Genomic DNA, 44,842 nt, shown 5'->3' with positions numbered 1-44,842 from the left:
GAATTCAGGCAGGGGAGAAGAAGGACTCGCGCACCGGCGAGGTCGTCGAACTCGCCAAGTCGAATATCTTGATGCTCGGCCCAACCGGCTGCGGCAAGACCTACCTCGCGCAGACGCTCGCCAAGATGCTCAACGTGCCGTTCGCCATCGCCGACGCCACCGCGCTCACCGAGGCCGGTTATGTCGGTGAGGACGTCGAGAACATTCTCCTCAAGCTGATCCAGGCCGCCGACTACGACGTCAAGCGCGCCGAGACCGGCATCATCTACATCGACGAGGTCGACAAGATCGCCCGCAAGAGCGAGAACCCGTCGATCACTCGCGACGTCTCCGGCGAAGGTGTGCAGCAGGCGCTCCTCAAGATCCTCGAGGGCACGCAGGCCTCTGTGCCGCCGCAGGGTGGCCGCAAGCATCCTCACCAAGAGTTCATCCAGATCGACACGACCAACGTGTTGTTCATCGTCGCGGGAGCATTCGCGGGACTCGAGAAGATCATCTCCGAGCGAATCGGGAAGCGCGGCATCGGTTTCGGCAATGAAGTGGCGAGTCGGGCCGAGGTCGACACGAGCGATCATTTCGCCGATGTCATGCCAGAGGATCTCATCAAGTTCGGTCTGATCCCCGAGTTCATCGGACGTCTGCCGATGATCGCGTCGGTGACGAATCTCGACAAGGAATCACTTGTCTCGATCCTGTCGGAACCGAAGAACGCGCTGGTGAAGCAGTACACAAAGCTCTTCGACATGGACGACGTCGAGCTGGAGTTCACGCAGGATGCGTTGGAGGCAGTCGCCGACCAGGCTATCCATCGCGGCACGGGTGCACGTGGGCTCCGCGCCATCATGGAGGAAGTGTTGCTTCCGGTCATGTACGACATCCCGAGCCGCGACGACGTCGAGAAGGTTGTGGTGACCGCGGAGACGGTCAATGACAACGTGCTGCCGACGATCGTGCCGCGGTCCGACACGTCTGCCGAGCGTCGCGACAAGAGCGCCTGACACCGCAGCAACTTTCTGACACGCGGGCCCCATCTGGACACAGACGGGGCCCGCGTGTCGTCGTCTTGCAGCCTCGCGTTTTGTCGTCTTCCAGACGGTGACACCGGGGGTGGTACAGACTGGTCAGATGACACTCACCGAACATCAGATCGCCGGAATCGTATTGGCGGGTGGCCGTTCACGCCGCATGGGCAGTGACAAGGCGGCACTCGATTGGAACGGCGAACCCATGCTCGCGGGTGTCGTGCGCGTGATCTCGCAACGGTGCGAACCGGTATTCGTCGTGGCCCCGGAGGACTCGGCGGCCTATCGGTTGCTGCACGGTACCGGCGGCCCGGAAGCGGTGTGGGTGACCGACGAGCAGCCCGGCGCCGGTCCGTTGGCGGGCCTCGCCGTCGGACTGGCTGCTGCTCGCGAAGCCGGCCGTTCGCACGCGTTCGTGTCGGCGACCGACATGCCGCTCATCGAGCCGGGCCTGATCGATGAACTGAGTCAGGCGGTGACCGACTCCGCGGGTGCTGTCGTCGCCCACGACGCCGAACGCGACCATCCCATGGCGGCCATCTACCGCACCGACGCTGCCGACGCCATCGGCCAACTCGTCGCGACGGGGGAGCGTCGAATGACAGCGGCCCTCGACGCCCTGGCGACCTATCGGGTCACCGTCTCGGACCCCCTGTGGCTGACCAATGTGAACTCTCCGGAAGATGTCCACCGAGTGCGGGTTTCGGCCGACGCCGCGCGTGCCGAAGCGATCGGCTGAGGCGCGACTGAAAGGCTGCATGAGGAGACAGTCGGAGACGGTGTGAAGAGCGACGACGGCGTTCCCTAAGATTGAAGGGTGACCGACTCGACGCCTGCACTGCCGAAATCCTGGGACCCCGCCGACCACGAGTCGAAGCTCTACCAGGGCTGGGTTGATGCCGGGTACTTCACTCCGGATGCTTCCAGCGACAAACCCGCGTACTCCATCGTCATCCCACCGCCCAATGTCAACGGGTCGCTGCACATGGGGCACGCGTACGAGCACGTCCTGATGGACGCGTTGACCCGCCGCGCACGCATGCAGGGTTTCGAGACGCTGTGGCTGCCCGGCATGGACCACGCCGCCATTGCGATGCAGACCATGGTCGAGCGCAAACTAGCTGCCGAGGGACTCACCCGCGACGATCTCGGTCGCGATGCCTTCATCGAGCGGGTCTGGCAGGAGAAGGCCGAGATCAGCGGCAACATCGGGGAGCAGATGCGCCGACTCGGCGACGGCGTCGACTGGACCCGTGAACGCTTCACCATGGACGGGGGCCTGTCCCGAGCAGTCCAGACCGTCTTCAAGAAGATGTACGACGACGGGCTGATCTACCAGGCTGAGCGTCTCGTCAACTGGTCGCCGGTGCTCAAGACCGCGGTCAGCGACATCGAGGTCAGCTACGCCGACGTCGAGGGCGAGCTCGTCAGCTTCCGCTACGGGTCGCTCGACGACTCCGAGCCTCACATCGTCGTTGCGACGACTCGAATGGAGACGATGCTCGGCGACACGGCGATCGCTGTGCATCCCGACGACGAACGGTATGCCGCCCTCGTAGGAACCGAACTCGAGCATCCGTTCCTCGACCGCAAGATCCCGGTCATCGCCGACGACTATGTCGACCCCGAATTCGGTACGGGCGCAGTCAAGATCACTCCCGCGCACGACCCGAACGACTTCGCGGTCGGTGCCCGACATGATCTGCCGATGCCGACGATCATGGACGAAGAAGCTCGCATCGCTGATACAGGAACGCAATTCGACGGTATGGACCGCTTCGAGGCGCGCGTCAAGATCCGTGAGGCGCTCGCCGCGCAGGGCCGCATCGTGAAGGAGGTCCGGCCGTACCTGCACAGCGTCGGTCATTCCGAGCGGACCGGCGAGCCGATCGAGCCACGGCTGTCGATGCAGTGGTGGGTTGCGGTCGAGTCGCTGGCGAAGGCCGCGGGCGATGCCGTGCGTGACGGATCGACGGTCATCCATCCGAAGTCGATGGAGCCGCGCTGGTTTGCCTGGGTCGACGACATGCACGACTGGTGCATCTCGCGCCAGCTCTGGTGGGGTCACCGCATCCCGATCTGGTACGGCCCCGACGGTGAGGTCGTCTGCGTCGGACCGGACGAGCAGGCGCCCGAGGGCTATGTGCAGGAAACCGACGTGCTCGACACGTGGTTCTCGTCGGGATTGTGGCCGTTCTCGACGCTCGGCTGGCCGGACGACACCCCTGATTTCGAGAAGTTCTATCCCAACTCGGTGCTCGTCACCGGCTACGACATCCTGTTCTTCTGGGTCGCCCGAATGATGATGTTCGGTACCTACGTCGGCAAGGATTTCGACGCCGACAAGAAGGTGCCGTTCCACAACCTGTTCCTGCACGGACTCGTGCGCGACGAGCACGGCCGCAAGATGTCGAAGTCACGCGGCAACGGCATCGATCCCCTCGACTGGGTCGACCGTTTCGGCGCCGACGCGCTGCGGTTCACGCTTGCCCGTAGCGCGAATCCCGGATCGGACATCTCTGTCGGCGAGGACCACGCACAGTCGTCGCGCAACTTCGCGACCAAGCTGTACAACGCCACCAAGTTCGCCCTGATGAACGGTGCGCAGGTGCCTGCGGACGGCGAGCTACCCGACGCCGCCGACCTGACCGTCGCCGACCGCTGGATTCTCGGGCGCCTCGACGAGGTACTCGCCGAGGTCGACGCCGGATTCGACTCGTACGAGTTCTCCAAGGCATGCGAGGCGCTGTATCACTTCGCGTGGGACGAGGTCTGCGACTGGTACCTCGAGCTCGCGAAAGTGCAGTTCGCACAGGATGATCCGCAGCGCTCGCGGTCGACGGCCCTGGTGCTCGGCGCTGTCCTCGACCCGCTGCTGCGCGCGTTGTCGCCGGTCATGCCATTCGTCACCGAGGTGTTGTGGAAGACGTTGACCGGTGGAGAGTCCGTGGTGATCGCGTCGTGGCCGACGCGGTCGGGGCGTCCGGCCGACGCCGCTGCGGCAACCGAAGTCGACGACCTCCAGCGACTGATCACCGAGGTTCGACGCTTCCGCAGCGACCAGGGACTCCGACCGGGGCAACGGGTCGCGGCCGAGATCGACGGCCTCGATGCCGCGGGACTGTCCGACGTGCGGCCCTACCTCGACTCACTCGCCCGTCTCGACGGCGCAGGCGACGACTTCTCCGCGACCGCCACGGTCGACGTCCGGCTGTCGTCGGCGACGGTCACCGTCCGGATCGACACCTCCGGCACGGTCGATATCGAGGCCGAACGCAAACGTGCGGCCAAAGACCTCGCCGCCGCTGAGAAAGAACTCGCACAGACGACGGCCAAGCTCGGAAACGAGCAGTTCCTCGCGAAAGCTCCCGACAACGTCGTCGCCAAGATCCGGGAACGGCAGCAGGTCGCGACCGAAGAAGTCGAGCGGCTCGGGGCGAAACTGGCATCGCTGGGCGGGTCATGAGTTCGCGCGACGGCCGGCCGGGCCGGGGAGACGACGACTACTCCCCAGACACGGACGCCTCAGACACGGACGCCTCAGACAGGGAATCCTCAGACAGGGACTACCTGGAAGATGACGGGGAGCCGATCTTCACGTCGGCAGACTTCGCCGGCTACGAGGACGGCGACGTCGAGCCCGATCCGATGAATCTCGGTTCGCTCCTCGGCGACGACCTCGACGACACCCCGATCATCGTCGTCGACAGTCCGTCGGATCTCGCCGAGCTCGCCGAGTTGGAGAACGAACTCGACACGCGGTGGCCGGAAACGCGGATCGAGCCGTCGCTGACCCGTATCGCGGCGTTGATGGATCTGCTGGGGTCACCCCAGCACGCCTATCCCGCGATCCACATCGCCGGCACAAACGGCAAGACGTCGGTCACTCGGATGATCGACTCGCTCATGGTCGCGCTGCATCGTCGATCCGGTCGGTACACCAGTCCGCACCTGCAGCGGGTCACCGAGCGGATCGCCGTCGACGGCCGCCCGATCTCGGCGCGCGACTTCATCGACACCTACCGCGACATCGAGCCGTACGTCACGATGGTCGACGATTCGTCGACGGCCGCCGACGGTCCGCGCATGAGCAAGTTCGAGGTGCTCACCGCCATCGCGTTCGCGTACTTTGCCGAGGCGCCGGTCGACGTCGCCGTGGTCGAGACGGGGATGGGTGGGCGCTGGGACGCGACGAACGTCGTCGACGCGACGGTCGCCGTCATCACCGCGATCGCGATGGATCACGCCGACTACCTCGGCGATTCTCTTGCGGCGATCGCGGGGGAGAAGGCCGGGATCATCAAACCCGCCAAGGATGACCTGGTGGTGACCGATCCGGTGACCGTGATCGCACCGCAGCAGCCGGAGGTGATGGACGTGCTGTTGCGCGAGGCCGTCGCGCAAGACACTGTCGTCGCACGGCAGAACTCCGAGTTCGCGGTCATCGAATCCGTCACGGCCGTCGGTGGGCAACTCCTGCGTCTGCAGGGCCTCGGCGGTGTCTACGACGAGGTCTTCCTGCCGCTGCACGGCGAGCATCAGGCGGCGAACGCGTCGATCGCGCTGGCCGCCGTCGAAGCATTCTTCGGTGCGGGACCCGGCCGCCAACTCGACATCGACGCCGTGCGCGCGGGCTTCGCGGCAGTCAGCAGTCCCGGCCGGCTCGAACGTGTTCGCAGCGCGCCGACCGTCTTCGTCGACGCCGCGCACAACCCACACGGAGCACACGCGCTCGCGCACGCACTCACCGAGGAGTTCGACTTCCGACGTCTCGTCGGCGTCATCGGGATGCTCGGCGACAAGGATGCCGCGGGGTTCCTCACCGAACTCGAGCCGGTACTCGACGCGGTGGTCGTCACCAACAACGGCTCGCCGCGGGCCGTCGACGCCGAGACACTCGCCGAGACCGCGCGTGAGGTCTTCGGCGAGGAGCGGGTGCACGTCGAACCCTTCCTGCCCGACGCCGTCGAAGCAGCGATCGGACTCGCCGAGGAGTCCGACGGCGAACCGGTGTCGGGCGCCGGAGTGGTCATCACCGGGTCGGTGGTGACGGCAGGCGCCGGACGAACGCTGTTCGGGAAGGAGCCCGCATGAGCGAATCGGGCAGCAACACACCGGAATCCGCGGCCACGCCCAAGTTCACCGCACCGACGAACGACCCGTGGAAGGGCCTGCGTGGCGTGATGGCGGGCACCATGGTGCTCGAGGTCATCGTCATGATCCTGACGTTCCCGATCGTTGCGCGGGTGGGCAACGGCCTGACCTGGGTGTCGGGGACGTATCTCGGTGTGGTGACGCTGTTGATGGTGCTCGCAGTCGGAATGCAGAAGCGACCACAAGCGCTCAACATCAACCTGGCACTGCAGGTTCTCGTGATCATCGGCGGTGTCTTCCATTGGTCGATCGCGGTGATCGGCGTGATCTTCGGTTGCGTCTGGCTCTATATCCGCTACATCAAGGGCGACGTGCAGCGTCGAATCGACCGCGGTCTGCTCTACGGCCAGGAGCCGATCGAGAACTGAAGCGCCCCGCCGCAATTGTCCGATTAGCGCGCGGCACAACGGATTTCGCTACTGTGGCGTCCCGGGAGACAAGAACTTGTCGACACTGAGGGAGCGCTTTTCGTGACTGACCTGACCTACCCGCAAGCGGCGATTCTCGGGCTTCTGCAGGGCGTCACCGAACTGTTTCCGGTGTCGAGCCTCGGGCATTCGATCCTCGTCCCCGCCTGGCTCGGTGGAGACTGGGCGAAACTGGTCACGGAGTCGAAGAGTTCGGGACACACGCCATTTCTCGCCTTCGTCGTCGCGCTGCACGTCGCAACCGCACTGGCCCTGATCCTGTTCTACTGGCGCGATTGGGTGCGCATCGTCGCTGGATTCATCCGATCGATCCGCCACCGAAGCGTCGACGACGACAGTGATGCCCGCCTCGCCTGGTTGCTCATCGCGGGCACGATTCCGGTCGGTGTCGTGGGATTGATCGCAGAGAAGCCGCTGCGCGTGTTGTTCGCGACCCCGCTGGCGGCGGCGATCCTGCTGTTCCTCAACGGTCTCGTGCTTCTCACCACCGAGCTTTTGCGCAGGCGTCGCAATCGAATCGGGCGGCACGCCGTGGCCCGGCAGGCGCCTGCCCGGTCGGTCACCTCGCTGTCGATGAAGGAAGGCACGGCGATCGGGTCGGCTCAGATACTCGCGCTGTTCCCGGGGATCTCGCGCTCGGGCTCGACGATTTCGGCCGGCCTCCTGCGGGGCCTCGATCATGAGGACGCGGCGCACTTCGCATTCCTGCTCGCCACGCCCGTCATCCTCGCCGCCGGGGTGCTCAAGATCCCCGAACTCTTCGGACCCGACGGTCAGGGCATCGGGGGACAGGTACTCGTCGGATCGGTATGTGCGTTCGTCGCCGCCTTCGCGGCCGTCGCGTTTCTTGCGAAGTACTTCCACACGCGGACGCTGTATCCGTTCGTGGTCTACTGCCTCGTGGCGGGCGCGATCAGCATCGTGCACTTCGCCTGAGCAGCGTCGACCCGGTGCTGGTACCGATACAGCCAGAAATGTGATGTATGCATCTTTGCATTCTGCGTGTGCTCTGTGACAATGACGAGGCGCAAGCGCCGGGGACAATGACGAGGCGCAAGCGCCGGGGACAATGACGAGGCGCAAGCGCCGGGGACAATGACGAGGCGCAAGCGCCGGGGACAATGACGAGGCGCAAGCGCCGGGGACAATGACGAGGCGCAAGCGCCGGGGACAATGACGAGGCGCAAGCGCCGGGGACAATGACGAGGCGCAAGCGCCGGGGACAATGACGAGGCGCAAGCGCCGGGGACAATGACGAGGCGCAAGCGCCGGGGGCAGTCGACGTTCCCTGAAACAACCATGGTTATCCAACGACGCCTCCTAGCCGCTGGCGACGAGGAGTCCCGCACGACGTCGGACACGTCATCACACCGAGAGGAGTCGCGTGACCTTTAGCGCACCGACCACCCGTATCAACCACACCGCAGCGAAGACCTCGCGAAACTTGCGGCTCGCCGCGGCGACAGCAGCCTCGATGGCGCTGGTACCCCTGGGTGTGATCAGCGCGCCGGAGGCAGTGGCCGCTCCCGAAAAGACGACGCCCCAGTCCGTCGCTCCCCAATCGGCGACACCGCAGTCGGTGGCGCCCTCCGACCTTGCGCTCCCGACGCCGGGACCGCCGATGCCTGTTCCCGGTGAGGCGTTCGGCTACATCGCGACGCATGACCTCACCAAGCGCATGGACTCGATGAACCTGCCGCAGGCCGTCGCAGCACTGCCGGTGCCGGATTCCTATCGGCCAGCGAACCTTGCCTTCGCAGGCCAGTTCGACAGGGCGGTGACCGCCGCACTCGCCTCGCCGGGCGGATGCGTCCAGGTGATCATCAACTCGCACACCAGCGCGGGCAATCTCTTTGACTACGGCTTCTTCCCGATCGAGCCCAAATACTGCCCCTGACCGACAAGTAGTGCCCCATCGGAATTGAATATGGTGGGATTCGAATTACGAGGTCGGAGTGGAGTGTGGGCGTCGGGTCGCTACAGTGTGCTCGTGACTGAACGGACTCTGGTACTCATCAAGCCCGACGGCGTTTCGCGTTCGCTCGTCGGCGACATCCTCGCCCGCATCGAGCGCAAAGGCCTGACCTTCGCGGCACTCGAGCTCAAAAACGTCAGCGACGACCTCGCGGCCAAGCACTACGCGGAGCATGAGGGCAAGCCCTTCTACCCGTCGTTGGTCGAGTTCATCACGTCGGGTCCGCTGGTCGCCGCCGTGCTGGAGGGGCCGCGAGCTGTCGCCGCATTCCGCCAGATCGCGGGCGGAACCGACCCCGTGGAGAAGGCCGTGCCAGGTACGATTCGCGGCGACTACGCGCTGAGCACTCAGTACAACCTGGTCCACGGATCGGACTCGCCGGAATCGGCCGAGCGTGAGATCGCGCTCTGGTTTCCCGCGCTGACCGACTGAGAAAGACCCCGCGTATTCCAGCGCGCGTCGGCGGTTGTCAAGCCGCTGACGCGCGCTTTATCGCATAGTTTGCGGGATACGTCGCACCGTGTGGGATACTTGCTTGGTTATCGCGAACACACTCTGCTCGTGATGACGACGATGGCGTTCGGCGTCGGACACCGCAGTGGAGATTGTTGCCAGTGGCAGCGATCCGCACAGCACACGTTCGGCAGATCGCTTTCCCCATCGACGTCGGGAACAGACCCGACGGGGCGGTTCAGACCGCCACGCGTGGCGTGGAAGGCATGACGGACCTCATCACCCAGCAAGAGCGCAACCTGCGGACTCCGGACAACGGAACACCAGGAGCGCGGAGACCATATAACACCGGTCCGCACAGGACCGGGACACACGAGAGACCCCCGCGTGGCCGCCGACATTGTCGCGCCCGGGGGTTCAAGGAGACATCAGTGACCGACAACGGGTCGCCGATCGACGCGAACGCTGCGTCAGGCTCGGCGGAGGATTTTCCCAGCAAGCTTCGGGTGCACGCGCTGGCGCGCACGCTCGGCCTCACGAGTAGGCAGGTGCTCGCGCACCTCGCGGAACTGGGCTGGCCCAGCCGAAGTGCTCAATCGAGCGTCGAGCGCAGCATGGCTCAGGCCGTCGCCGACCGTGTACGCAACGACGTCGAGGTCGACGACACCGCCGTACCCGTCGACGAGGCGGCGCCCGCCACCGAGGAGCAGGCCAAGGCAACTCAACCGACAGAGCCTGCCGAAGTGTCTGACCAGGGTGAACCTGCGGGCGTGACCGAGGCCGTCGACGCTGCACCAGCACCCGATGCACCAGCATCCGACGCACCCGAAGCTGAGGTGCCAGGAGCCGAGTTGCCAGGAGTGGCGGCGTCGCAGCCGTCCGCCCCCGCAGAGGTCGCCGACGTCGAGCAGAGCGCAGAGTCGCATGCGTCGCACACGCATTCGCTCTTCTCCGCGATCGAGACCGAGAAGCCGCACGTCGCGTCACCTGCCGAAGAGATCGCGGCCAGCCCGCTCTTCCTTCCCCCGCAGCCGGCCGCCGCGTCTGACGCGCCCAGCGGTCGTCACCGCAAGAGCGGCGAGGACGCCACGGCCGACTCTTCGTCGGATGACTCGCAGCGTCGCGCCAACAGCGGTCGACCCACGTCCGAGCCTTCGACGTCTGGTCGTTCGACGCCGAACGCGGCCGACGAGAGTGCCGAGGACTCCGCAGACCCGACCGATAACGAAGGCGCCGACAACGAAGGCGCCGACAACGACAGCTCCGGCGATGAAGGCGGCCGCAATCGTCGACGTCGCCGCGGTCGTCGTGGTCGCGGTCGTGGTCGCGGTGACCAGAACGAGCGTGATCAGAACGACGACACCGACTCCGCGGCGTCTGACGATTCCGACCAGTCGGTTTCCGGTCAGTCCGATTCGGACCAGTCCGACTCCGATCAGTCCAACGCCGATCAATCCAATTCCGATCAGTCGGGCAGCGATCGACCCGCTGGCAAGAAGCGGAAGAAGTCCGGCAAGGGCAAGCCAGCAGAGGGTAAAAACGCTGAAGGCGAGAATCAGGCTGATGGGCGCGGACAGGGTCCGGGCTCGTCCGACGATTCCAACTCCTCGGACGATTCTGCCGACAAGTCCAATGGTCAGGACGCAGACAATAACGCCGACGACTCCGACGATGCCGATTCCGGAGACGGAACGTCGAGCAAGCGCCGCAGGCGCCGTCGTCGCCGTAAGGGTGGAGCCGAATCCGACGACGCGTCGTCGCCCGACGATCCGCCGAACACTGTCGTCCACGAGCGGGAGCCGCGCAGCAAGCGCGCCCGCGACGAGGTGCAGGGGATTTCGGGGTCGACGCGGCTCGAGGCCAAGCGCCAGCGACGTCGCGACGGTCGAGACGCCGGGCGTCGTCGACCACCGATCCTGAGCGAGTCGGAGTTCCTCGCGCGCCGCGAGGCCGTCGACCGCGTGATGGTGGTGCGTGAGCGCAGTGCCAATGTTCGGCTCTCGCAGTCCGACGAGCACGATCACGTCACTCCCGTCGAGGACTACACGCAGGTCGCCGTGCTCGAAGACGGTGTGCTCGTCGAGCACTTCGTCACCACGGAGACGTCGTCGTCGATGGTCGGCAACATCTACATCGGGCGCGTGCAGAACGTGCTGCCCGGCATGGAGGCCGCGTTCGTCGACATCGGTCGCGGTCGCAACGGCGTGCTCTATGCAGGCGAGGTCAATTGGGACGCTGCAGGACTCGACGGTGGGTCACGCAAGATCGAACAGGCCCTTAAGCCCGGCGATCCGGTGCTCGTGCAGGTCAGCAAGGACCCGGTCGGGCACAAGGGCGCTCGACTGACCACGCAGATCTCGCTGGCCGGTCGCTACCTGGTCTACGTGCCGGGTGGAACGTCGACCGGTATCAGCCGCAAGCTTCCCGACGTCGAGCGCAAGCGGCTCAAGCAGATCCTCGCCAAGCTGGTCCCCGACGATGCGGGTGTCATCATCCGTACCGCGTCGGAGGGTGTGAGCGCCGACGACCTCGCTGCCGACATCGAGCGACTCGAGAAGCAGTGGAAGTCGATCGATGAGGCGTTCGGCAAGGCCAACAAGGGATCGGTGTCGCCGCGCGCGCTCTACGAGGAGCCCGACCTGCTGGTCCGCGTGGTCCGCGACCTGTTCAACGAGGACTTCAAGAAGCTCGTCGTCGAAGGCGATAAGGCGTGGAACCTCGTCGAGGGTTACGTGAGCTCGGTTGCGCCCGACCTCATGGATCGGGTGGAGCGCTTCGAGCGTCCGCGCGCCGACGCACCGGACTCCTTCGTCGTGCACCGCATCGACGAGCAACTCGCCAAGGCACTCGACCGCAAGGTGTGGCTGCCGTCGGGCGGCACGCTGATCATCGAGCACACCGAGGCGATGACCGTCGTCGACGTCAATACGGGCAAGTTCACCGGCTCCGGGGGCAACCTCGAAGAGACGGTGACCCGCAACAACCTCGAGGCGGCCGAAGAGATCGTGCGGCAGATGCGTCTGCGCGATATCGGCGGCATGATCATCGTCGACTTCATCGACATGGTGCTCGAATCCAACCGCGACCTGGTGCTGCGTCGACTCACGGAGGCGTTGTCGCGCGATCGCACGCGCCATCAGGTGTCCGAGGTGACATCGCTCGGCCTCGTGCAGATGACACGTAAGCGCCTCGGTACCGGCCTGCTCGAAGCTTTCTCGACGACCTGCACGACGTGCGGCGGCCGCGGGATCATCGTGCATTCGAGTCCTGTCGAGGTGACGTCCGACGACGGCGCAAAGTCGGAGAACACCGGCTCGAAGCGCTCGCGACGCAACAAGAAGAAGGCGGAACCGGCCGAGCAGAAGCCCGCTCACAACCCGGCGGAGCACCCGATGTTCCGCGCGATGGCGGCCCACACGCACGACGAGGACGGCGAGGTCATCGACGTCGAGGCAGTCGTTGTCGATGACGAGTCGTCGTCGAATGGCTCGGCAGACGCACAGTCGACGGGTCAGGACGCACAGTCGGCGGGTCAGGACGCCCAGTCGACCGGACAGGACGCACAGACGACCGGACAGGACGCACAGTCGACCGGAGAGAGTGCACAGCCGGCAGGACAGGACGCACAGTCGACCAACGGGGCAGAGGCGCCGAAGCGTCGACGCCGTGCGGTCCGTCGGGCGGCGTCGCCGACCGGAGCGGCCGAGCCGGTGGTTCTCGCAGACGATGCGCCCACGCGTGCCCCGTTGACCACGTTCGGCCCGGTCTCGTCGTCGCCGACCACCGTTGCGGTGCGACGCCGACCACGTAGGCGCACGGCCGGACGTCCCGCTGGACCACCTGTGGAGGACTGACCACCACGTCGGCAGGCCCGGCATGATATGGCGAGTTTGACCCAGCGGCGACCGGTCCCGTAATCTTGATTGGTCGCCTTCCGCGGAGGGTTCGAGCTGTGCCGATCATGCGATGAGCACTGCTGACGAGACCCGCGGACAGGCCCTCTGGTGTGATCCGTGAGCATCCCGGGCAGCAATGCCCGATGCCGTGCGGACCGCACCGGGACGCACACACCCACAACGCTCGTGCGCGACGTACGCGCAGCGAGCCCGATGATGAGTAAGAGGACAGCTTCGATGGCAACGTACGCGATCGTCAAGACCGGCGGTAAGCAGTACAAGGTCGCTGAGGGCGACATTGTGAAGGTCGAGAAGATCGACAGCGAGCCCGGCAGCAGCGTGAGCCTGCCCGTGGCGCTTGTCGTCGATGGCTCGACCCTGACCACCGATGCGGACAAGCTCGCCAAGATCTCGGTCACCGGCGAGGTGGTCGAGCACGTCAAGGGCCCCAAGATCCGTATCCACAAGTTCAAGAACAAGACCGGCTACCACAAGCGCCAGGGTCACCGTCAGAAGCTGACGGTCCTCAAGGTCACCGGTATCAAGTAATTTCCGGGGCCCAGCCCCTGATCCCCAACTGCAACACACTCAGGTAGCCAGGAGGACGAGAAAATGGCACACAAGAAGGGCGCGTCCAGTTCGCGCAACGGTCGCGATTCCAACGCGCAGCGCCTCGGCGTGAAGCGCTTCGGTGGCCAGCAGGTCAGCGCAGGCGAGATTCTGATCCGCCAGCGCGGCACCAAGTTCCACCCGGGCGTCAACGTCGGTCGCGGTGGCGACGACACCCTGTTCGCTCTCGAGTCGGGCGCGGTGCAGTTCGGCACCAAGCGTGGCCGCAAGACCGTGAACATCGTTCCGGAGACCGCACAGGCCTGACCTAGCGGTTTTCGAGCACAGCTCTCAACGACAGGGCGGGCCAGGGGCATATGCACCCGGCCCGCCCTGTTGTATTTCTACAACGAGGTTGTATTTCCACAACGAGAAGATCAGGTTCGATGGTCCGACAGCGCGATCCGCGCTCACGGCCTACGAACGAGAAAGGACGTCATGTCGCGGTTCGTCGACCGGGTGACGATTCACGTCGCTGCGGGCAATGGTGGCCACGGCTGTTCGTCGGTGCATCGGGAGAAGTTCAAGCCGCTCGGCGGACCCGACGGTGGTAACGGTGGCAACGGTGGGTCCGTGACGCTCGTCGTCGACCCTCAGGTGCACACACTGCTCGATTTTCACTTCCGGCCGCATGCCAAGGCGGGTAACGGGACGCCCGGCATGGGCGATCACCGCAGCGGCGCCAATGGCGACGATCTGGTCCTCCACGTGCCGGACGGCACCGTCGTGCTCGACGAGAACGGAACGATCCTTGCCGACCTGGTCGGGGAGGGTACGACGTTCGACGCCGCCTCGGGCGGACGTGGCGGACTCGGCAACGCGGCGCTGGCGTCCAAGGCGCGCAAGGCGCCGGGCTTCGCGCTCCTCGGTGAGGAGGGGCAGCACCGCGATCTCGTTCTCGAACTGAAGTCCGTCGCCGACGTCGGACTCGTTGGCTTCCCGTCGGCGGGCAAGTCGTCGCTGGTGTCGGTGCTCTCTGCGGCCAAGCCGAAGATCGCCGACTATCCGTTCACCACACTGCAGCCCAACCTCGGCGTCGTGCAGACCGCCGGTGGTGTGTTCACCATCGCCGACGTGCCGGGCCTCATTCCGGGCGCATCGAGTGGCCGAGGACTCGGGCTGGAATTCCTGCGGCACCTGGAGCGGTGTGCGGTTCTCGCCCACGTCGTCGACCTCGCCACGCTGGAACCGGGTCGTGATCCGATCTCCGATATCGACGCGCTCGAAGCCGAACTCGCCGCGTACGAACCCGCTCTGCACACCGATCACGGTCTCGGCGACCTCGCCGAGCGCCCGCGCGTGGTGATCCTGAACAAGACGGACGTGCCCGAGGCCAACGAACTGGCCGATCTCGTCGAACCCGAACTCGCAGAACGTGGTTGGCCCGTATACCGGATCTCCGCCGTCGCACATCAGGGGCTCAAGGAACTGACAGACGCGCTCGCCAGAATGGTAGACGAGTACCGCGAGGCACATCCGAAGCCCGTCGCTCGTCGTCCAGTGATCCGTCCGAAGGCCATCGACGACAGTGGTTTCACGGTCGTTGCCGATCCCGCCACGCCTGGCGGCTTCATCGTGCGCGGTACGCGGCCTGAGCGCTGGATCGCGCAAACGCAGTTCGACAACGACGAGGCCGTCGGCTATCTCGCCGACCGTCTCAACCGTCTCGGCGTCGAGGACGAGTTGGTCCGCCTCGGTGCGGAGCCGGGCGCGCCGGTGACCATCGGCGACGTCAGCTTCGACTGGGAGCCGACGACCCCGATGGGCGACGATGTGCCGATCACCGGGCGCGGCACCGACATTCGGCTTGATCGGTCGGAGCGTGTGGGTGCCGCCGAGCGTAAGGAAGCGCGACGTCTGCGTCGTGGACTGCAGGACGAGACCGACGGTGAGTGACGTTCGCGAATCGATCGCTGCAGCTCGCAGCATCGTCGTAAAGATCGGGTCGTCGGCGATCACCGACCTCGACAGCGGACTCGACCGTGACCGGCTCGATCGGCTCACCGATGCACTCGAAGCGCGCATGCGAGCGGGCTCGGACGTCATCGTGGTGTCGTCGGGTGCCATCGGCGCGGGTATCGCGCCGCTCGGCCTGAAGAAGCGACCGACAGATCTTGCCACCAAACAGGCTGCCGCGAGCGTCGGGCAGTTGGCTCTCGCGCACGCCTGGGGCACGTCCTTTCACCGGTACGGGCGCACGGTCGGGCAGGTACTGCTGACCGCGGACGACATCTCCAACCGCGCGCACCATGCCAATGCACAGCGCACGCTCAACCGACTCGTGGCATTGCACGCCGTCCCGGTGGTCAACGAGAACGACACGGTGGCCACCAACGAGATTCGCTTCGGTGACAACGACCGTCTCGCCGCGTTGGTCGCGCATCTCGCGGGCGCCGACGCTCTGATGCTGCTCTCCGACGTCGACGGCCTCTACGACGGTGATCCGCGCAAGGTGGGCCCCGACGGTCAGCGCGCACGTTTCATCGACGAGGTCAACGGGCCCGAAGATCTCGACGGCGTGATCGCGGGCTCGGGCGGCACGCTGGGCACCGGCGGCATGGCGTCGAAGCTCGCCGCAGCGCGACTGTCGGCCGACGCGGGCGTTCCGGTCCTGCTGGCCGCCGCCGCAGACGCCGATCGCGCGCTCGGCGACGGATCGGTCGGCACGGTGTTCGCAGCGAGGCCGGAACGCTTGTCCGCCAGGCGTTTCTGGGTCAGGCATGCCGCCGACGCGCGGGGACAGATCGTGCTCGACGACGGCGCCGTCGCGGCTGTCGCACGCAGGCGGCGCTCGCTGCTCGGTGCGGGGGTCGTCGGGGTGCGTGGGCGTTTCTACGACGGTGACGTCGTCGAGTTGGTCGACAACGACGGCACCGTGCGCGCGCGAGGCGTCAGTAGCTACGACTCCGACGACGTCGCCCGCATGGTCGGGCGGTCGACGTCGGAACTACCGAACGAGTTGCACCGCCCCGTGATTCACGCCGACGACCTGGTCGCCGTCTAGTCTGCTCCGCACAGAAAACCACGCGCCGTGGCGTGTCGATATGTACCGGTACAGGTTGGCGGTCTGAAAGCTGTAACGATCTGCGCCGCGGGACCGCTCAGGCGGCAGCGTGTGGGGTCAGCGCGGCGAGCACACTGCCGCAATAGTGGTCGATCTTGAGATCGGCGATGTCGTCGGCGCGCGTGATGCCCCGGTTGATCACTACGAGAGGTTTGCCGGTGCGGTGCGCGTGCCGGGCGAACCGCAAGCCTGACATGACGGTGAGCGACGAGCCGACGACGATCATCGCGTCGGCGTCGTCGACTGCCGAGAATGCCTGCTGCACGGTGGTCTTCGACGCATTCTCGCCGAAGTAGACGATGTCGGGTTTGAGGGTTCCGCCGCACATCGAGCAGTCGGCGACGACGAAGTCACTTGTGTCGTCGAGTGTCACGTCTGCGTCCGGCGCCACCTCGATCGCGCCGCGGCCGGCCACGCGTTCGGCGAATCCCGGATTGAGGGCTTCCAGGGTCTGCGCGAGGCCTCGTCGAGAGATGGTGTCGCCGCAGTCGAGGCACCGCACACGTCCATAGCAGCCGTGCAGTTCGATCACCCCGCGTGTAGCGGCCTTGGTGTGCAGCATGTCGACGTTCTGCGTGATGACCGTCGTCAGTGCGCCGCGACGCTGCAGTTGGGTGAGCGTGTGGTGCGACGCGTTGGGCCGCGCAGCGTCCATGTGGCGCCAGCCGAGGTGATTGCGTGCCCAGTAGTGGCGGCGGAAGTCGGGTGACGACAGGAACATCTCCAGCGTCATCGGCGTCCGAACCGGCGCGCCTGGGCTGCGGTAATCGGGGATGCCCGAGTCGGTGGAGATTCCTGCGCCGGTGAGCGCAACGACGCGTCGGCCGTCGAGGAGGTTGTGCATCTGCTCGATGCGGGCATCAAGATCGTCGTCGAGTGGGGTCGGTTCGGCCGGCGTCCAGCCGATCTGTAACCGCGTGCGCATACATCCAGGTTAGCGCCGCGTCGCAGCCCTCAGGCGCGGCCGAGGCTTCAGACGGCGCAGATGGGGTGGAACAGACGCCTGCGGGCCCCGGACTCCCGAGGGGAGTGCGGGGCCCGCAGGCGGATTAGTGCTCGCGCGGTCAGGCGTTCGCGTGCTTGCCGTTCGGTTGCTCCGGGACGGTGACGAGCGGGTAGATGCCGTTCTCGTCATGTACCTCGGTGCCGACGACCGGCGGGTTGAACACACAGAGCATGCGCATCTGCGTCTCAGCCGTCACCGTGTGGCGCTCGTGTCCGTTGAGCAGGTACATCGATCCAGCGGCCAGGGGATAGGTCTGCCCGGTCTCGCGATCGAGGAGAGTTCCCTCGCCCTCCACCAGCCACACCGCTTCGATGTGGTTGGCGTAGTGGAACTCGTTGACGCTGCCGGCCTTGATGGTGGTCTCGTGGAACGAGAATCCGACGCCGTCGCCGCCAAGGACGATGCGCTTGGAGACCCAGTTGCCCTTGGGGTCGGCGACCTCGCGCTCGGTGCCGGTGATTTCATTGGTGGTACGGACGATCATGCGATCACCTCCTCCACGGAATCGACGAGAATGCCGAGCCCGCGGTCAAGTTCTTCAGTGGAAATATTCAGTGGCGGAAGAAGTTTCACAACCTCATCCGACGGTCCCGACGTCTCGGCGAGCAGTCCGGACCCGAAGGCCCGCGCACATGCCTTGGCCGCGAGCGTCGGCTCGTCGAAGACGAGGCCGCGCACCATCCCGCGTCCTCGCGTCGACAAGCCTTCGTGGCGTTCCGACAGCGCCGAGAAGACTTCGTCGATCTGGCGTCCCTTGCGGTGAACGTCGCGGGTGAGCTGGTCGTCGGACCAGAACTCGTTGATGGCCTTGGTGGCCGTGATGAATGCGGGGTTGTTGCCGCGGAATGTGCCGTTGTGCTCGCCGGGTGCCCAGACGTCGAGGTCTCGACGAATCAACACGAGTGCCATCGGCAGTCCGTAACCGCTGATCGACTTCGACATGGTGACGATGTCGGGCTCGATGCCCGCCTCCTCGAAGGAGAAGAACTCGCCCGTGCGACCGCAGCCCATCTGGACGTCGTCGACGATCAGCAGGATGTCGCGACGCTTGCACAGGTCGGCAAGCCCACGCAGCCACTCGGCACGTGCGACGTTGACGCCGCCCTCGCCCTGCACCGTCTCGACGATGACCGCGGCCGGGGTGTTGAGGCCGCTGCCGGAGTCCTCGAGCACGCGCTCGAACCAGCTGAAGTCCTCGACGGTGCCGTCAAGGTAATTGTCGAAGGGCATCGGCGTGGCGTGCACGAGTGGGATGCCCGCGCCCGCGCGCTTCATGGAGTTGCCGGTCACCGAGAGCGATCCCAGCGTCATGCCGTGAAAAGCATTGGTGAAGCTCACGATCGACTCGCGGCCGGTCACCTTGCGAGCCAGCTTCAGCGCCGACTCGACGGCGTTGGTGCCTGTCGGTCCGGGAAACTGGACCTTGTAGTCGAGGTCACGGGGCGCCAGGATCTTGTCGTGGAACGTCTCCAGAAACTGCCCTTTGGCGACGGTCGCCATGTCGAGCCCGTGGGTGATGCCGTCCGCCGAGATGTACTCGAGGAGAGCCTCTTTCAGGACCGGATGGTTGTGCCCGTAATTCAGGGCGCCTGCGCCCGCGAAGAAGTCGAGATATTCGCGGCCCTCGGTGTCGGTGATCCACGAGCCACGCGCGCGACCGAACACGGTCGGCCAGTTGCGGCAGTAGCTGCGGACTTCGGACTCGTTCTGGGTGAAGACCGAGTCGTCGATGGTGGTGTCGAGAAGTTGCATCGTGCATCCTCCAATGTGGGAAATATCTGGGCCACAGTCCACTTCGGAGCGGAGCTCTCGAGAAGTGCTGTGGGGACGCGCATATACGCGTTTACTAAAGCGGCGCGCCACTGTTCGACGCGTGCGGATTGTGTTCGGGCGCAACGGCTCTCCGTCGCGGATCGTCTCGCCGAAGACTGTTCGTCAGTAAGACCGCGTTAGCCGCTACCAGCGAGAACGTACCGGTGGGAAACACGTCCGCCGGTGAGAAAACCCGCGCCAGAAGTACTAGGGCTCGCCGACCTTCGGTTCGAGCATGTAGAGATCCTCCGGCTGGTGTGCATCTGGGAAATCGTCGACGGCGAACAGGTCGCGTCGAACGAAGTCCAGGCCGCGATCTCGTGCGACCGACGCGAAAAGACGTTGGGACGCAACGTTGTCGGGGCTGATGGTGGTGTGCATGGCCACCACCGAACTGCGCCGGACGCGATCGAACAACTGGTGCAGCATCTTTGCTGCGATTCCGTGTCCGCGGAAGTCATCGTCGACGGCGACCTGCCAGACCATGAGGGTCGACGGGTCAGCGGGGCGTCGATAACCGGTGACGAAACCGACTGCACGACCATCGACTTCGGCGACAATCGAGGTGTCGGCGAAGTCGTGACACCACAGCACATAGGCATAACTCGAGTTGACGTCGAGAACCTGTGAATCCGAGGCGATTTCCCAGAGTCTGGTTCCGTCGGACACCGTCGGCGTCCGGTAGTCGATCGTCAGGACAGTTGATGGGGCCGTTCTCGTTGTGGAGGGGCTCATAACGTTCCTGACGTTAACAATGTGTGTCGGCGAAGTCATGCTGCTGCCGGAATCGGACACCGAAACCCCGCCGTCGGCACTGTTCAACGCCGGTTGTGATAGGGGTCACGTTTGTGCGATTTGTCGGTGTCGGACGGCTGAGACCCGGCGTTCTCATCGGGTAAGTATGGCGAGCAGAATACGAACGATGACGAGGATCATCGCAGGCGCTCTCGGTGGGCGACGGCTGACCGTGCCCGACGACGGCACCCGCCCGACCTCCGACAGGGTGCGCGAGGCTCTGTTCAGTGCGCTCGCCGCGCGCATCGACTTCGACGACTCGCGAGTCCTCGACCTCTATGCGGGCTCGGGGGCGCTCGCGATCGAAGCCCTCTCGCGCGGTGCGGCGTCGGCTGTATTGGTGGACAGCCGAAAGCGGGCCACCTCGGTCATCAGCGCGAATGTGCGGTCGCTCGATCTGTCCGGTCGCTCGAAGGTGGTGACGTCCTCGGTCGGGTCGTACCTCGCGACAGCGAGAGCAGGCCGGCCGTTCGACCTGGTTTTCTCCGACCCTCCGTACGCGCTGGACACCGCGGACGTCGAGGCCGATCTCGAGCGCTTGAGCTCCGACGGGTGGCTCGCGGACGACGCGCTCGTCGTCGTCGAACGAGACGCGCGGTCGTCGGCGCCGAGATGGCCCGAGGAGTTCGATCTCATCGTGGAGAAGGTCTACGGGGAGACCCGCGTGGAGATCGGTAGGTTTACGCCATGAGCAGCGCAGTGATTCCAGGTTCCTTCGATCCGTTCACCAGGGGACATCGGTACATCGTCGAACGTGCGGCGTCGGCCTTCGACGAGATCGTGGTTCTCGTCGTGGTCAATCCCAACAAACATGGCCTGTTCAGCATCGACGAACGCATCGCGTTGATCGAGGAGGACTGTGCCGATCTGCCCAACGTCCGCGTCGACCGATGGACCGGTCTGCTCGTCGACTATCTGGCCGAGAAGAACATCGGAGTCCTGGTGAAGGGGCTGCGCTCTGGCGTCGACTTCGACTACGAACTCCCGATGGCGCAGATGAATCGCGAGCTCGCAGATGTCGAGACGGTCTTCATGCTCACCGATCCGCGCTTCGCTCATGTCTCGAGTTCGCTGGTCAAAGAGGTGGCGAAGCTCGGTGGCGACGCGTCGCCGTACCTCGCACCGCACATCCACCGACGTCTCGAGGCGGTCCTTGCGGGGGAGCGGACAGTCTGACGTTCACTGCTGACCCGTAGTCACAATCGCCACAGGCGACACGCCCATATCATCCGGCTCCGTAATCCCAGCGATCACATTCGGCACAATAGTCACATCAGTCTCAGGCGGACCCGCGTCACGACGACACAGGTCTCACTGACAAGTAATGGCATGAGCCGGATTGGGGTAGCTGTGTACCGGGTATTTGAAGCTCTCGACGAACTCGTGGCCATCGTCGAAGAGGCACGAAGTGTTCCCATGACGGCCGGCTGTGTCGTGCCGCGTGGCGATGTCCTCGAACTGCTCGACGACATCAAGGACTCGATTCCGGGCGAGCTCGACGACGCCCAGGACGTGCTCGACCAGCGCGAGAACATGCTCGGCGACGCCGCCGATCACGCCGACAAGGTCGTGACCACCGCGGAGTCGGAGTCCGACGCCATGCTCGCGCACGCTCGTGCCGAGGCCGACCGCCTCCTTGCCGACGCCAAGGCGCAGGCCGACCGCATGGTCGACGAGGCGAGCGCGCACGGAAAGAACCTGGTCGACGAGGCCAGCGCGGAAGCCCACCGGCTGTCGACGAGCGCAGCACGCGAGTTCGACGCCGTCACCGGGCGTGCACGTGCCGAGGCGCAGCGGACCATCGACTCGGCAAACAACACCTACGACAAGTCCGTCGCGGACGGCATCGCCGAGCAGCAGCGCCTGGTCTCCGAGACCGAGGTCGTCGCGGCTGCGAAGTCGGAGGCGGAGCGGATCATCGATGCCGCGCACGCCGAGGCCGATCGACTCCGCGGCGACTGCGATGTGTATGTCGACGAGAAGCTCGCCGAGTTCGAGGAGATCCTCACCGGGACCCTGCGCTCGGTCAACCGTGGACGCCACCAGTTGCGTACCGGCGCGGGCATGCACGACTACGTCGAATACCCGCGCAGCGTCGACGATGCAGGTGCTCGTCGGACGAGTGCTGAACAGGCACGACCCGGTTCGGCAGACCTGCACGACCACAGCTCGCCGCTCGCGGTCTGAGTGGCGCGTCGGGTCGTTCGATGAATGACCTGGTCGGGCGTATGGTGCACATGTGGCCGAGAATGCAGTGACTCAAGGTGCGCAGGCGCAGCGCGATCCCTTCGTCCTCGACATCCGATCGTTGGGCAGGCGTCCGGGGACGATGGAAGAGATCCATCGCACGGTCGTCGCTCCCCATCGGATCGGCGTGGAGATGATCGCGATACCCGCGGATTCCGACGTCGACCTCGACTTACGGCTGGAGTCTGTGTCTGAGGGCGTCCTGGTCACGGGCACCGTCTCCGGCGAGACCGAGGGCCAATGTGTGCGTTGTCTCGAACCCGTCGACGGCACGGTGACGGTGTTCCTGACCGAGCTGTACGCCTACCCCGACAGTGAGACCGAGCAGACGACCGACTCCGAGGACATCCACCGGATCGTCGACGACAGGATCGACCTCGAGCAGGCCGTCATCGACGCCGTCGCGCTCGAACTCCCGATGTCACCGCTGTGCAGTGAGGACTGCGCGGGCTTGTGCGCTGAGTGCGGTGTCCGGCTTGCCGTCGCGGAACCCGGCCACTCCCACGAGATCATCGATCCCCGCTGGGCCAAGCTCGCCGACAAATTCGGTTCGCTGGAGCAGAAGGGGTCGCAGGACTCCGACAGCGGCGAACGGGGCTCGGCGTGACCGGTGTCGACGACGCGGCGTCGCCTGCACCCCAACCAGACAACCGTGACGCTGTCGCCTCTCTGGGAGCTGACTCCGGGGGTGTCGCGTCGTTGCTGGAAGCGCTCGGGACACCGATTGCGGATGAACTGCTCACACTCGCACTGACGCACCGCTCGTATGCCTACGAGAACGGTGGTCTGCCCACGAATGAGCGGCTGGAATTCCTTGGCGATTCGGTCCTCGGCGTGGTGATCACCGAGCGGCTCTACCTGCGATACCCCGAACGTCCCGAAGGAGAGCTGGCCAAGATCAGGGCGAGCGTTGTCAACATGCACGCACTGGCCGACGTCGCACGTGGTCTCGGCGAGGGCGGCCTCGGTCGTCACCTCTTCCTCGGGCGCGGCGAAGAGATGACCGGCGGCCGCGACAAGGATTCCATTCTGGCCGACGGCCTCGAATCACTTTTCGGCGCAATGTATCTCGACCACGGCCTGGAGACCTCGCAGCGCATCATCCTCGACCTCTTCGACGAGATCCTCGACCGCGCAGGACAACTCGGCGCGGGACTCGACTGGAAGACCTCGCTGCAGGAGCTGGCCGCCGAGCGTGGCTACGGCCCCCCGCAGTATCAGATCAGCTCGACCGGCCCCGATCACAGCAAGGAGTTCACTGCGCGTGCGGTGATCGCAGGTGAAGAACTCGGTGAAGGTGTGGGACGCACCAAGAAGGAAGCCGAGCAGAAGGCTGCATCCCTGGCATGGCAGGCGCTCACCGAGCGTGACGCCGTGAGCGATGCCTGAACTTCCCGAAGTCGAGACCGTCCGTGCCGGTCTCGAGAAGCATGTCGTCGGGCGCACGATCACCGACGTCGAGGTCCTACACCCGCGGGCCGTCCGCAGACACGTCGGCGATGCGCCCGATCTGGTCGGAAGGCTCAGGGGCGCAACGATTCTCGCTGCTCGCCGACGCGGAAAGTATCTGTGGCTCGACGTCGCGGCGCCCGACGGCGTCGACCGGTTCGCGCTCGTCGTCCACCTCGGCATGAGCGGGCAGATGTTGGTCGCCCGTGTCGGCGCACCCGACCACACGCATCTGCGGGTGCGCGCGGCACTCGATGACGGCAATGAGCTGCGGTTCGTCGACCAGCGAACCTTCGGCGGCTGGCATCTCGACGACTACGTCGACGCAGGCGATGAACTGCCCGGCGACTCCGGAGCGCTGCCCCGCTCGATCGCCCACATCGCCCCCGATCCGTTCGATCCCGCATTCGACCGTGACGACGTGGTGCGTCGGATGCGCGGCAAGCACACCGAGGTCAAACGGGCACTCCTCGACCAGTCGCTGATCTCCGGTGTCGGCAACATCTACGCCGACGAGGCGCTCTGGCGAGCGCGACTGAACGGCGCGCGCGTCACCGACGGCATCTCACGACGCAAGCTCGCCGAATTGCTCGACGCCGCGACCGCGGTGATGAGCGACGCGTTGGCGGTGGGCGGCACGTCGTTCGACGCGCTGTACGTGAACGTTAACGGGCAGTCCGGCTACTTCGAGCGTTCGCTGAACGCCTACGGCCGGGCCGGCCAGCCCTGCCGCCGATGCGGGACGCTGATGCGGCGTGAGGAGTTCATGAACCGGGGTTCGTTCTTCTGTCCGAAGTGCCAGCCCAGGCCTCGGCAGTAGCGGTTCATTGCTCGCAGCATGAGAGATGTCGCGGCATAAGACGGCATCGGAAGCAGTTCTACTATTGCCAGCGGCGCCTCGGGTGCGCCGAGAGTCGATTGCGAAGGGAGTCATCGCGCAGATGACCAGCGAGAATTCGTCCGCGACCACATCGGCGCCGCAGGAGTCGGATGCCGGCTCGGCGCACACCGAGTTGTGGGTGCAGCGGACCGGAACACGCCGCTACACCGGCAAGAGCTCGCGGGGTGCCGAAGTCCTGATCGGCTCGCAAGACGTGGACGGTGTGTTCACGCCCGGCGAATTGCTGAAGATCGCGCTTGCCGCATGCACCGGGATGTCGTCGGACCGCCCGCTGGCACGTCGCCTCGGCGACGACTACGACGCGACGATCCGCGTCTCGGGCGACGCCGACCGCGAGAACGAGGTGTACCCGCGCCTACGCGAGGTGCTCGACGTCGACCTGTCCGAACTCGATCCCGCCGCTGCAGAGCGCCTGCTTGTGGTCGTCGAGCGCGCGATCGACTCGGTGTGCACGGTGGGTCGCACGCTCAAGGCGGGCACCGAGGTCGAACTCGTCATCGAGAGCGACTGACTCCCCGATGAATGGCTCCGACCAGGTCGTTCGGATGACCGCACACGTTCACGGACAGGTCCAGGGCGTCGGATTCCGCTGGTGGACGCGCTCGCGCGCCCTGGAGCTCGGTCTGGTCGGTTCTGCGACGAATCTCGCCGATGGGCGGGTGCTCGTCGTCGCGGAGGGTGCCGAGCCGCAGGTGCACACGCTGCTCGACCTGCTCCGTTCGGGCGATACTCCCGGTCGGGTCGACCTCGTCGTCGAACGTTTCGATGCGCCACGGGGTGACCTGCAAGGATTCGTCGAACGCTGATCCGCCGCTCAACCGCCTGCCCGGTTGCGCCTGCCTGCATCGGGTGATGGGTAGGCTTAACGGTCGTGCACCTGAAAAGCCTGACCCTGAAGGGCTTCAAGTCCTTCGCGTCGGCCACGACTCTGCGATTCGAGCCCGGCATCACCTGCGTGGTGGGCCCCAACGGCTCGGGTAAGTCGAACGTGGTCGACGCACTGACGTGGGTGATGGGCGAGCAGGGTGCGAAAGCGCTGCGTGGCGGCAAGATGGAAGACGTCATCTTCGCCGGGACGTCGGGTCGGCCGCCTCTCGGTCGGGCCGAGGTGACGCTGACGATCGACAACTCCGACGGCGCTCTGCCGATCGAATACTCCGAGGTCTCCATCACGCGACGGATGTTCCGCGACGGTGCGGGCGAGTACGAGATCAACGGGAGTTCGTGCCGGTTGATGGACGTGCAGGAGTTGCTGTCCGACTCGGGTATCGGGCGCGAGATGCACGTCATCGTCGGGCAGGGGCGCCTCGCGGCGATTCTGGAATCGCGGCCGGAGGACCGTCGTGCGTTCATCGAAGAGGCGGCAGGAGTCCTCAAGCACCGCAAGCGCAAAGAGAAGGCCGTCCGCAAGCTCGACTCGATGCAGGCCAATCTCGCGCGTCTGAGCGACCTGACCGCCGAACTGCGACGCCAGCTCAAACCGCTCGGACGGCAGGCTGAGGTCGCCCGCCGAGCGCAGACGGTGCAGGCCGACCTCCGCGACGCACGACTGCGGTTGGCGGCAGACGATCTGGTGACCCGACGCACGGAGATGGCCGAGCACACGGCAGTCGAAGAAGAGATTCGACGACGCTCCGACGAGGTCACCGCAGAGCTCGACGCCGTCAATGCCGAGGTCGCCGAGCACTCTGACCATCTCGCCCAGGTCACTCCCGCTGCCGCGGCGGCAGGCCAGGCGTGGTTCCGGTTGTCGGCGCTCGCCGAGCGTGTCGACGCGACCAATCGGGTCGCAACCGAACGCAGCCGCTACCTCGCGGAGCCCACGGTCAGCTCCGGCGGTCCCGATCCAGAACAACTCGAACGCCAGGCGCAGGAGGCCGCACTCACCGAGGCCGAAATGGCCGAGGCGGTCTCGCTCGCGGCCGAGTCGCTGGAGGTGTCCAAGCTCGAACTCGAGGAGTACGAGCGTGTCGCCGCGGAGGCGGAGCAGGCTCACATGGCCGCGGTGCGTGCGGTGGCCGATCGCCGTGAGGGGCTGGCGCGACTCGAGGGACAGGTCGAGAGTCTGCAGACCAAGGCCGACGGCGTCGACGCCGAGGCGTCGCGCCTCACCGCTGCGATCGCAGCCGCCGTCGAACGCGCCGAAACTGCTGCGCAGCAACAGGATTCGGCAGCCGAATCACTGAGCCAGATGGAGGCCTCGGAGCAGGGCCTCGACGAACACCACGAGCGGTGCGTCGCGGCGCTGAATCTGTCGAACGAGCGGGTTGCGTCGCTGCAGGCCGCCGAACGTGAGGCGGAGCAGCGGATCGCGTCACTGAGCGCCCGTATCGAGGCGCTCTCGGTGGGCCTCGAACGCAACGACGGCGGTGCGTGGCTGCTCGAGAATGCGCCGGAGGGATTGGCGGGCTCCGTTTCCGATCTGCTGGCTGTCGACTCGGGTTTCGAGGCGGCCATCGCCGCAGCGCTGGGGCCGGCCGCCGACGCGATTGCGACCGTCGACGCGCTGGCTGCCGTCCGCGCGCTGCAGGCGTTGAAGACCGGAGACGGAGGCCGGGCGTCGTTGCTCCTCGGCGGACTCGACGACGCCGCACCGCGTCGCGAGGTCACGTTGCCCGACGGCGCCGTCTGGGCGAGCTCGGTGGTCACCGCGCCGTCACAGATCAAGGGTGCCGTCGAGCATCTGCTCGCCGATGTCGTCGTGGTCGACGACGCCGAGCAAGGCGTCGACCTCGCGGTACGGCACGGCCTTCGATGCGTCACGCGGGAGGGCGACCGCATCGGCCCCGCGTCGGTGGAGGGCGGATCGTCGCGTCGCCCGTCGACGTTGGAGGTCACCTCGGCGATCGACACCGCAACCGCAGATCTCGCTGCGGCGCATCGGACCACCGAGGAGACGCAGGCGGCCCTCGAAGGTGCACTGACCGAACAGCGCGCCCGCCGCGAGGCCGCCGAAGAGGCGTTGGCCGCGCTCCACGAGTCGGATGCGGCCGTCGGCGGAGCCTACGAGCAACTCGCCCGACTGGGTCAGGAAGTCCGCGCGGCACAGTCGGAGGCCGACCGGCTCACGCGGCAGCGCGACCGCGCAGAAGACGGTCGCGGCGACATGCTCGCCACCCTCGCCGAGCTGCAGGAACGCCTGCGCCTGGCGCGTGACGAGTCGACATCTGAACCCGACGAGGTCGGGGGAGATGGGGGCGAACGCTCGGCGGCTGCCGCTGCCGTCGCTGGTGCGCGTTCGAGTGAGATGGAAGCGCGTCTGGCACTGCGTACCGCAGAGGAGCGCCTCGCATCTGTGCGTGGCCGCGCCGATTCGCTTCGTCGTGCAGCCCAACGTGAACGCGATGCCCGTGAGCGTACCCGACGCCAGGACGAGGCTCGTCGGGTTGCGGCGCAGGTGGCGGCCGAGGTCGCCCAGGCTGCCACCGCGGTCTCCGAACGTCTCGTCGGCGCGGTCGCAACAGCACAGGCGGGTCGCGACGAGCTCGAGCAGGTCAAAGGTGCGCGCACCGAAACCCTCGAAGCGCTGAAGAGTCGAGCGGCGGCACTCACCGATCAGCTCAACGCCCTGCGTGATTCCGTGCACCGCGATGAGGTCGCCCGAGCGCAGTCCGCGTTGCGCATCCAGCAGCTCGAGGAGCAGATTCTCGAGAACTTTGCGATGTCGCCCGACGATCTGATCGCCGAGTACGGCCCGGACGTCCCGATGCCGCCGTCGGCGTTGGAGATCTCCGAGTACGAGCAGGCCAAGGAGCGCGGGGAGAGCGTCGTCGCGCCCGCGCCGCTGCCGTACGACCGTGCGACGCAGGAAGCGCGCGCGAAGAAGGCGCAGAAAGACCTCAACACCCTCGGCAAGGTGAATCCCCTCGCGCTGGAGGAGTTCGCCGCCCTCGAAGAGCGCTACAGCTTCTTGTCTGCACAACTCGAGGACGTCAAGGCCGCGCGGAAGGATCTGCTCGACGTGGTCGAGGACGTCGACGCGCGCATCCTGCAGGTGTTCACCGAGGCCTACGCCGACGTCGAACGTGAGTTCTCCCAAGTCTTTTCGACGCTGTTCCCCGGTGGCGAGGGTCGACTCATCCTCACCGAACCCGGAGACATGCTGACCACCGGAGTCGAGGTCGAGGCACGTCCACCGGGTAAGAAGGTCAAGCGGCTGTCGTTGCTCTCGGGTGGCGAGAAGTCGCTGACCGCGGTGGCGATGCTCGTGGCGATCTTCCGCGCGCGACCCTCACCGTTCTACGTGATGGACGAGGTCGAAGCAGCGCTCGACGATACCAACCTGCGCCGCTTGATCACCCTCTTCGAGCAGTTGCGTGAACGGTCGCAGCTCATTGTGATCACCCACCAGAAGCCGACAATGGAGGTCGCGGATGCGCTCTACGGCGTCAGCATGCGTGGTGACGGCATCACGACGGTGATCTCACAGCGTCTGCGCGGCCAGAACGTCGCGGTCACGGCAACCGCGCAGCCGGCAGTGGGTGGAGGCGGCACAGATGGGGGAGACGGCGTCGGCGGGCAGGAGACCGACGTGCCGGATGTGACCACAGCGACGACTAACAGGGCGCCAACATGACAAACAGGGCGCCAACATAGAGAACGCCCCTTCCGCTAGTCGGCGGAGGAGCACGATGGACAACGCAGCCCGAGATATGCGGGAAGAACTGGAGAAGCAGTGAACACCGGAATCATCATCGGAATCGTCATCGCGGTCGTCGTCATCCTCGCGTTGATCGTCGCGGGTCTCGTACTCGCGCGTCGACGACGCATCTCCCTCCACGACGACGAGCAGACGCAAGTCGTAGACGGCTCGAAACCGCAGGTCGATCGCTCAGGCGGGTACAAGGCGTCGTCGGGCTTCAGCTTCAGCCAGGGTGGCGCGGCGTCGGGAACCGCTGTCGCGCAACCACCCGAGCCGACCATCGCGCCCACCGAGCGGACCGAGGTTGACGGTCAGCCCGGCGTCGGCGACGACGCATCGGTCCCGCGCGACTCGGAACGTCGCGGCATCACCAACGTCACGCTGCCCGATACCGCCGACGTTGAGACAGCAGACACCGCGACTACCGACACTGCGACTACCGACACTGCGACTAGCGACACCACTGCACCGGCCGCAGACACCACCGATACCGCTGCACCGACCGCGGACGGCACCGACACCGGTGCGACCACCGAAGAGTCGGCGCTGACCAGCGAATCGGTGCCGCTTGACGAGTACACAGATTCGTCGGTCACCACCCCGCTGTTCGAGGAGATCGTCGAGTCGGTCGGTGAGAGTCCCGACGAGATCATCGAAGAGATCGACGAGATCGAGGACGAGGAGGCTGCGGCCACAGCTCCGCCGCGTGAGGAGATCGAGCCGACGGCAGGCCGACTCGGTCGGCTGCGTGGGCGCCTGTCGCGGTCGCAGGGCGCGATCGGCAAGAGCATGCTCGGGCTGCTCGGTGCAGGCGACCTCGACGAGGAGAGCTGGGAGGAGATCGAGGACACCCTGGTCATGGCCGACCTCGGCTCGGCCGCGACCGAAGCGGTCATCGAACGGCTCCGCACCGAGCTGGCCACCAATCCGGTGCGCAACGCCGACGACGCTCGCGCACTGCTGCGCAGGGTGCTCGTCGAACAACTACACCCCGAATTCGACCGTTCGATCCGTGCGCTGCCTCATGCCGACACACCGGCGGTGGTACTCGTCGTCGGCGTCAACGGAACCGGCAAGACCACGACGACGGGCAAACTCGCGCGCGTCCTCGTCGCCGACGGTAGGCGCGTATTGCTCGGCGCGGCCGACACATTCCGAGCCGCGGCGGCAGATCAGCTACAGACATGGGGCGAGCGCGTCGGTGCAGATATCGTGCGCGGCAAGGAACAGGCCGACCCGGCGGCAGTGGCATTCGACGCCGTCGCGAAGGGGATCGACGAGGGCGTCGACGTGGTGCTCATCGACACGGCGGGACGTCTGCACACCAAGACCGGTCTGATGGACGAGCTCGGAAAGGTCAAGCGAGTCGTCGAGAAGAAGGCTCCCGTCGACGAGGTGATCCTCGTCCTCGATGCCACCGTCGGCCAGAACGGACTGACTCAGGCGAAGGTCTTCGCCGAGGTCGTCGACATCACCGGCGTCGCATTGACCAAGCTCGACGGAACCGCCAAGGGCGGCATCGTGTTCAACGTCCAAGAGGTGCTCGGCGTCCCGGTGAAGCTCGTCGGACTCGGCGAGGGAGCCGACGATCTCGCGCCGTTCGACCCGGAAGCGTTCATCGACGCGCTTCTGTAAGCTGCGAAAAACCTTTGAGGCCATGTCCGATTCACCTGGCGATTTACCTTCGCGAAATGTGAATCGGGCTTTGGTTCACACGCTCGAAACACGGGAGCACCACAGCTGAAACCACTGCCCGACAGAGTCTTTGCAGGCGCCGAGCCGTCGGCGCGCTCTGAGGAGGTTTTCTACAGTGGTCTCTGCACTACCGGATAGTGTTTTCGGAGAGCCCGACGCCGGCAATACAGCATGGATGCTGGCCAGTGCGTCGATGGTTCTTCTGATGACTCCAGCGCTGGCCTTCTTCTACGGGGGTTTGTCTCGGGGTAAAGCAGTTCTGAACATGATGATGATGTCGTTCGGCTCGGTTGCGACCGTCAGCATCGTCTACGTCTTGTGGGGGTTTTCGGAGTCGTTCGGAAATACCGTCACCGGTGACTCCGATATCTGGGGCATCTTCTCGAATCCGTTCTCGCTGTTCGGATCCGATCAGCTGATGAACACGGCGGGTACCGAAGACAAGCCGACATACGTGTTGTGGACCGGCGTCGACACCCACGTTCCCGCCATTGTCTTCCTTGCCTTCCAGCTCACCTTCGCCGTCATCACCGTCGCCCTGATCTCGGGGGCTGTTGCAGAGCGCGTGAAGTTCTCCACCTGGCTGGTGTTCTCGGTGCTGTGGTCCACCATCGTCTACTTCCCGCTCTCCCACATGGTGTGGGGCGGCGGCCTGATGTCGAACGCCGAAAAGGGCTTCGCGTCATGGATGTTCGGCACGAACTCGGACGGAACCGCCAACGTGGCGCCGATCGACTTCGCCGGTGGCACGGTCGTCCACATCAACGCCGGTATGGCCGGTCTGGTGTTGGCCATCATCGTCGGTGCACGTGTCGGCTTCGGCAAGACCGCCTACCGGCCGCACAACATCCCGTTCGTGATGCTCGGTGCCGCACTGCTGTGGTTCGGTTGGTTCGGCTTCAATGCGGGCTCCGAGCTCGCCGCGGACATGACGGCAGGCAAGGTCTGGGTCAACACGACTGCCGCAACCGCGGCGGCAATGATCGGCTGGCTCGGGGTTGAATGGGTGCGCGACAAGCACGCCACCAGCGTTGGCGCGGCGTCGGGCATCGTTGCCGGTCTTGTCGCCATCACCCCTGCCTGTGGCGCGTTGACGCCGGTTGGTTCGCTCATCCTCGGCGTGATCGCGGGTGCTCTCGCAGCGGTTGCCATCGGACTCAAGAACAAGTTCGGATACGACGATTCGCTCGACGTCGTCGGTGTTCACCTGGTCGCAGGACTCTGGGGCACCATCGGCATCGGCTTCCTGGCCAAGGACACGGGCCTGTTCTGGGGCGGCGACTACAAGCAGCTCGTGGTGCAGATCGTGATCGCCGCATTCGCACTCGCGTTCACCGGTGTTCTCACCGCGATCATCGCTCTGGTGCTCAAGCCGCTCGGCTGGCGCATCAAGCCCGATGAGGAGAAGAGTGGCATCGATGAGGCAGAACATGCCGAGACCGCGTACGAACTGGCATGAATCCCCGGTCGTTGACTACTACGCTGAATCCTGTGGAGAGGGATAACCAATGAAGCTCATCACCGCAATCGTGAAACCGTTCACGCTTGAGGACGTCAAAGCCGGCCTGGAGCAGGCCGGGATTCTGGGAATGACCGTCAGTGAGGTGCAGGGTTACGGTCGCCAGAAGGGCCATACCGAGGTGTACCGCGGCGCTGAATACTCGGTCGACTTCGTTCCCAAGGTACGAGTCGAGGTCGTCGTCGACGACGCGGCTGTCGACAAGGTCGTCGATGTCATCGTGGAGGCCGCGCGAACCGGCAAGATCGGTGACGGAAAGGTGTGGGTCTCCCCGGTCGAGTCGGTCGTTCGCGTCCGAACCGGCGAGCGCGGCGCAGACGCGCTGTAGGCCCGTTGCCTTTCGTCAACTCCGACCGTGGCCCTGCGTCCGACGATTCGTCGGGTGCGGGGCCACGGCCCGGAATGGGACCAGGCGGTGGCCCTCTCGCAGCGACCGACCTGGCACGTACCCGTAAGCAACTCACCGAGGCCACCGGTGCCGGGAGGCTCGACGCCCCCGGGTTACGGCAGGTTCTGGTCGACCTGCACGAATTCTGGCTGACAAGCAAGGCGGCCGAGCTCGGGATCAGGCCGCACAGCGGACTGGCGATCGTCGCCGTCGGCGGACTCGGGCGCGGGGAGATGCTTCCGCATTCCGACCTCGACCTGATCCTGCTGCACGACGACCTCGCCGTCGAACGGCTTTCAGAAGTTGCCGACGGACTCTGGTATCCGCTGTGGGACGCCAACATTCCGCTCGATCACAGCGTGCGCACGGTCCCTCAGGCCCTGCAGGTCGCCGCCGAGGACACCACGGCCGCGCTGGGATTGCTCGAGGCGCGCCACATCGTGGGCGACGAGGATCTGTCGTCGCTGCTGATCGGGGGAGTGCGCCAGCAGTGGCGCACCGAGATCAGACACCGCTTCCCCGAAGTGGTCGAGCACGCACAGGATCGATGGCGTCGCGCGGGAGATATCGCGCATCGCGCGGAACCCGACCTGAAGAACGGTCGCGGGGGCCTGCGCGACGTGCAACTCCTCGGCGCGCTGGCCATCGCGCAACTCACCGACGGCATGGGAGGCCTGCGTCCCGATTCGCCGAATGCGGGGCCGCAGATGGCCTATCACCGATTGTTGGACATCCGTACCGAACTGCACCGGATCGCCGGGCGTCCCCGGGAGCAGGTGCGCGCACAGGACGCCGACGAGATGGGTGCATCGCTGCGCATCGGCGACCGCTTCGACCTCGCGCGCGTCATCAGCGACTCCGCCCGCACGATCAGCTACTCGATCGACGTCGGCCTGCGGACTGCGGGCAATGCGTTACCGCGCCGCGGTCTCTCGAAGCTGAGGCGATCGCCCATCCGACGTCCGCTCGACGAGGGCGTGGTGGAGCACAACGGTGAGATCGTGTTGGCGCGCAACGCGATTCCGAGCAAAGATCCAGGACTCATCCTTCGCGTCGCGTCGGCGTCGGCGCGTACCGGACTGCCGATCAGCGCCTCGACGCTCTCGCGGCTCGCCGACTACGCACCAGAACTGCGCGAGCCGTGGCCGGCAGAAGCGCTGAGCGACCTGCTGGTGTTGCTCGGTTCCGGGCATCACATGATCGATCCCATCGAGGCGCTCGACCGCACCGGGCTGTGGGGCCGACTCCTGCCGGAGTGGGGTGCGGTCCGTGATCTTCCGCCACGAGACGCGGTGCACACCTGGACCGTCGACCGCCACCTCGTCGAGACCGCTGCCTACGCGAGCTCGATGACGACCCGCGTCTCGCGACCCGACCTGCTGGTGCTCGGTGCGCTGATCCACGACCTCGGCAAGGGACGCGGTGCCGACCACAGCATCGTCGGAGCCGAACTCGCCGTACAGGTGGGCAACAGGTTCGGACTCTGGCCGCAAGATGTCGACGTGCTGTCGGAGCTGGTGCGTCATCATCTGTTGCTGCCGTCGATTGCGACGCGACGCGACCTCGACGATCCGGCAACCGCGACAGAGGTCGCAGAGACTCTCGGATACGACAGGGTGCTGCTGGAACTACTTGCGGCACTTGCCGAAGCGGATTCACGGGCCACGGGTCCCGGTGTCTGGGGTGAGTGGAAAGCGTCGCTGATCAACGATCTCGTCCGACGCACGATGCGCCTGATCGACGGCGAAACCCCCGAGGAGCCCGAACCGCTCAGTGCGCAGACGCGTGCGCTCGCAGAGTCCGGTGAGTATGCGGTCAGCATCACGCAGGGGGAGGGACCGCACACGTTCACCGTGGTGATGGTCGCGCCCGACACGCCGGGTCTGCTGTCGAAGATGGCGGGAGTCGTCGCGTTGAACGGGTTGCGGTCGCACTCCGCGACGGTTCAGGGAATCGAGACGTCGGACGGGCAACGCCGCGCGGTCAACACGTTTGTCGTGGTCCCGACATTCGGCTCGCCGCCGGAGGCCGGTCTGCTTCGCCAGCAGTTGATCGCGGCCGTGGAGGGCAAGATCGACGTCATCGAGCGTCTCGACGCGCGCGAAAGCAGTTCGCCGATCCCGACGATCGGCTCGGTCAATGCCGCACCGGGGATCGGAGCCGGTGCCGCGGCGGGAAGTACCGATCCCGCCGTCGATGGTGCCGGGCATCCCAAGAACGCGGTACCCGCGCTGTTCGCCATCGCTCCGCCGCGGGTCCTCTGGGCCTCCGCGCCGTCCGACGACGAGGTGCTGATGGAGTTGCGCACCGACGATCGCCTGGGTCTGCTCAGTCGCGTCAGCAAGGTCATCGAGCAGCAGGGAGCCGACGTCCGGTGGGCGAAGGTGACGACTCTCGGGCCGACCGTCGTCGACAACTTCTGTCTTCGTCTGGCCGACGACACCCCGCAGGCGCGTACCGCCTTGGCTGATGCCGTGATCGTGGCATGTCCACCGCCTCAGCCGCGTTCGGAGGACGACAGCGACGGCGGCTCCGCGGGCACGACCGGCTCCGGACGATCAGGCGTCCCGATCAGTTGACGATCTCGTTCACCCTGTCGACGGTCGGCAGGGTGAACGAGAGACGCACCGCTGCGGCGAGCACACGTCGGCTCATGGGACACTGGAACAATGTTCGACTCCCTCTCCGATCGCTTGACCGGTGCGCTGAAGGATTTGCGCGGCAAGGGACGCCTGTCCGACGCCGACATCGACCGCACCGCACGTGAGATCCGTCTTGCCCTCCTCGAGGCCGACGTCTCTCTTCCCGTGGTGCGCGCCTTCATCGCCCGGATCAAGGAGCGCGCCAAGGGCGCCGAGGTCTCGCAGGCGCTCAACCCCGCCCAGCAGGTCGTCAAGATAGTCAACGAGGAGCTCATCGGCATCCTCGGCGGCGAGACGCGCCGCGTGCAGTTCGCCAAGAGCGCGCCGACCGTCATCATGCTCGCGGGCCTGCAGGGCGCGGGTAAGACCACCCTCGCGGGCAAGCTCGGCCACTGGCTCAAGCAACAGGGTCACACTCCGCTGCTCGTCGCCTGCGACCTCCAGCGGCCAGGTGCCGTTTCTCAGCTGCAGATCGTCGGCGAGCGCGCGGGTGTCCCGGTGTTCGCGCCCGATCCCGGGACCAGCATCGGCCAGACGGGCGATCTGGGCACGGTCAGCCACGGCGATCCCGTCGCCGTCGCGCGCGCAGGCGTCGCCGAGGCCCGCGATCACCACTACGACGTCGTGCTCATCGACACCGCCGGTCGCCTCGGTATCGACGAGGAGCTGATGGGCCAGGCCTCCGACATCCGTGAGGCAACTCAGCCCGACGAAGTGCTCTTCGTCGTCGACGCGATGATCGGCCAAGACGCGGTGGCCACCGCGGAAGCCTTCCAGAGCGGCGTCGGATTCACGGGTGTCGTGCTCACCAAGCTCGACGGTGACGCTCGCGGCGGTGCTGCCCTGTCGGTCCGTGAGGTGACCGGTCAGCCGATCATGTTCGCGTCGTCCGGTGAGAAGCTCGAGGACTTCGACGTCTTCCACCCCGACCGAATGGCGAGCCGCATCCTCGGTATGGGCGACGTGCTCAGCCTCATCGAACAGGCCGAACAGCACTGGGATGCCGAGCAGGCAGAAGCCGCCGCACAGAAGATCAGCCAGGGCGAGTTGACACTCGAGGACTTCCTCGAGCAGATGCAGATGCTGCGTCGCATGGGACCGATCGGCAACATCCTCGGGATGCTGCCGGGCGCCAACCAGATGAAAGACGCTCTCTCGCAGGTCGACGACAAGCAACTCGACCGCGTGCAAGCCATCATCCGGGGCATGACTCCCGCCGAGCGCGACAACCCGAAGATCATCAACGCCTCACGCCGACTTCGCATCGCGAACGGCTCGGGTGTGACGGTCAGCGAGGTCAATCAGCTTGTCGACCGGTTCTTCGAGGCTCGCAAGATGATGGCTCAGATGTCCGGTCGCATGGGCTTGGGCGGCGGTTCTCGCAAGACCAACCGTAAAAAGGGCAAGGGCAAGAAGGGCAAAGCCAAGGGACGTGGACCGACACCACCGAAGGTGCGCGGCGGTTTCCCCGGTATGCCCGGTGGTTTCCCCGATCTCTCGGGCATGCCTGCTGGTCTCGACGAACTGCCCCCGGGCCTCGAAGGCATCGATATCTCGCAGTTCCAGCAGCCGAAGAAGAAGTAGCCGTGAGCGGTCGCGGATCGTCGACGGCACGTCACTATCGCGGTCACGATCCGTTGACCGATGAGCTCGTCGAGCTGTGGGTGGTCGGTGAGACCATCTCGCGCGAGCCGGTGCCCGACGCCACGACCGTCGCCACCGACGGCTGGATCGTTCCGGGACTCGTCGATGCCCACAATCACGTGGGAATCGCGCCGGGACTCGGCGTGACCATCGAGCAGGCCCGCGCGTTCGCGCGCGCCGACGCCGAAGCCGGGGCACTGCTCATCCGCGAGGTCGGTTCACCGCTCGACACCCACCCACTCGACGCCGACGCCGGCCCCCTGTTCATCCGGTCCGGCAAGCACATCGCGCGCGCCAAGCGGTACCTGCGCGGATACGGCATCGAACTCGACGAGCCCGACGACCTACCCGCTGAGGTGGCCCGACAGGCTGCTGCAGGCGACGGCTGGGTCAAGCTCGTCGGTGACTGGATCGACCGCGGGGTGGGCGACCTCGCCCCGCTGTGGACCCGATCCCAACTCGACGGTGCCGTTGCTGCGGCGCATGACGCGGGTGCTCGCATCACGGCGCATGTGTTCGGCAGTGACGGGCTCGACGACCTCATCGCGGCTGGCGTCGACTGCATCGAGCACGGCACCGGCCTACACGCCGATCAGATCGACCTGCTGGTCGAGAAGTCGATTGCCCTGGTGCCCACCATGATTCAGGTCGACAACTTCCCCGAGATCGCCGCGGGCGCAGACAAATACCCGACATACGCCGCGCACATGCGCAAGCTGCATGCCGATGCGCCCGCGACATTTGCCGCGGCGCGCGAGGCGGGCGTTGCGATGTACGCGGGTACCGATGCCGGTGGATTCATCGGGCATGGGCGCATCGTCGACGAGATCGAGCGGCTCGCGGGTATCGGCCTCGGTGCCGCAGGTGCTCTCGCATCGGCGACCACCGAACCCCGACGCTGGCTCGGAGCGGGAACTCTCGAGCACGGTGACCGCGCCGACTTCCTCGTCCTCGATGACGATCCTCGGGCGGATCTCTCGACGCTTCGACGCCCCCGCGCCGTTGTGTGCGCAGGCGGTCATGTCGTCTGACGGTCACGCTTTCGGGCCGGCGACGAATCCGGTGTGAGGTACGCCACCTTTCATGCCGTGGTTTCCCTTGTTACCGCCTAGTAGGGTGGCACTCACGTTGCATTGAGGCGCGTCGGCGGGTCCCGACTTCGGTCGGGCCACGCGCAACGCTCGTTCTGGGGGGCCGAGCGCGGTTGTGTGGCCTGTGGGTCCGTTTCTGTCGTATGGAGCATGCGGTTGCCTTGTCGCGGGGTGGGCATCCGCATGCTCCATACGCGTTGACAGCGCCGCAGTCGCGGCGATTTCTCCTCCCCGGTGCCGTCTGGCACAATGGATCCTCGGTTCGTCGGACCGGTTACGCACCGCCCGACGGTCACACCCGAATAGATCGCAAAACCGGGTCCGCCACTTCCGGCGGGCCGCTGAATTGCGCAGTGACCACTGGAGAAGCAACACATGTCTGTCAAGATCAAGCTCACGCGGCTCGGCAAGATCCGCAACCCGCAGTACCGCATCGTCGTCGCAGATTCTCGGACCCGCCGCAACGGCCGGGTGATCGAGACCATCGGCAAGTACCACCCGAAGGAAGAGCCGAGCCTCATCGAGGTCGATTCCGAGCGCGCGCAGTACTGGCTGGGTGTCGGCGCACAGCCGACCGAGCCCGTCGCCGCGATCCTCAAGATCACCGGTGATTGGCAGAAGTACAAGGGTCTGCCGGGCGCCGAGGGCACGCTGAAGGTTGCCGAGCCCAAGACCTCCAAGCTCGACCTGTTCAACGCGGCACTCGCCGCCGCCGACAGCGAGCCCGTCGCCGAGGCGACCACCCCCAAGAAGAAGGCCGCCAAGAAGGCTGACGATGCGCCTGCCGCAGACGAGGCTCCGGCTGAGGCTGCTGCCGGCGACGCCAAGGACCAGGCGTGAGCGCTGTCGTCGCCGACGCGGTCGAACATCTCGTCCGCGGAATCGTTGCCAACCCCGACGACGTGCGCGTCGAACTGATCACCGGTCGGCGAGGCCGCCTCGTCGAGGTACACGTCAACCCTGAGGATCTCGGAAAAGTCATCGGTCGTAACGGTCGCACGGCAACCGCGTTGCGCACCCTGGTCTCCGGAATCGGTGGCCGTGGTGTGCGCGTCGACATCGTCGACACCGATCGCTGAGTAGACGCTCCACGATGGATCTCGTCGTCGGACGTGTCGCGAAGTCACACGGTATTCGTGGTGAAGTAGTTGTCGACGTGCGTACCGACGTTCCGGAGGATCGCTTCGCGGTCGGCTCGGTCGTCCGTGGCCGACCCGGTCGTGGGGGAGACGAAAAGAATTACACGGTGACAGCCGCCCGGCAGCATGCCGGGCGGCTGTTGCTGTCGTTGGCCGAGGTGTCCGACCGCACCGCGGCCGACGCATTGCGCGGCACGCTCTTCCTCATCGACAGCGCCGACGTCGACTCGGGCGACGACCCGGACGAGTTCTATGACCACGAACTCGAAGGCGTCGAGGTCACCACCATCGAGGGCGAACGGGTTGGCGTTGTCGGCTCGGTGCTGCATCTGCCTGCCAACGATCTGCTGGCCGTGAAGACAGCCGATGGGCGCGAGGTTCTGGTGCCGTTCGTGCGCGAGATCGTGCCGACCGTCGGACTCGACGGCATCGTGATCGACCCGCCCGACGGGCTGCTCGACGTCGGCGAGTCATGAGCGAATCACCGCGTACGGATTCGGTACGCGCGGATCCTTTGCGCACCGGTCCCATGCGCATCGATATCGTCTCCATTTTTCCCGAGTATCTCGATCCCCTGCGTATTGCGTTGCTGGGCAGGGCGATCGACAAGGGGGCGATCGAGGTCGGGGTTCACGATCTCCGTGACTGGACCCACGACATCCACCGCGCCGTCGACGATTCGCCGTACGGTGGCGGGCCGGGCATGGTGATGAAACCCGACGTCTGGGGGCCGTGTCTCGATGAGGTGTGCCCAGACGACGCCCTCCTCGTGGTCCCGACGCCCGCGGGCATTCCATTCCGACAAGAAACCGCGCAACGCTACAGCCGCGAAAAGCATCTCGTGTTCGCGTGCGGCAGGTACGAGGGAATCGACCAGCGAGTCTTCGACGACGCCGCCCGGCGCGTCCGCGTCGAAGAGGTCTCCCTCGGCGATTTCGTGCTGATCGGTGGCGAAGTGGCCGCGATGGCGATGATCGAGGCGACCGTGCGGCTCATCGACGGTGTCCTCGGCAACCCGCGCTCGCACGAGGAGGATTCGTTCTCCGACGGGCTGCTCGAAGGTCCGAGCTACACCCGCCCCGTGCAGTGGCGCGGACTCGACGTCCCGCCGGTCTTGCTCAGTGGCGACCACGCCAAAGTCGCCGCCTGGCGTCACGAGCAGTCGCTGGAACGAACTCGCGAGCGCAGACCCGACCTGCTCGACGACTGACTCTCCTGGCTTCCATGGCGGGCTCTCCGGGGCCTTCTCGGCGGTCCGCGATTTCCACAGGTGTGCGTTGAGACGGCGTGTGCCTGTCGGCGTCCGGTTATGATCTCCGCAAACCGGGCAGTGACAGCGAAGCGGTCGACGGGGTGGGGAGGGAAGTGCTGTGCGGGATCGATGGACACGCATGCTCGACGAGGTCGACCATCAGCGCGTCGAATTGGCAAGAGTCGCAGGCGAACTCGATCGGCTGACCGCGCAGGCGTCGACTCCCGATCGGTTGGTGAGCGTGACCGTCGGGTCGCGGGGACTCGTGCGCGACATCGACATTCGCCCTGCCGCATTGCGCCACTACCGTGCTGATCAGCTCTCCTCGACCATCGTCGAACTAGCCACGCGCGCAGACTTGGAGCTCCACGACCAGCGAGAGCGCCTGTTGCGCACCGTGTCCGAGCTCGGACCCACCTACTCCGACGTCCGGCGAAGCCACGACGAGGCGCCGACGCGTCGAGACGAGGTACCCCGATGAACGAGCAGTCGCGCACACCTCACGACGACACGGCGACGATGCGTGTCGACGGCACGGCGAACGCCGATCTGGGGCGCCGACTGTCCGAGATCGCCCGACGTGTCGACGCGATGGGCGACGAAGTGATGGCCGTCGGACTCGTCGTCGGTGACGCGATGGGTCAGGGCGCGCCCGCCGCGGCGTTTCGTCCGGGGGCGCTGCGTGCGGAACAGGGGTGCTCGCGTGGAGTCGAGGGGCTGTCGCAGGCGCTCACGGTCATCGCCGACAACGCCGTCGCCGGGGCGACGCAGGTGGTCGAGGTCGACCGCGAACTCGACGCTCAGTTCCGCACATCCGGTCAGATCGCCGGATCAGACAGGTGCGCGCCATGAACGGACGCGTGAACACCACGTACCCCGCCGCCGGCGCGACGGAGGAGCTTCGACGTCTTGCCGAATCGCTCGCACCCGGGTGCTGGCCGAGCGCCGACGAGACCGCGCTCGTCGACTGTGGCCGCCGCCTCCGCGGAATCGGTGACGAACTGCGCGACCTCGCCGACGTCATCGACGCCCTACGACGCGATCACGACGGGTCGGGACGCTTCCACGACGGGCTGATCGACGCCCTCACGCAGGTGACGTCGGACGTCACCGGCATGCGCGGCGTTGCCGACAGATTCGCTGCATTCGCCACGTCGCTCGACACCTTTGCACTGGCGACCGTCGACGCGCGTGCGGAGGTGACACTGCTCGCGTCCATCGCCGATCGCGACCGGTTGGCGGGCTCGGTGGCCGACGCACTCGGCGACGACTCGGCTCGGGTGTCGGCGGCGAGCGCGGGTCGATACGCGCTGTCCGCCGCGGGTGACGAGTACACCGGGCGCGCCGGGGATGCGGGCGATTCCGCAGCACAGGTGGCCGATTCGGAACAGCGAACCGAATCGACTCCGCCGGCTGCGACCAGCGGCATGATGACGGCGGGAGGTTTCGGGGCGCTCGGGGCGCTGGGGGCGTCGGCGGGTGGCGCGCTGCAGGGTGCCCGCGCCGTGGGAGCCCAAGCCAGTACCCCCGACATCGACCCGACATGGCTGATCGAGCGTGCGGCGATATTGCAGACGTCGCTGCCGTCGCCCTTCTCCGAGTGGATGCGTGTGGCGATCGGCGTCGGAACCGACGCGGACGGAGGCCAGGTCAGGGTGGTCGCGACCAGCGACCCGCAGCCGTATCAGCGCCCGGGTTTCGCGATCGCACCCAGCGAGTTGCTCGCGGGCGATGGAGGCCCGCCCGAGTACGCGATCGTCGCCGAGATGGCACGCGCGCGGCTGACACCCGTCATCGTGGCGTCGGCCATGACGATGCCGCAGGGAATTGCATCGGTGCTGGTGGCAGAGGGTGTTGCGGTGGCATCGCCGCCGTCGCCGCGAACGTGAGCCGACGTTTGGGGTGCCTGCTCGTACCGCGGACGCGCGATTTCACTTCCACCCTGGTGCTCTGGCACAATGGACGGGTTGCCTGAGGCCGTCGACAGACGTCTCGGGCATGACTCGGAGCACGAACCGGTTCGAACCGTTCACGCCGTATCGTCGGAACGTCGACGCCAATGGCGGGGGTCGCCAGGTTCCTCTGTTCATCAGTAGCCACATTAAGGAACAACGACATCATGAACACCCTCGACTTCCTCGACAAGCAGTCGCTGCGCGACGACATCCCCGCGTTCGGCCCCGGTGACACCCTCGACGTTCACGTCAAGGTCATCGAAGGCTCCAAGGAGCGCGTCCAGGTCTTCAAGGGTGTCGTCATCCGTCGCCAGGGTGGCGGTGTCCGCGAGACCTTCACCGTCCGCAAGGTGTCGTTCGGTGTCGGCGTGGAGCGTACCTTCCCGGTGCACAGCCCCAACATCGCCAAGATCGACGTCCTGACTCGCGGCGACGTGCGTCGCGCGAAGCTCTACTACCTGCGCGATCTGCGCGGCAAGGCAGCCAAGATCAAGGAAAAGCGCTGACGCGTCTACCCTGACGACGTGGCATCCGAACACAGCGCGGCGAATCACTCCGACGCAGACGACGCCCATTCGAGCCCGGCAGATCCTGTCGACCGCCGGTCCGAGGACTCCGAGGAGCGCCCCTGGCGTACCAAGGATGACGACGACGAACCGAAACGGAAACGTGGTTCATGGCTGCGCGAGACGATCATCATCGTCGCGTGCGTTCTGCTGGTGACGTGGATTCTGCAGACCTTCATCGGTCGGCAGTATGTGATCCCGTCGGAGTCGATGGAGTCGACGCTCATCGGATGTCAGGGGTGCACCAACGACCGCATCGTCATCGACAAGCTCGCGTATCGCTTCGGCGATCCGAAGCCCGGCGATGTGGTCGTTTTTCGTGCCCCGACATCGTCGTGGGACGGCGACTGGGAGTCGCCGCGGTCGAGTAATCCCGTCGTTCACGGTCTGCAGAACGGTCTGTCGTGGTTTGGTTTCGCGCCGCCCGACGAGAACGATCTGGTGAAGCGCGTGATCGCCACCGGCGGTCAGACCGTCCAATGTCGCAACTCTGATGGGGTGGGCGTGAAGGTCGACGGCAAGCCGTTGAACGAGCCGTACATCGACAAGAGTCTTCAGTCGCGCGACGTGGCGTCGGGCCAGTCCGGTGAGCCCGACAACCAGGTGACCAGTTGCTACGGTCCCGACTTCGGCCCCATCAAGGTGCCCGACGGCAACCTCTGGGTCATGGGCGACAACCGCGAGTACTCGGCGGATTCGCGTTATCACGTCACCGACGAGCTGCAAGGCACCGTTCCGGTGTCCGACGTCCGCGGCAAGGTGCGCTTCATCATCTACCCCGTGTCGCGGATCGGTGGTGTCGGCTCGATCAACCCGCAGCAGTGAGCAGTCGCAGCGTCGTGGGTTCGTGGCCGCCGAGGTCACCTGTTCGGCGGGCCGCGGGGCTGCGCACTTTCGAGTTCGCGCTGCACCGCGGTGGTCTGGGTCCGGTCGCAGGCGTCGACGAAGCAGGTCGGGGTGCGTGCGCAGGCCCACTGGTGGTCGCCGCATGCGTGCTCAAGCCGACTCAGCTGACGTCGCTGGCTGATCTCGACGATTCCAAACGCCTCTCCGAGGCCACGCGCGAAACCCTCTATCGTGCTGTCACGCGGTATGCCGCGAGCTGGTCGGTTGTCGTCATCGACGCCGACGAGATCGACCGGATCGGTATCCACGTCGCCAATATCGAGGGTATGCGTCGAGCGGTGGCACAACTCGACGTGACACCGGGATACGTCCTCTCCGACGGATTCGCGGTTCCGGGCCTGACCGCGCCGTCGCTCCCGGTGATCGGCGGCGACGGCGCGGCGGCATGCATCGCTGCCGCCAGCATCCTCGCGAAGGTCACACGCGACCGGATCATGGTCGCGATGGACGACGAGGTTCCCGGCTACGACTTCGCGATCCACAAGGGCTACAGCACCGCGCATCACATGGCATGCCTCGACGCGCATGGCCCCTCCCACCAGCACCGGATGTCGTATCGCAACGTCGCGGCCCGACGTCGCCGACCCCGACC

At 66.0% G+C, this 44,842-nt stretch carries 42 protein-coding genes (1 of these 42 running past the window's edge); 38 read left to right on the top strand and 4 right to left on the bottom strand.

The genetic code is table 11. From position 1 onward, the window contains the following. From clpX to proB, 13 genes are all read left to right on the top strand, one after another. The coding region (clpX, locus tag GOSPT_RS08305; protein WP_005205070.1) for an ATP-dependent Clp protease ATP-binding subunit ClpX at positions 1-998 on the top strand (998 nt) is incomplete at its 5' end. A 127-nt stretch (positions 999-1,125) separates the two neighbouring features. After that, positions 1,126-1,761 (top strand): molybdenum cofactor guanylyltransferase, encoded by a 636-nt coding sequence (gene mobA / locus GOSPT_RS08300; RefSeq protein WP_039855223.1) that lies wholly within the window; start codon positions 1,126-1,128, stop codon positions 1,759-1,761. A 78-nt stretch (positions 1,762-1,839) separates the two neighbouring features. Further along, the gene (locus GOSPT_RS08295) at positions 1,840-4,488 is read left to right on the top strand and encodes a valine--tRNA ligase (RefSeq protein WP_005205066.1); all 2,649 of its coding nucleotides are present in this window, start codon (positions 1,840-1,842) and stop codon (positions 4,486-4,488) included. 182 nt (positions 4,489-4,670) lie between these two features. After that, positions 4,671-6,116 carry a bifunctional tetrahydrofolate synthase/dihydrofolate synthase gene (gene folC / locus GOSPT_RS08290; protein WP_174273037.1) on the top strand — a complete coding sequence of 482 codons (1,446 nt, stop codon included), beginning with the start codon at positions 4,671-4,673 and terminating at the stop codon, positions 6,114-6,116. Then, a complete protein-coding gene (locus GOSPT_RS08285) occupies positions 6,113-6,544 on the top strand; it encodes a DUF4233 domain-containing protein (protein ID WP_005205062.1) in 432 nt (143 codons plus the stop codon). Before folC ends, GOSPT_RS08285 begins: the two co-directional genes overlap by 4 nt. Positions 6,545-6,646: 102 nt before the next feature. Beyond that, the gene (locus tag GOSPT_RS08280; RefSeq protein WP_005205060.1) at positions 6,647-7,540 is read left to right on the top strand and encodes an undecaprenyl-diphosphate phosphatase; all 894 of its coding nucleotides are present in this window, start codon (positions 6,647-6,649) and stop codon (positions 7,538-7,540) included. 448 nt (positions 7,541-7,988) lie between these two features. After that, positions 7,989-8,501: a hypothetical protein gene (locus GOSPT_RS08275; protein WP_005205059.1), complete on the top strand. Its 513-nt coding sequence runs from the start codon at positions 7,989-7,991 to the stop codon at positions 8,499-8,501. Positions 8,502-8,594: 93 nt separating this feature from the next. Further along, positions 8,595-9,011 carry a nucleoside-diphosphate kinase gene (gene ndk / locus GOSPT_RS08270; RefSeq protein WP_039855220.1) on the top strand — a complete coding sequence of 139 codons (417 nt, stop codon included), beginning with the start codon at positions 8,595-8,597 and terminating at the stop codon, positions 9,009-9,011. A gap of 452 nt (positions 9,012-9,463) precedes the next feature. After that, the gene (locus GOSPT_RS08265; protein WP_039855195.1) at positions 9,464-12,886 is read left to right on the top strand and encodes a translation initiation factor IF-2 N-terminal domain-containing protein; all 3,423 of its coding nucleotides are present in this window, start codon (positions 9,464-9,466) and stop codon (positions 12,884-12,886) included. A gap of 279 nt (positions 12,887-13,165) precedes the next feature. After that, positions 13,166-13,477: a 50S ribosomal protein L21 gene (gene rplU / locus GOSPT_RS08260; RefSeq protein WP_005176586.1), complete on the top strand. Its 312-nt coding sequence runs from the start codon at positions 13,166-13,168 to the stop codon at positions 13,475-13,477. Positions 13,478-13,540: 63 nt separating this feature from the next. Further along, entirely contained in the window at positions 13,541-13,804 is a 264-nt protein-coding gene (gene rpmA / locus GOSPT_RS08255) for a 50S ribosomal protein L27 (protein ID WP_005205054.1), read from the top strand. Positions 13,805-13,975: 171 nt separating this feature from the next. Then, positions 13,976-15,433: a GTPase ObgE gene (gene obgE / locus GOSPT_RS08250; RefSeq protein WP_005205052.1), complete on the top strand. Its 1,458-nt coding sequence runs from the start codon at positions 13,976-13,978 to the stop codon at positions 15,431-15,433. Then, positions 15,426-16,541 (top strand): glutamate 5-kinase, encoded by a 1,116-nt coding sequence (gene proB / locus GOSPT_RS08245; RefSeq protein ID WP_005205051.1) that lies wholly within the window; start codon positions 15,426-15,428, stop codon positions 16,539-16,541. Before obgE ends, proB begins: the two co-directional genes overlap by 8 nt. Positions 16,542-16,638: 97 nt before the next feature. On the opposite strand, the gene GOSPT_RS08240 is transcribed toward proB, so the two are convergent. The 4 genes from GOSPT_RS08240 to ectA form a co-directional block, all read right to left on the bottom strand. Continuing rightward, positions 16,639-17,526: a Sir2 family NAD-dependent protein deacetylase gene (locus GOSPT_RS08240; protein ID WP_005205049.1), complete on the bottom strand. Its 888-nt coding sequence runs from the start codon at positions 17,524-17,526 to the stop codon at positions 16,639-16,641. 139 nt (positions 17,527-17,665) lie between these two features. Next, positions 17,666-18,091 carry an ectoine synthase gene (locus GOSPT_RS08235; RefSeq protein ID WP_005205047.1) on the bottom strand — a complete coding sequence of 142 codons (426 nt, stop codon included), beginning with the start codon at positions 18,089-18,091 and terminating at the stop codon, positions 17,666-17,668. Beyond that, positions 18,088-19,359, bottom strand: coding sequence for a diaminobutyrate--2-oxoglutarate transaminase (gene ectB, locus GOSPT_RS08230; protein ID WP_005205046.1), 1,272 nt, complete (start codon positions 19,357-19,359; stop codon positions 18,088-18,090). Before ectB ends, GOSPT_RS08235 begins: the two co-directional genes overlap by 4 nt. A 267-nt stretch (positions 19,360-19,626) precedes the next feature. Further along, on the bottom strand, positions 19,627-20,154 hold the full coding sequence (gene ectA / locus GOSPT_RS08225) for a diaminobutyrate acetyltransferase (RefSeq protein WP_039855190.1): 528 nt from the start codon (positions 20,152-20,154) through the stop codon (positions 19,627-19,629). A 187-nt stretch (positions 20,155-20,341) separates the two neighbouring features. Here ectA and rsmD point away from each other — a divergent pair, with 187 nt between their 5' ends. The 25 genes from rsmD to GOSPT_RS08100 form a co-directional block, all read left to right on the top strand. Then, positions 20,342-20,905, top strand: a complete 564-nt coding sequence (gene rsmD, locus GOSPT_RS08220) for a 16S rRNA (guanine(966)-N(2))-methyltransferase RsmD (protein ID WP_005205041.1) — start codon at positions 20,342-20,344, stop codon at positions 20,903-20,905. Beyond that, positions 20,902-21,390 (top strand): pantetheine-phosphate adenylyltransferase, encoded by a 489-nt coding sequence (gene coaD, locus GOSPT_RS08215; protein WP_005205039.1) that lies wholly within the window; start codon positions 20,902-20,904, stop codon positions 21,388-21,390. Before rsmD ends, coaD begins: the two co-directional genes overlap by 4 nt. A 174-nt stretch (positions 21,391-21,564) precedes the next feature. Beyond that, positions 21,565-22,401, top strand: a complete 837-nt coding sequence (locus GOSPT_RS08210) for a DivIVA domain-containing protein (protein ID WP_372495407.1) — start codon at positions 21,565-21,567, stop codon at positions 22,399-22,401. A 52-nt stretch (positions 22,402-22,453) separates the two neighbouring features. Next, positions 22,454-23,068: a YceD family protein gene (locus GOSPT_RS08205; RefSeq protein WP_005205036.1), complete on the top strand. Its 615-nt coding sequence runs from the start codon at positions 22,454-22,456 to the stop codon at positions 23,066-23,068. Between the two features lie 62 nt (positions 23,069-23,130). Next, on the top strand, positions 23,131-23,850 hold the full coding sequence (gene rnc, locus GOSPT_RS08200) for a ribonuclease III (protein ID WP_039855218.1): 720 nt from the start codon (positions 23,131-23,133) through the stop codon (positions 23,848-23,850). After that, complete coding sequence (gene mutM, locus GOSPT_RS08195) at positions 23,843-24,730, top strand: bifunctional DNA-formamidopyrimidine glycosylase/DNA-(apurinic or apyrimidinic site) lyase (RefSeq protein WP_005205031.1); 888 nt, start codon at positions 23,843-23,845, stop codon at positions 24,728-24,730. The genes rnc and mutM overlap by 8 nt, the downstream gene beginning before the upstream one ends. Positions 24,731-24,851: 121 nt before the next feature. Continuing rightward, positions 24,852-25,322 carry an OsmC family protein gene (locus tag GOSPT_RS08190; protein ID WP_005205029.1) on the top strand — a complete coding sequence of 157 codons (471 nt, stop codon included), beginning with the start codon at positions 24,852-24,854 and terminating at the stop codon, positions 25,320-25,322. Between the two features lie 34 nt (positions 25,323-25,356). Then, positions 25,357-25,617 carry an acylphosphatase gene (locus GOSPT_RS08185; RefSeq protein ID WP_005205027.1) on the top strand — a complete coding sequence of 87 codons (261 nt, stop codon included), beginning with the start codon at positions 25,357-25,359 and terminating at the stop codon, positions 25,615-25,617. Positions 25,618-25,682: 65 nt separating this feature from the next. After that, positions 25,683-29,387 (top strand): chromosome segregation protein SMC, encoded by a 3,705-nt coding sequence (gene smc / locus GOSPT_RS08180; protein WP_005205025.1) that lies wholly within the window; start codon positions 25,683-25,685, stop codon positions 29,385-29,387. A 99-nt stretch (positions 29,388-29,486) separates the two neighbouring features. Next, complete coding sequence (gene ftsY, locus GOSPT_RS08175; protein ID WP_005205023.1) at positions 29,487-31,088, top strand: signal recognition particle-docking protein FtsY; 1,602 nt, start codon at positions 29,487-29,489, stop codon at positions 31,086-31,088. A gap of 175 nt (positions 31,089-31,263) precedes the next feature. Then, positions 31,264-32,607: an ammonium transporter gene (locus GOSPT_RS08170; protein ID WP_005205015.1), complete on the top strand. Its 1,344-nt coding sequence runs from the start codon at positions 31,264-31,266 to the stop codon at positions 32,605-32,607. 49 nt (positions 32,608-32,656) lie between these two features. Continuing rightward, on the top strand, positions 32,657-32,995 hold the full coding sequence (locus tag GOSPT_RS08165; RefSeq protein WP_005176661.1) for a P-II family nitrogen regulator: 339 nt from the start codon (positions 32,657-32,659) through the stop codon (positions 32,993-32,995). 5 nt (positions 32,996-33,000) lie between these two features. Continuing rightward, positions 33,001-35,634: a [protein-PII] uridylyltransferase gene (locus GOSPT_RS08160; protein WP_005205013.1), complete on the top strand. Its 2,634-nt coding sequence runs from the start codon at positions 33,001-33,003 to the stop codon at positions 35,632-35,634. A gap of 90 nt (positions 35,635-35,724) precedes the next feature. Continuing rightward, positions 35,725-37,281, top strand: coding sequence for a signal recognition particle protein (ffh, locus tag GOSPT_RS08155; RefSeq protein WP_005205011.1), 1,557 nt, complete (start codon positions 35,725-35,727; stop codon positions 37,279-37,281). Positions 37,282-37,283: 2 nt separating this feature from the next. Next, the gene (locus GOSPT_RS08150; protein WP_005205009.1) at positions 37,284-38,372 is read left to right on the top strand and encodes an amidohydrolase family protein; all 1,089 of its coding nucleotides are present in this window, start codon (positions 37,284-37,286) and stop codon (positions 38,370-38,372) included. Between the two features lie 435 nt (positions 38,373-38,807). Further along, on the top strand, positions 38,808-39,272 hold the full coding sequence (gene rpsP / locus GOSPT_RS08145) for a 30S ribosomal protein S16 (protein WP_005205007.1): 465 nt from the start codon (positions 38,808-38,810) through the stop codon (positions 39,270-39,272). Next, a complete protein-coding gene (locus GOSPT_RS08140) occupies positions 39,269-39,511 on the top strand; it encodes an RNA-binding protein (RefSeq protein WP_005176668.1) in 243 nt (80 codons plus the stop codon). Before rpsP ends, GOSPT_RS08140 begins: the two co-directional genes overlap by 4 nt. 14 nt (positions 39,512-39,525) lie before the next feature. Then, the gene (gene rimM / locus GOSPT_RS08135; RefSeq protein ID WP_039855184.1) at positions 39,526-40,047 is read left to right on the top strand and encodes a ribosome maturation factor RimM; all 522 of its coding nucleotides are present in this window, start codon (positions 39,526-39,528) and stop codon (positions 40,045-40,047) included. Positions 40,048-40,100: 53 nt separating this feature from the next. Further along, entirely contained in the window at positions 40,101-40,781 is a 681-nt protein-coding gene (gene trmD, locus GOSPT_RS08130) for a tRNA (guanosine(37)-N1)-methyltransferase TrmD (RefSeq protein ID WP_039855216.1), read from the top strand. A gap of 160 nt (positions 40,782-40,941) precedes the next feature. After that, positions 40,942-41,304 carry a YbaB/EbfC family nucleoid-associated protein gene (locus GOSPT_RS08125; RefSeq protein ID WP_005205000.1) on the top strand — a complete coding sequence of 121 codons (363 nt, stop codon included), beginning with the start codon at positions 40,942-40,944 and terminating at the stop codon, positions 41,302-41,304. Next, positions 41,301-41,675: a hypothetical protein gene (locus tag GOSPT_RS08120; protein WP_005204999.1), complete on the top strand. Its 375-nt coding sequence runs from the start codon at positions 41,301-41,303 to the stop codon at positions 41,673-41,675. Before GOSPT_RS08125 ends, GOSPT_RS08120 begins: the two co-directional genes overlap by 4 nt. After that, positions 41,672-42,712, top strand: a complete 1,041-nt coding sequence (locus tag GOSPT_RS08115) for a hypothetical protein (RefSeq protein ID WP_005204997.1) — start codon at positions 41,672-41,674, stop codon at positions 42,710-42,712. The genes GOSPT_RS08120 and GOSPT_RS08115 overlap by 4 nt, the downstream gene beginning before the upstream one ends. 230 nt (positions 42,713-42,942) lie before the next feature. Further along, on the top strand, positions 42,943-43,284 hold the full coding sequence (gene rplS / locus GOSPT_RS08110) for a 50S ribosomal protein L19 (RefSeq protein WP_005204995.1): 342 nt from the start codon (positions 42,943-42,945) through the stop codon (positions 43,282-43,284). An 18-nt stretch (positions 43,285-43,302) separates the two neighbouring features. Beyond that, positions 43,303-44,169: a signal peptidase I gene (lepB, locus tag GOSPT_RS08105; RefSeq protein ID WP_005204993.1), complete on the top strand. Its 867-nt coding sequence runs from the start codon at positions 43,303-43,305 to the stop codon at positions 44,167-44,169. 14 nt (positions 44,170-44,183) lie between these two features. After that, on the top strand, positions 44,184-44,842 hold the 5' portion of the coding sequence (locus tag GOSPT_RS08100; RefSeq protein ID WP_005204991.1) for a ribonuclease HII. The gene runs 43 nt beyond the window's last position; the window shows 659 of its 702 coding nt (coding positions 1-659); the start codon lies at positions 44,184-44,186; its stop codon lies beyond the right edge, outside the window.

Source organism: Gordonia sputi NBRC 100414, from assembly GCF_000248055.1.
Classification (GTDB): domain Bacteria; phylum Actinomycetota; class Actinomycetes; order Mycobacteriales; family Mycobacteriaceae; genus Gordonia; species Gordonia sputi.
Note: the sequence above shows the minus strand (reverse complement) of the source record. Positions and strands in the feature narration are given on the sequence as shown.

What these genes read in the sequence shown, in the direction of transcription:
- mobA (WP_039855223.1), top strand. Translation starts at nt 1,126, where the DNA reads ATGACACTCACCGAACATCAGATCGCCGGAATCGTATTGGCGGGTGGC.
- folC (WP_174273037.1), top strand. Translation starts at nt 4,671, where the DNA reads ATGAATCTCGGTTCGCTCCTCGGCGACGACCTCGACGACACCCCGATC.
- GOSPT_RS08285 (WP_005205062.1), top strand. Translation starts at nt 6,113, where the DNA reads ATGAGCGAATCGGGCAGCAACACACCGGAATCCGCGGCCACGCCCAAG.
- rplU (WP_005176586.1), top strand. Translation starts at nt 13,166, where the DNA reads ATGGCAACGTACGCGATCGTCAAGACCGGCGGTAAGCAGTACAAGGTC.
- rpmA (WP_005205054.1), top strand. Translation starts at nt 13,541, where the DNA reads ATGGCACACAAGAAGGGCGCGTCCAGTTCGCGCAACGGTCGCGATTCC.
- obgE (WP_005205052.1), top strand. Translation starts at nt 13,976, where the DNA reads ATGTCGCGGTTCGTCGACCGGGTGACGATTCACGTCGCTGCGGGCAAT.
- GOSPT_RS08240 (WP_005205049.1), bottom strand. Translation starts at nt 17,526, where the DNA reads ATGCGCACGCGGTTACAGATCGGCTGGACGCCGGCCGAACCGACCCCA.
- GOSPT_RS08235 (WP_005205047.1), bottom strand. Translation starts at nt 18,091, where the DNA reads ATGATCGTCCGTACCACCAATGAAATCACCGGCACCGAGCGCGAGGTC.
- ectB (WP_005205046.1), bottom strand. Translation starts at nt 19,359, where the DNA reads ATGCAACTTCTCGACACCACCATCGACGACTCGGTCTTCACCCAGAAC.
- ectA (WP_039855190.1), bottom strand. Translation starts at nt 20,154, where the DNA reads ATGAGCCCCTCCACAACGAGAACGGCCCCATCAACTGTCCTGACGATC.
- rsmD (WP_005205041.1), top strand. Translation starts at nt 20,342, where the DNA reads ATGACGAGGATCATCGCAGGCGCTCTCGGTGGGCGACGGCTGACCGTG.
- coaD (WP_005205039.1), top strand. Translation starts at nt 20,902, where the DNA reads ATGAGCAGCGCAGTGATTCCAGGTTCCTTCGATCCGTTCACCAGGGGA.
- mutM (WP_005205031.1), top strand. Translation starts at nt 23,843, where the DNA reads ATGCCTGAACTTCCCGAAGTCGAGACCGTCCGTGCCGGTCTCGAGAAG.
- GOSPT_RS08190 (WP_005205029.1), top strand. Translation starts at nt 24,852, where the DNA reads ATGACCAGCGAGAATTCGTCCGCGACCACATCGGCGCCGCAGGAGTCG.
- GOSPT_RS08185 (WP_005205027.1), top strand. Translation starts at nt 25,357, where the DNA reads ATGACCGCACACGTTCACGGACAGGTCCAGGGCGTCGGATTCCGCTGG.
- GOSPT_RS08165 (WP_005176661.1), top strand. Translation starts at nt 32,657, where the DNA reads ATGAAGCTCATCACCGCAATCGTGAAACCGTTCACGCTTGAGGACGTC.
- ffh (WP_005205011.1), top strand. Translation starts at nt 35,725, where the DNA reads ATGTTCGACTCCCTCTCCGATCGCTTGACCGGTGCGCTGAAGGATTTG.
- rpsP (WP_005205007.1), top strand. Translation starts at nt 38,808, where the DNA reads ATGTCTGTCAAGATCAAGCTCACGCGGCTCGGCAAGATCCGCAACCCG.
- rimM (WP_039855184.1), top strand. Translation starts at nt 39,526, where the DNA reads ATGGATCTCGTCGTCGGACGTGTCGCGAAGTCACACGGTATTCGTGGT.
- trmD (WP_039855216.1), top strand. Translation starts at nt 40,101, where the DNA reads ATGCGCATCGATATCGTCTCCATTTTTCCCGAGTATCTCGATCCCCTG.
- GOSPT_RS08120 (WP_005204999.1), top strand. Translation starts at nt 41,301, where the DNA reads ATGAACGAGCAGTCGCGCACACCTCACGACGACACGGCGACGATGCGT.
- GOSPT_RS08115 (WP_005204997.1), top strand. Translation starts at nt 41,672, where the DNA reads ATGAACGGACGCGTGAACACCACGTACCCCGCCGCCGGCGCGACGGAG.
- rplS (WP_005204995.1), top strand. Translation starts at nt 42,943, where the DNA reads ATGAACACCCTCGACTTCCTCGACAAGCAGTCGCTGCGCGACGACATC.